Consider the following 57,671-nt stretch of genomic DNA (forward strand, 5'->3'; position numbering starts at 1 on the left):
TAGCTTACTATCACCAGGCCCTACTCCACTGGAAAGAAACTACTGTACCCTTAGAATGGGCCATGACCCAACACTCCCTAGGAATTGCTTATAGTGAGAGGATAGAAGGAGAGGAACGAGAAAATATCGAAACCGCCATAGCTTACTATCACCAGGCCCTGACTCAATACAATCCTCAATCAGACCCTTACATAGCTCTCATAGTAGCTCGTAATTTAGGAAATCTCCACTATCAACAAGAAAACTGGCAATCAGCCATTGAATCTTACCAAAGCGCTATCACCGCCTTAGGACAACTACAAACCTGGTGTTCCCTAGAAAACAGAAAAACCCAACTCATAGAAGAAAATTTAAACATCTATGAACAGATGATTTTTGCCTGTGTACAAAGCAAAAACTGGGAACTAGCATTAGAAACAGTAGAGGGGAGTAAATCCCGTTACCTCGTAGACTTGTTAGCGACAGAAGACCTCTACCCCTCGGACTTAGACCCCACAATCAAACAAAAACTGCAAAGCCTCTCCCAAGAAATGCTCCTCGCCTCTGGAATTCTCGCCACAGACAAAGATGTTACCTCTCTAGAACCAAAAAACTCTAACTTCGACCCTGATTCCCCTAGTTTTACCACCAGTTCACAAAGTACCAACAATCAAAAACTACAGTATCTCCAACAAGAATATCAACAAATCTTGAGAGAATTACAACAACAGTATCCAGATTTTCTCATCTCCAGACAAGTAAAAACAATCAATGTCCAAACAATTCAACAACTTCTAGAACCAGGCACAGTTATTTTAGAATGGTATATGGGCCACAACTGCTTCTATACTTTTATCATCACCAGAGAAACACTAGAGGTAATTATCTATGACTCCTCTAAACTTAGAGATTTGATTGGATGTCTCTCTGAATACTTTGGTAAGTACTTTGATAACTCCAAAATCTGGTCGTCATTCAAACTAGATAGTTACTTAAAACAAATCAGTAAACTCATAGATATACCTAAAATTATCTCTCATCTTCCTCAACAAGTATCTAAACTAATTCTGATTCCCCATCGCTACCTCAATTTGATACCTCTACATGCTTTACCCATCTCCCCCACAGCCGAAACCTGTTTACTAGACTATTGTTCAGGAGAAGTTACCTATAGCTTCAGTAGTCAAATACTCGAAAAACTGCAATCTAGACCTAGAAAACAAAGAGATTTTAACATTTATGCCCTGCAAAATCCCACAGAAGATTTAAAATGGACAGATACAGAAGTAGAAACAATTGAGAAAATCTTTGACCCAAATAAATATACCCTCAAATACCAATCAGCAAACAAAGAAGATTTTTTAAATAGTTCTAACCTCGAACAATTACAAAACTATCAATTTATTCATTTTTCCTGTCATGGTTATTTTAACTTTGAATCGCCTCTAGATTCAGCTTTAGCACTAGCGGGGACATTTTCTCCGGTTGTAGAAACCAAAGAAGCAAATCAACAAAAATCAGTATTTAGAACCAAAGATGAACGCCAAATTAACCCAGAAAAAAGCCTCAGTTTGCGAGAGATTTACACCAAAATCAAATTAACCAACTCCACCCTAGTAACTCTATCAGCTTGTGAAACAGGTTTAACCAAACTAGATAATTTAGTAGATGATTATATCTCCTTCCCCAGTGGTTTTCTCTATGGGGGTGCCCATAGTGTGATTAGTACTCTCTGGTCAGTATATGACAGTTCTACCGCGGTATTGATGATTAAATTCTATGAACAAATAAGAACTAATCAAGATATTACTATAGCTATGGCTCTAAAAGAAACTCAAATTTGGATGAGAAATATAACTGTAGAAAGTTTTAGCAACTGGATAAATAGTCATCAATTCTTATCAGATTCACAGAAACAAGATTTACAAACCAAGTTTCGGTTAAATGATTCCACAGAATGTCTTCAGCGCAAACCAGAAGAGAGATTGTTTAAGAAAACTTGCCATTGGGGAGCATTTTGTTATGTAGGTGTTTAATGGAGAGGTTGCATATTTACCTAAAGTTACTTGTGGGGGTTGAGTCAGGGCTATTTCGTTCTTAAGAAAGAAAATGGTGAGGAGAAGCACCGGAGCACGGGAGCAGGGAGCAGGGAGAGGGGCTTTTTTGCTAATAATAAATCTCGGATTTATTTTTCTTTTAAAAAACATAGTAAAAAGCCTACTGTTTAAACGTTACATTTTGAAATAAAAAAATGAATGAAATAGCCCTGGGGGTTGAGTAATGAGTAATGAGTAATGAGTAATGAGTAATGAGTAATCTCCCTGCCCAACCTACAAGCTTATATCAATTAATTCGTAGGTTGGGTTGAGGCACGAAACCCAACCTACAAAATCTGGTTAAAGTTCTCCTGCTAGTTTACGAATAGATAATCGAGTGGCAAGAGCCATGCGAAAATTTAGAGCATCTAAACGATCTAAAATAGGAGTAACTTCAGCTAAATACCCTTTTTGTTTAGCCTTAAGAAGAACTCCCAATGTTCCTGTCAAGGGAACATTTAAAAGACGTGCATAACGTCTAGCTAACCCATCATCAAGAATGACTAAAGAGTCCTGAAATTCTGTGGCTAGAGATATAGCTTCCCGTTCTCCTGCACCTAGTTCAGTAACTAAAGGTAAAATAGCTTGAGATTGGGCAGTACGAACCTTCATCCAAGAGTATGCGGTAAGGTTAGGCAGAGATATCCCTAATGAAATACCTACGTTTAACTCTTCCTTGACAGCTTGTGGTACAATAATTTGACCATATAACATTTGGAGAAGGTCTAATAATTCTGTTTGATAAAGATATTGAATCGGAGAAGTGTTAATAATTACATTACGCACTCTCTATATCCTCTATTATTTCTTCTTCATTTAATTCAAAAGTATTAACTCCATAATCAGCTAATTTTGTGAGAAAAATAACTTTAGGAATTCCTGCTAGGTTGGCAGCAGCCCCAGAAGATAATTTACCGAGTTCATAAAGTTTTATCGCTGCGACTAACTGCATTTCTACTCCTAATTGTTCAGGAGTGAGTTTTAAAGCAAGTGCGGTTTCTTCCGGTAAACTAATTGTGATTTGGTGCATTTTGTTTGTTTTCTTAAAGATGGTAATTCTGGTTTTACACCTAATTATATGGAAAAATTGTTCAACTTAGACGAAATATAGCCTATTTGGTTCTTATAGCGCTACTTGATACGGCAGGGAAGCTTTCGGAGCAGGGAGAGGGGGAGAAAGAGGGTTTTTAAGGATTTGCATCAATATTTAATTATATAATTAATTAAACATTAATGTTGGGTTTCGTGCCTCAACCCAACCTACAAAATCTTTTGCACTTGCGTGCTTTGGTCTAAACTTAATTAATTCCTAGTAGGGGCGCTCATACTTGCGCCCTCTTGCTTTGCACCCATCGCCCTCTTGCTTTGCGCCCATCGCGCTTAAGGCTTATGTGATTCCGAATTCTTGTGACTGTTGGGTTGCACTTTGTTTAACCCAACCTACAAGCTATCTATTACAAAAATTAATTAGAAAATATAGTGTACTTTTGATGAATTTTTTGAGCTGCATTACTTGCCCTGTCTCAGTCGTATCTATTTAAACCTTGTTTTTAGCATAATTGAGTCTGTAGAACCAAAATTGGTTTCCACATATTATCAGGAAATCCTGACATAATTTGGTGCGTTACTATTCAATACTTCAAGACTTCAAGACTTCTTACTTCAAGACTTCAAAACTCATTATTCATCCACAACCAGTAACATTAGGTAAAGATGCAAGATCTGAGTTTAAGTTGGGTTTCGTTACCAAGGGCCAAACCTACAGGCTACCTTCTTACTCATTACTTCAAAACTTATTACTTCAAAACTCATCTAACGGTGCGTTACGGGCTTCGCCCTAACACACCCTACTAATACTACTAAGGGCGCAAGTATGAGCGCCCTTACAAAAGCTAAATTATACAGAGAAGGCAGCAGGAAGCACCGGAGTAGGGGAGAAAGAGGGTTTTTAAGGATTTGCATCAATATTTAATTATATAATTAATTAAACATTAATGTTGGGTTTCGTGCCTCAACCCAACCTACAAAATCTACAAAATCTAGTCTGAATAAGCCTTTAGGGTCAACCAATTTTTAAGGGCGATCGCATTAATTCTTTAACTCATTACTTCTTACTCATTACTCATTACTCATTACTCATTACTTCAAGATTCATCCCAACCTAGAAAATCTAGCTCATACTTGCGCCCTAGCAAAGCTTGTTGTAACATTTAAATACATCAATTTTTCTGTTAGTGTAATAATTAGAGTAAAAAATCTTATTAACTCAGATAATGACTATCACCACAGAAAATCAGATAGTTTTCCCCACTGGTGAGTTTTGGAGTGATGAACCCCCATTGGAAAGTAATTTACATCTACAGCAAATCATTCTATTGATTCAATGCCTCAAATGGCTATGGAAAGATAGAAAAGACTATTTTGTCACAGGTAATTTAACCATCTACTATAGTCCCAATCAAAAAAAATCTGAAGACTTTAGAGGACCAGACTTCTTTGTAGTCAGAGGAACCACGGAAAATTGGTCGAGAAGAAGTTGGGTAGTTTGGCAAGAAGAAGGCAAATACCCTAACATAATTATTGAAATTCTCTCCTCAAGTACAGCTAAGGTAGATAGGGAAGAAAAAAAACAAATATATCAAGATATTTTTCGCACCCCAGAATACTTCTGGTTTGACCCAGAAAGTTTAGAACTAAAGGGATTTGAGTTAATCAAGGGAAAATATCAAGAAATTCAAGAAAATAGTAGAGGATTGCTAAAAAGTGAACAACTAGACCTATATTTAGGGGTAGAGAATCAACAATTGCGTTACTTTACTGAAACAGGAGAGTTAATACCAACACCAGAAGAAGTAGCCCAATCTGAAGGAGAAAATGCTCAACGTGAAAAGGAAAGAGCCGACAAACTAGCGGAAAAACTTAGAGAACTCGGAATAGATCCAGAAATAGATTAAAATTATGGACTATATTATATGGGGTAAAAAAACCCTAAACAAAAAATATATCTTAGTATTCTTTGAAATTGCTATAATTTAACTTAGTGGTTTTTGCTAAAATCTTTTTTTAATACTTATGACTAGAGATGAAATGATTCAAGGTTTTCTCACAACAATATATGAGTATTCTGAGGAACTTAAGGATGAATTTAAGGATGAATGGGATGATTTAGAAAATCTTCAAACCGAAATAGAGAAATTAGGAAGTGATGAACAACAAATTGTTTCTACTCTGCAAGCTTGGATAGAAAATCACGAGAATATCAAAGAATTTATTTGTGAGTGTTTATCCGAAGATGATAGAAAACCTAAACCCAAAAGAGAAGATTTAAATAACAGTACATTAAGCAATAAAACTCGAATACTTTGTGAAACTCTAGAAAAGATTAAAAACACATCTACTATCGCTGAAATATAGGTTATAGTGGTTTAAATTGTAAACTCAAGAATGACAATAATTTCTCCCAATCTTTATATTTATAGCTTTTATTTAAAGAAAAAAGATTTACCAGAAATTGATAACCCAATCTGGTCTAATCTAAAAGCTATATTATCTCAGTTTAACAGCGATATTAATCTGGAAGAACAACTTGACTTTTCTCAACGGAAAACATTATTAAGAGGTGAACAAGAATTTATTACTTTTTCTCCTGTTGTTGACGAGAATATAAACGCATATATAGAAGGATTTATTCAACCTCTTAATATCCAAGATAGCTATGGTGTGTGGTTTAACATTGGTTGTATAGAAACAGAAGACTCTCCCCCTATTTCTCTTGACAACTCTTTACTCTCTCAATTCAATCCTGGGAATTCTCTCATTTTTTCCAACCCAGAAAATGCCTTAGTAGATAGTTTATGCCTTGGTCAAACTATCTTACTTACTGCTTATATAGACAATCATGAACAACTAGAAACAACAGCCAATCAATATTTAGAATTATTGGTAAAACAACCTCTATCCTGTTGTGCTCAAGGTAAACTATTTGGTAGTTCTATCTTTGAATATACTCCTCCTAATCAACCTCATTCATCTTATCGCTTTTTAGTGTGGTTATTTGAACATCAAGCCACTGATGATTTATTTGATAAATACCAAAGTCAAATAACTGAACTATTATTTTATCGCCACAAGATTTTAAAAGTATATCAAAATAGTCGTAAATATGCTGAAATTTTAGAACGAAAGTATCAAACCTACAACCAACAAAAAACTTTTGAAATTACTAATACATCTTTAGAGGTTTTAGAAAGCGAATTGAGAGAAATTCCTACAGAAGCCCTTAGTTATACCATCGCTATCAACGCTCTAAGAGACAACCAAAATACTATTGAAATCAATTTAATTAACTATAAATTAATCCTCAAAGCAATTAAACAACAAAACCCCTCAGAAAATTTATCTTTTTGGCAAAAATTTATTAATTATGACTCCCCCCTATATAGACAACAAATCATCGCTGACTTAAAATACTATACCCCAGTTATAGAATTATTTGATCGAGCTATTGTCTCCATCAGGGGAATTGTAGAGAGTCAACAAGCTCAATTAAATCAAAAACTGCAAAACACAATTCAAGCAGTAGGTGCAGGTATAGGTGCAGGTATAAGTGCAGGAGGTATTATCGCTACTAGTTATCCTCTGATTGACAAGCCTTGGGGAAAGATTTCACCAGATAATCCTCCTCATCCTTTTCTAGCTTCGATAATCTTAAGCTTGATAGCTGGAAGTGTTGTGGGAATATTGGTATGGAAATGGGTAAAAGGTATTCTTGAAGGGAAAAACAAATTAAACAAGTCAGAAAAATTGATATTGAGAGCATTTTATCAGCTTGTGGAAGACCAACAAGACTTATTTACCTCAAATCAAGGCAATTTTTTACTACTATTACAAAGCTTATCTCAATCTCAGGGAAAGGCGATCGCCTTTCAAATAGAAAGATGGCTAAACAAATCCGGCAATACTCAGATTAAACAAGAATTTGATAATTTATTAGCCAATCCGGGAAAATTAAAATATTCTTATAAAAGAGCCTTGAAAAACCTACCAAAAAGTTAACACCTATCTCCAGCACCATAATATGAACCAATCTTTTCAAGAATCCCAGGAAATACAACAACTATTTAACACAATTGCCCCCAAATATGACCAATTGAATCAATGGTTAAGTTTAGGTCAACATAATATTTGGAAGCTAATGGCGGTAAAATGGAGCGAACCCCATAAGGGTGATATAGCTTTAGACTTGTGTTGTGGTAGTGGGGATTTAAGCCGCATGTTAGCTAAAAAAGTCGGCAAAGAGGGGATAGTTTACGGAGTTGACTTTGCTAAAGCACAATTGGCGATCGCCGAAACAAAAGCTAAGAATAGTTTACCATTACATAGTTTTCACTGGGTAGAAGCTGATGCCCTAAGTTTACCCTTTGCTGATAACTATTTTGATTGTGCCACCCTTAGTTATGGCTTGCGCAACGTAGTAAATATTCCTCTATGTCTACAAGAATTGTATAGAGTTCTCAAAAAAGGAGCAAAAGTAGCGATTTTAGACTTTCATCGCCCCTATGATTCTTTCTGGCAAAGATTTCAAGATTTTTACTTAGATTATTTAGTGGTGCCTACTGCTGATTATTTTGGTCTCAAGTCAGAATATGCCTATATAAAAGATAGTGTAGCTAAATTTCCCCAAGGCAAAGAACAAATAGCTATGGCTAAAAAAGCTAATTTTTCTCAGGCTATACATTATCCTTTAGTTAATGGAGTGATGGGAGTATTAGTGGCAACTAAGTAATTATTCAAAAATAAATTATGTCTACACTTACTGAAGTTTTAGATTTTTGGTTCGGCAAGCCAACCGATTCCGACTATGGTAAACCCAAAAAATTTTGGTTTCAAAAAAATTCTGAATTTGACAGGGAATTAAAATCACGTTTTTTAACTACCTATCAACAAGCCTCTAGAGGCGACCTAAATTATGATCCCACTTCTCCCCAAGACTGTTTAGCTGTAATTATTATACTTGATCAATTTCCCCGAAATCTCTTTCGTGGCACTCCTCAAGCCTTTGCTACTGATGCTGAAGCTTTAAATTTAGCTAAATATGTGGTAAAACAGGGATTAGATAAACAATTACTGCCAGTTCAACGCTGGTTTATCTATTTGCCCTACGAACATAGTGAAGATTTAGACAACCAATATACCTGTATAAAACTATTTAGCAATTTAGCAGATGATGAAAATAGTCAAAGTGCTATTGCCTATGCCCAACGTCACTATGATGTTATTAAAAGTTTTGGACGTTTTCCCCACCGTAATGCTATTCTAGGGCGTGAAAGTACACCCGCAGAACAGGAATTTTTAAATACACCGGGATCTTCTTTTTAAGTAAATTTAGTACCTAAATAGAGTTCAGATACCTTGGGATCGTCTAATAATTCTCTACCTGGGGCGCAAAAGCGATCGCAACCATTTTCTAACACATAACCGCGATCGCACATAAGTAGTGCTTTCTTAGCATTCTGTTCTACTAAAACAATAGCCTTACCAGATTGATTAATTTTCTTAATTTGGGCAAAAACATCATTAACCAGTAGAGGTGACAAAGCCGCGGAAGGTTCATCTAAGAGTAGTAAATCTGGATCTAACATCAAAGCCCTACCCATAGCCAGCATTTGACGTTCTCCCCCTGAGAGAGTGCCTGCGGCCTGACGACGTCTTTGGGCTAAAATGGGGAACATATCATATACATACTGTTTTAACTCCTTGAGGGGACCCTTGTGTATAAAAGCTCCCATTTCTAAATTCTCCTCTACACTCAAAGAGGCAAAAACATTAGAAATTTGGGGTACATAACACATTCCTAAGGGTACTATCTGATTAGATTTAAGTCCAACTATACTCTTATTTTTAAAAAGAATTTGACCACGATTAGGTTTAAGGAGTCCAAAAATAGTTTTAGCTAAAGTTGATTTACCCGCACCATTGGGACCAATTACCGCAACTAATTCTCCTGGTGCTATCCTAAAATTAATACCTTGTAAAATGTTGAGATCTTGTACGTATCCTGCATAAACATCGTTGACTACTAATATATCTTGCATCTACCTCTTAGCCTAAACTAAACTTTTATTTACTGCATGAAATGCTAAATAGAAAATATAAAAAATATTTAACCTGGGTTTGTTTAACTATTTTAACTTGGTTACTAGTTAATGTCTTAATTAAACTAGTATTTGTGTTGCCATCAAATGCTTCTCATCCCGTGGATGGAATCTTAGTATTAGGTGGTAGTATTTATAGAGAAATCTATAGTGCAGAATGGGCGATCGCCAATCCCCATATTCCTATTCTCATCTCCACTGGTTCTGATGACCCTTGTATTTTACTAATCTTCCAAGGTAAGCAGGCGCCAATGGAAAAGGTTTTACTAGAAAAATGCGCAGGTTCTACTTTTGGTAACTATGCCTATAGTTTATCTATTTTAAAAAGCTGGAATGTGCATAAAATTAAAGTAATTACCTCTACTAGTCATTTACCTCGTGCCCAATGGCTGGGACAAATTATACTAGGTAGTCATGGTATCTGGGTAGAAATGGATATTGCCCCCACTATTGGTACTCCTGCTAATCGGGAGATATGGTTTAAAACTACCCTAGATCTAGTTAGAAGTTTAATTTGGGCATTAATAAGTCAATTATGGCAGCCTAGTTGTCAAGAGACAACGCCTCTATTTTCAGTGGATATCGAAGAATGGGAAACCAAAGGCTATGCTTGTGAATCTCAACCACTAGTTGAAATTACTTATAATTTATTAACGCCATGACTAAATGTATAATTTGTGAATCTGAACAAGAATCAGAAGATAATCAATTTCAAGCTGATAGCTTTTATCAAGATATTTTTATTCATTGGCGATGTCACAATAAACCTGAGTATCAAGCTTGGGTTAATCAACAGCGCCATCTGGATCCTTTGTATAATCGCTATTGGGAAATGATGACTTTGGGAAAATCCATAACTTGTCCACAATGTCATCAATCACAAAAAATTTCTCCTAAAGCTGTAGGTATGGAAGCTGGGATTTGGTCAATTAACTGTACTAATTGTCATCGTCTTTCACCGCAGAATTTCTACGCCTATGCAGATTCAGAAAATTATACCAAGTTAGAAAAGCTGAGAGAAGATTTTGTCTGTTCTCGTGAGTTAGAATCTGTAGAAACTAGAATAGCTGAAATAGAAGCATCTATCAAAGAAAATAACGGAAGTAAATATAAAACAAGACAAAATCTAGGTATTTCTGCTTTTATTACTTTTCCTAAATGTGATTGTGGTGGAAAATTTAGCCTTCAGGCAAAGCCTAGATGTTGCTATTGCCATGCTATATTATTAGATTCCTACTTTCATATTTCTTTTAAATAGGAAATCAACCTTAAATCTTGACTACATAAACTAAAATAGAAAAATTTACAGATCTAATAATAGAGTTTCTGTAACTATAGAAGATTTATTTTCTAGAAAATTTCAAAAAGATAAAAAATTAAAATAACTTATCAGAGTAGCTTTCTTGACATTTAGATTAATTTTTCTGCCAATACTGAATACCCTTATTGGTAGCAATATAGAGTTTCTCCCCAGTATGATCAAATAAAGCAGATTCTACTAGAGAGTATGCCTCTTCCATATAACCTGAAATAAAAACTTGCAACTTTTTACCCTGATGAATATCCCACAAACAAACTAAATTGTCAGTATGATTTGAATTACCTGCTGTGAGTAGGTGTTGTCTATCCCTGCTAAATACTAGAGAAGAAATAGGAGTTTCTGTATCTATAGTTTTTAGTAATTCTCGTGACTCTAAATCCCATAACCGAATTATCCCACTAACATCGCCACAGGCGAGTAACTGGTTATCGCGACTAAAAGCAACTACTAAATCTCCCTTCGCCTTGGTTTCATCTCCGGGAATACTAACTTTTCCTGAATCATTCCATAGTAAAAACTCTTCACTATCAAAATTTTTACTACCAGTAACTAACAATTTACCATCAGGACTAAATTTTACTAGGTTAGATGCTTCTTCAAAAGATTGTACTATTTCTCCGGTTTCTATATCTAACCAATCAATAGTTTGGCGATTGGCGATCGCTATTACTTTACCATCTGGACTTAACTCTATATCTTGGATATTATAACTAGAATTTTGATAACTCAACTCTTTTATCTTAGTTTGGGTAGTAATCTCCCAAAAACTCAGCAAATTATTTTCTGCATCAGCGGTAATTATATTTTGATTATCTCGACTAAAAATAAAGTAGTGAATTTCTTGGTCATTAGAGTAGATTTCTCCTACTAATTCATTAGTATCAGTATTCCATAATTTTATTTTACCAGAATCAAAACCAACATCACTAGCGGCTAGTAGTTTGCCATCGAAGCTGATTTTCATTTTTTTATTACTTTTATTACTTTCTGCTAAGTTATAGGTCAAACTATAGATATCTTGATCTTTATCTTTTACTGCTGTTATCGTTTTTCTATCTGTATGGTTTTTAGGAGTTTTTACTAATCCACTTAAGAAATTTTTAACTAATGATAAAAGTAGATTGATTCCCAAAATAATGAATAACCAGACTAAAAGCTGATTATTATAATTAAACTGTTTATATTTTGGTAAGATATAGCCTAGGAATAAACCTAGCCAACCGATACCGATGACTGTAAACACTCCTAGATATTTAGGTATTTTTTTTGTTAATTCTTCAGTAGTTTTTTTACTAATACCTAGTAGTAATATTTTCAGGGCTATATTGAGATTTATCCATAAGAGAATATTAAAATCAACAAGTAAAATTCTAGCTTGAACCACATTGATTAGTATAGGTATAACTGTAGAAATAGTGAGAATGATAATAGCCATACCAGATAAAAAAGCTTTAATTAAGAAACCGAAGTCAAAACCATTTTCAGTAAATATTCTATCTTTAAAAAGATTTAAAACTTGAGATATACCCAAAGAACCAAAGATAAACCAAAAAACCACAAAAAATATACTGAGAAAAATTGATAAAATAGCAACGAGAAAAAATAGACCAATAGTAGCAAAAATATTTTGACTTAGTTCATGTCGAAAATAAATGAGGGCTTCTATATATCCTAAATAACTGAAATTAGTTAGAAAAAACAAAAATGAAGAATTATTAACTTGTTCAATATTTTTCCAAGGTTTATTTCTTAACCATAAACTTCCTACTAAAACAGTGGCAGCGTAAAATATTTGTAAACTGTAGAAGCCAACAAAGCTAGTATTAATATAGCTAAGAACTAGCCAAATCAGGAAAATTGCTAGACAACCAATCCACAGGTAATATGAGGGGAAAGATCTAGATAGAGGAGTAGATTCTCCTTGACTATTAGCAAAGGATAGTAAGCCAGTAACTATTCTGAAAATTAAATTACCAATGGATACAGCATAGAAGGCAGTAACTAAAAATATGGTTAAAATAAATTCACTCATGATTGTAAAGATAGTCTAATCATCTAATACTCAAAAATCGTAATAATTACCCAGAAAACGTAGTTTATCCCACCGAAGGGAAGTTGTAGTCATATCCATCATTGCGTTGTACAAACTTAATCTGCTTCATTGTCGATATACTCACTCTATTGCCCTTGATTAGTACTTCTACTCCTTTTGCGGTGGGTGTCTTCACTCTCACTGTATATATTCCTTTTTTTACCTTTTTCCGGTCTTTTTCTAGGTTTATCTTGACTTTATCCCCTGCTTGAGCGTGATTGTACCTTTTTTTAGGATTTTTTACCGCCGGAAATCCTTGAGCGTTGGCTCGTCTTGCTTGTCTATTTCCATGGCCAAAGCATTTGACTATTAAAGCTTGTGAAGTCTTTAATTTAATCTTTGCTCCTGACTCTCCAATACAAGCCGCATCAATACTGTGTTCCTTCGGTAAATTTTGAGAACATCTATTAAATTTGGTTCTCCCACCTGTCCAGCATTCAACCTGGTTACATAAATCTTTAGCTTTTTTCACAATTGCGTTTCTCGTGGAATTTACTGCTGCCGCATCTTTTAGAGATACTTGAGTTTCCTGTAAAATTGTGGCTAATAACTTTGGTTGCTCTGATAAAAAGTTTCTGATATCTTGGTTTCCTTTTTTTTGATTACATTCATGGCAAGCTATCGCTAAATTAGAGACTCTATTGCTACCTCCTTTTGACTTTGGGTAAATATGTTCAATCTCTAATGGAGTATTTTCTGCCCCACAATAAACACATTTACGCCCCCATTTCTCTAATAAATACTCTCTTACTTCATAACCTGCTAAAGTTCCTTGTTGATACTCAACTCCACAAATATCATTATTTACCATTTTTTGAGGATCAAATTTAACCTGTTCAATTTCTATCTTAGTAATAGGACAATAGCGAATAAATCTTTTTATCCAAGTCTCAGTAGTTAAAACACGATGTTTTAGAGATGGTGGCAACCAACCGTCAGGTTTAGTACGATTAAATCTTTTTTGACGATAACGTAAGTTTCTAGACCGTCTCCCACGTCTGAATCGAGCTCTTTTTTCCAGAGAAGATTTAATCATTTCTCCTCTTAGTTCTAATTCCATTCTGAAAATAATCTTATTACCTTGTTGAATGGCAAAACCAGTAAATTTAGAACCCGGGTCAATCTTGAGAATGTAAGATTTTAGTAATGGATTTTCAATGTACTTGTGGAGAATTAAAACATAAGGGTAAGTTCTGTAAACGGCGGCCTTCCCTAATTTTTGCAATTCTCTAGCTCTAGCAGGATGAATCATATTAAGGAAAGATTTATCAGCATTTAGTAAAAAAACGTAATTTGTTTGCATTTCTACAATTCACTATTTCTAGGTTAAGTTTGCTTTGACAATGCTTAATAGACTTGGTCCTGACATGACGTGTTTCACGTTCACAAACTACGCAATGTTCTTTGTCTAACCGATTGAAACTAGCGAATCTCATTGAGGTTTCATCTAAAAAGCGTAGCTATTTCTAGCTGAGTCTGGTGTAGCTGAGGTACTTTTAATTACTACGTTTCCCTACGAATTACTCCGTTTTGTTAGCTACTCAAATATATAGACAGTTATATTTAATTATAGATCTAGCTCATATCTTGCATCTTTTCCAAAAGTTACTGGTTGTGGATGAATAATGAGTTTTGAAGTCTTGAAGTAATGAGTGATAAAGATGCAAGATCTGAGTTAAACCCCTAGGATACAAAGATTATAGAGAATTAACCATAAAGAACATTTTTCCTGAAAAATTAGTACATAAGTTCTGGTGGAAGATGTGAGAGGCAAGATTTAAGGTTAAAATAAAAATATTCATGGAAATGTAGCGATCGCTAAAGAGATAAACAGGCAATAATGATTTTTAATTACCCCAAAAGTCCAATTATAGAACAAGTAGACGATTATCATGGTACAAAAGTAAGTGATCCCTATCGCCTCTTAGAGAATCCCGACTCAGAAGTTACCCAAACCTGGATTAAAGAACAAAATAAGCTAACCTTTGATTACTTAGAAAAAATCCCAGCCAGAGAAGAAATCAACAAAAGACTGACTCAACTATGGGATTACGAAAAATTTGGCATTCCTTTTCCACAGGGAGGACGCTATTTTTACTTCAAAAATGATGGCTTACAAAACCAAAGTGTTTTATATACTTTAGAAAATCTCGATGACACACCAGATATCTTACTAGATCCTAATACTTTTTCTGAAGATGGAACAATCGCTTTAGCGGGAGTAGAAGTTAGCGAAAATGGGGAGTATTTAGCTTATGGATTATCTACAGCAGGATCTGATTGGATAGAATGGAAGGTAATTAAAGTTGATACCAAAGAAGAACTAAAAGACCATATTCAGTGGGTAAAATTTTCTGGAGTAGCTTGGACTCACGATAACCAGGGTTTCTATTATAGTCGCTACGATGAACCGAAGGGGGAATCAAAATTAGAAGCAGTTAACTATTTTCAAAAACTCTATTACCATCGCCTAGGTACAAATCAAGAAGAAGATATCCTAGTTTATCATCGTCCTGACCAAAAAGAATGGGGTTTTAACGCAGATATTAGTGAGGATGGTAACTATTTAATTATCACTGTTTGGCGTGGGACTGAACCTAAAAATTTAGTTTTTTATCAAGATTTACGTAAACCAGATAGTCAAGTAGTAGAATTAATTAGTGAATTTGAAGCTAGTTACAGTTTTGTGGGTAATGATGAGAGTTTATTTTGGTTTCTGACGGATTTAGATTCCCCTAAGGGTAAACTAATCGCTATTGATATTAATCAACCAGAAAAGTCAACCTGGAGAGAAATATTACCAGAAGCTGATGAACCGATAAAAGGTGTTAGTATTTTACATAATCAGTTTGTGGCTATTTATCTACAAGATGCCCAATCTCAAGTTAAAGTTTTTGATTTAGATGGTAATTTCCTCTATAGTATAGTTTTACCTGGTATTGGTTCTGTGGGAGGATTTAACGGTAAACGCTACGATACAGAGACTTTTTATGTGTTTACAAGTTTTACGACTCCTTCGACTATCTATAAATATGATTTAGTCTCTCAAACTAGTACTATATTCCGTCAACCTCAAGTAGACTTTAATCCAGATGACTACGAAACTAGACAGGTATTCTACGAAAGCAAGGATGGAACGAAAATACCTATGTTTATTACCCACAAAAAGGGTATTAGTCTAGAGGGGAATAATCCTACTTATCTCTATGGCTATGGAGGGTTTAATATTTCAATGACTCCTAGTTTTTCTGTGAGTAATTTAGTCTGGATGGAAAGAGGAGGTATTTATGCCGTTGCTAATCTTAGAGGTGGTGGAGAGTATGGAGAGGCTTGGCATCAAGCAGGAATGAAGGCTAATAAGCACAATGTTTTTGATGATTTTATTGCCGCGGCAGAATGGTTAATAAGTAATAAGTATACCAGTAAAAATAAATTGGCGATCGCCGGAGGTAGTAATGGTGGCTTATTAGTTGGCGCCTGTATGACTATTCGTCCTGATTTATTCGCTGCGGCTTTACCAGCAGTAGGAGTTATGGATATGTTGCGCTTTCATAAGTTTACCATTGGTTGGGCCTGGTGTTCTGAATATGGCGATCCTGAAAATGAAGAGGATTTCCAGACACTATATGCCTATTCTCCCTTACATAATCTTAAACCAGGTACAAGTTATCCTGCAACCTTGATTACTACCGCAGACCACGATGATCGGGTGGTACCTGCCCATAGTTTTAAGTTTGCCGCAGCTTTACAGACAGCACATCAGGGTGATAATCCTGTTTTAATTCGTATAGAAACACAAGCGGGACATGGGGCAGGGAAACCTACTACTAAGTTAATTGAAGAAATTAGCGATCGTCTAGCTTTTTTAACGGCTAATTTGAGATAGTAGGTTAATTACATTCTCTTGTGAGAGTTTTTTTATTTACGTTTTCATTTTTTCTGAAGATTCATAAACTTGGTTTCTTCCATCAAGCACTATGCCTTTATTTGTATATCCCAAACTAAGCAAATGTTCAGAAAACCAGTTTTTTTCCGGTTGAGTTTCTAAGATCAAAATAGGCAGACATCGCTCAATTATTTTTAGTGCTCCAGATAATGCTAATTGTTCATAGCCTTCTAGATCCAGATGAATTATAGAAACATGCCGCTCTTCTGGAATAAGATTATCAAGGCTAACAATACGAACCGTTTGAGTTAGAGCAGTATCTACATTTTGCTCATCTTTGAGTATTTTGCCAGTGCCGCCAACGCTTTCACCTGTTTCTTTTTTGACTATCATCTTAGTTTCATGATCATGAGTGCCTAGTCCAACATTTAACAAATTAATGTTAGTTATGTTATTAATCATGATTGTTATTGAGGCACAACGGTAGTTTTCTATGTTTGGTTCAAATGTCCAAACTTTTGCCGTAGGAGAGCACAGACCAGAAAGACAAGGAAAAAAATCGCCATAATATGCTCCCGCATGAATTATATCCCCATCACCAGGATAATTAGAAGTTATGAATTGAATTGTTTCTTTCTCATGTACAACTCCCTCCATAATTCTTTGTGCCGCCGCAAAATGAACAGAAGATTGAGGAATACAGTATCCTCCCTGTTCATTATAAGCTATAATACATGATAGAACAGAAGAGGATGGAGTACAAGGTTGGTTAAACTTAGGTTGGGTCTTGTACGACAATCCAAGTTTAATTTTTAAGTTTCTTAAATAATTCCAAGTTGAGTTGGGAATTATTTTTTTCAGTGATGTTTTCATTATGAAAATATTAGTTTTAATTTAAGATCACAACTAAGTATATCAAAGGCAGCGGTCTTTATGGATTGAATTATTAAACAAATAAATTAAACCTTAAACTTACTACTTTTTATTGATTAAATACGACAATACAGTTGCCACCTTGTAATTTACCTTGATACAAAGCAGTATCTGCTTGTTGAATAGTTTCTTCAATGGTTTGATTATGAGAGTGTATAGCTACTCCAAAGGTTAGAGTGACAGTTAAATTGTTTTCTTGCCACATAAACTCTTCTTGTAATAAACTTTCCCCGCACTCTTTCTAGATAATTTAATGAATTATCTAAAGTAACGTTAGTTAACATGATTAAAAACTCTTCGCCACCCCATCTGGATACATAGTCACTACTGCGTAAATTAGTGGTTAAAATTTGAGCAGTTTTAACTATTACATAATCTCCACAAGCATGTCCAAAACAATCATTGATGCTGCCAAAATAAAATTTACATCAATTGAACCCAACTTATGTATCTTGCTTGAATTCTTACAAAAAGTCTATTCATTTTCTAATAAACTGTAGAGATGTCGCCATTTTCAAAAGTTAGAAAATCGTCATCTTGATAGACCAATTTAACTCTATTAATTTTCAAGAATTGGGGACTTGCCCATAATAGTTACCCCTAATTCTGATGGTGATAAATTTTGTAAAAACTCTGTTAATAATTTAACTTTAGTTGATAAATGACGATTAATTGGATAGAGCAAAAATAAATTTAAATCTGCTGGTCTATATTCACAAAGAATTGGTGTTAGTTGTTGAGATTTTAAATAGTTTGCTACAAGAAATTCTGGTAATAAAGTGATTCCTAAACCTAGGGCTGCACTTTGGGCTAATACTTCCCCATTGTTAGAAAACATTCTTCCCTTAATTTTAATCATGGTCTCTTCATCTCCACAGCTTAACTGCCAATAGTTAGAAGCATTCAAATAGCCATATTGTAGACAATAATGCTTAGTTAAATCTTCTGGTTGTTCTGGTTTACCATGTTTTTCTAGATAGTTTGGTGAAGCACACATAATTAATTGAACTGTGGCTAATTTATGCACAATTAAACTTGATGATTCTACTTTTTCAGTGATTCTAACTACTAAATCATACCCTTCAGCAATTGGGTCAACAAAGCGATCATCTAAGGTTAATTCTACCTTTAGTTGGGGATATTTTGCCATAAAATTGGCGATCGCTGAGGCTAGTTTAATTTTACCAAAAGACATGGGCGCATTAACTCTTAAATTACCTTTGGGTTCTGCTTGTAGTTGAGAAACTGCCAATTCTGCCTCTTCTAACTCTGACAAAATGCTTACACAACGCTCATAAAACGCTATACCTGTTTGAGTCGGAGTTACTCTTCTAGTACTACGGTTAAATAACTGCACTCCTAGATAATTTTCCAAGTTAAATACTAATTTATTCACCGCTGAGCGCGATATTCCCATAATACGAGACGCACCCGTAAAACTACCTGTCTCCACTACTAGGGTAAAAGCTTTAATTCGATTAAATTTATCCATTGTTAACTTTAAATATACAAATATTTAACTAAATCTTACATTGTTACCTTAGACTCGACAATATAAAATTGAAACTAATGATTCTCTTGTTAGGTGGTAAGTTGAATTAAAATCATCAAAGTAAGGTAAATTAATCTTAGTTAATTTAAATTAAGAAAAATCATCAGCAAAGCTAAGCAATTAAAAGAAATAGAAAAAGCTATTAGCCAGTTATCTTCAGAAGAGTATGCTTTTTAACTGGTCATTTTTAACAATTCTAATAATTCTGTTTCTGTTAGTTGAGTTATTCCTAATTCTTCAGCTTTAGTAACTTTTGAACCAGGATTAGCGCCTACTACTAAATAATCTGTTTTTTTACTCAGGGAAGTGATCACTTTTCCTCCTGCTTCCTCTATTTTGGCTTTAGCTTCACTACGGGTAAAATTATCTAAAGTCCCAGTAATAACGAAAGTTTTCCCTGTTAAAGGTTGGGGTGAGGTGTTTTTCTCAACTTGGCGGGTAGATTGTAACTGTAATCCCGCAGCCTGGAGACGTTGAATTAAGTCTTGATTTTCTGGTTGATTAAACCAATTAGCGATCGCACTTGCTATATCTAAGCCAATACCATAAATACCCGATATTTCTGCTATTGAGGCTTGGGATAATGCTTCTAAACTGGTAAAGTTTTCTGCTATTAATTCTGAAGTTACAGACCCTACATTAGGAATACCAAGACCATAGAGTACCCTTGACCAGGGTTGCTGTTTAGAGGCTTCTATTGCCTCAATTAACTTAGTTGCTGACTTTTCACCGAAGCGCTCTAATTTGGCTATTTCTGGTACACTGAGGCTATATAAATCAGCTATAGACTGGACTAAATTTTGATTAATCAGGGTAATAATTATTTTTTCTCCTAAACCCTGAATATCTAAAGCTTGATTAGAAGCCCAATGTATTAAACTACCCCGAACAATTGCTGGACAGGAATTATTAACACAGCGAGTTACTGCTTCTGATTTTGGTCTGACTAGTTTTGAGTTACACTCAGGACAGTTACTCGGCATTTGATAGGGATGACTAGTTTCTGGTCTTAATTCTGGAATTACTTTGATAACTTCGGGAATAATTTCTCCTGCTTTTTGAATAATTACTGTATCTCCCACTCTAATATCTAACTCGGCGATACGGTCGGCATTGTGGAGAGTTGCCCTTTGTACAGTTGTCCCTCCTAATTGTACTGGTTCCATAACCGCCATGGGAGTTACGGCGCCTGTTCTCCCCACATTTACTATAATATCTTTGACTACAGTAGGAGCACGTTCTGGGGGATATTTAAGGGCGATCGCCCACCGAGGAAATTTGTTAGTAAAACCCAATTGTGCTTGTTGAGAATAGCTATTGACTTTCACCACTACTCCATCAGTCATATAGGGTAAATCTTTTCTTTTTACTTCCCATTCTTGGTAGTAGGCGCTAACTTCTTCTAGAGATTGACAGAGTTTTCGGTGGGGATTAACCATAAAACCCATACTCTCTAGCATAGCTAAAGAATCCCATTGAGAATTTATTTCCTGGCTAGGAGAGTTATGAAGAGTATAGGCAAAAAAGCTAAGACGTCTTTCGGCCACGATTTTAGAATCTAGCTGTCGTAAAGTTCCTGCGGAGGCATTACGAGGGTTGGCGAAGGGTGGTTGGTTAGTTGCTTGTCTTTGGGCATTAATTTGATTAAATATCTTAATTGCTAAAAATGCTTCTCCTCTAATTTCTAAAATATGGGGAGGGTTTTCTAAATTAAGACGCAAAGGAATAGATTGAATAGTACGGACATTTTGAGTAATATCTTCTCCTGTTTTGCCATCTCCTCGGGTTACCCCTTTTGAGAGGAGTCCATTTTCGTATGTTAGCGCTAAGGCTGTACCATCAATTTTTAATTCGCAAACATATTCTCTGGTTTCTGATGTTGTTTGAGGCTGTATTTGACGCTGTAGACGTTGGGACCATTTTTCTAACTCATCTAAATCAAAGGCATTTTCTAAACTGTATAGGGGAATATTGTGTTTAAAAGTGGTAAATTCCTTCGCTGGTTTATCCCCCACTCTTTGGGTGGGACTATCAGGGGTAATTACTTGAGGATACTGCTTTTCTAAATTTTCTAATTCTCGATATAGTTGATCGTATACCGCGTCATCCATGATTGGAGTATCTAGTACATAATAGGCGTAGGCTGCTTGTTGTAAGGAACTACGCAGTTGTTTTAATCTTGCTTCGGGAGAATTCACTGACTTTTAACTATCTGCAAATAAAAGTTTACTATGGTAAGCTATTTTGTAAAGAAAATTTAACACTTTTTTTTACTTTAACTAATGATAAGAATAATTACTGATTTTGATGGTCCAATTATGGACGTTTCTGATCGCTACTATACAGTTTACCAATTCTGTTTAGATCAGATTAAATATCCAGAACAAACAGTTAAACAACTATCTAAAGATGATTTTTGGCAACTTAAGCGGTCTCGCGTACCAGAAAAAGAGATTGGTCTCATTTCTGGTTTAGATTCTCAACAGGCTCAAAATTTTGCCCGTTTACGCCGTCAAACTGTTCATACTCTTCCCTATCTTAAGTATGATCAAATTCAACCTGATGCTTTGGCAACCCTAGGGAAAATCCAAAAGATGAGGGCAGATTTAGTGGTAATGACGATGCGTCGTGAAAAAGAATTAGCTGAGGCTTTTTCTCGTTATGACTTACAGGGTTTTTTCCCAGAAAATCGCCGTTATTGTCTTAGTGATGACTATGTCAAGACTACCGATGTTCAAGATAAACCTTTGCTGATGGAAAGGGCAATCCGAGAGTTGGCTTCAGCTACTGATACTTGGATGATAGGTGATACCGAAGCTGATATTGTGGCTGCTAAAACACACAATATTAAAGTTATTGCCGTTCTCTGTGGGATTCGCGATCGCCCACAATTACAGTCATACCAACCTGACTATATTGTGAATAATTTAGCCGAAGCTATAGATTTGATCACTGCCGTAATTCCGGCAATGACCTAATTTTTAGCACCTAATTTTTAGCGCAAGAAGCTGCTAATTAACCAAAATATACAAAAGGTAAATAAAGCAGCAAATTGTTCTTGGTTAAAGATGATAGTTGTACTGGTTGGGTTAATTATTAAGCCAGCTACGCCGTAGCCTATAATTAGTCCTAAACACAGGCCAATGAAAGATAGCAAAAAAGCTCGGCCAAATAACTTTTCTTTGTTATTGAGAAAGTATATACTAGCTCCAAAGCCAAAGGCAAGTAACAAAGATATCGATGAACTTTCCTCAGTATTTACTAAAATAGTTATTATAGCTAAGGTCAAAAATATTGCTCCAGGTATAATTATTTCCGGTACAGAGGGATTGTCTAATAACCGTTTAAGCCATTCTGGAGCACTTTTTTGAGTTTCTTGACTTATATTGGAGTTAATTGGCAGAGTTTTTTCAGGAAAACGAATGCGATCAGGAACTTTGATTTTTCCTTCTTGTCTGAGTCTCAAACGATCCATTATTATAGTATCGTAGGCGGCTTCGATTCTATCTACGAGTTTGGTGTCGTTTTGATGTTCTTGGGTTAGACGCTTTTTGGCATCTTGAATTTCCTCAAAGGAAGCATTTTCTGACACCCCCAGTGTTTGATAAGGACTTTGTTCGCTCATTAATCACTAACCTCCTTTGATTATTTTTGTGTAACAGTTCTTAACAATTGTTAACTAGAGGAGCAAATCAATAAAGTTTTTCACTGATGCTAGTTTAACATTACTAGCAAGTGAGATGAAAATGCTTCTCTTCGTTTTACTGTTTTCTTAAATCTCTAATGGTAAAATTTATTTCAAATTATAATCGGTCTTATGGCTCGTTTATTTAAATTCATAGTCCTTATAAAATAAAAACCATGGGTGTGGTACTCGCTAAAATTCTAGTTGTAGATGATGATATATCCACTTGTCAGTTCATTTCACGTTCTCTGAGTCAAAAGAATTATCAAGTTAAAGAAGCTTATGATGGAGAAACTGCTCTTAAATTTTTTGATGAGTTTATACCTGATTTGGTTATTTTAGATGTTAATTTGCCGGATTATTTAGGATACAATCTCTGTGAAGAAATGCAGCAGCGCCGAGATGTGTACATCCTTATGCTTACCAACAGAAGTGAAAAAACTGATAAGCATCAAGGTTTTCTCAAAGGCGCTGATGATTATTTGATTAAGCCTTGCGATATTGATGAATTATATTTTAGAATCAAAGCTATTCTCAGACGGAGTCGTATAAGCAGGACCAATCCTGAAGAAGAAATATTAGTTTTTAAAAATCTTACTATTAATCCCCTGACTCAGGAGGTTAAAGTCGATGACCAATTAATTAACTTAACTAATTTAGAATTTAAACTTTTACACTTCCTAGCTAAGTTTCCTCAAAAGGCTTGGAGTCGCCAAGAATTACTCAAAAATGTTTGGAATTATAATCATGTAGGAATTGAACGAGTTGTAGACGTACATATTGGTCAAATTCGACGTAAAATAGAAGTAGACGCTAAAGGCCCTTATTTAATTGATACCGTAAGAGGAGTAGGTTATAAATTCAATCCTCAGCTTGACTCAAACGATTAACTATCCTTAGTTTCCTTTTCAGGTTCTTTTTCAAGTTGTGCTTTCATTTGTACTGATTCTTCTAACTGCTTTGCCTCTTTTTTAAATTCTGTTTCAAATTCTCGGGATGCTTCTTGAAAACCTCTAATCGCTTTTCCTAAACTTTGGCCAATTTCAGGTAGTTTTTTGGGGCCAAAAACCAGCAATGCAATAGTTAAAATTAAAGCCATCTCAGGTAAACCAATGCCAAATATATTCATAAATGATCCTAGATACTAGATAATATACTATTTTTATATTTTAGCGAACTTAGACTCAGCTCTTGCATCTTTACCTAATGTTACTGGTTGTGGATGAATTATGAGTAATGAGTAATGAGTAATGAGTAACGAGTAAGAAGTCGTGAAGTAAGAAGTTTTGAAGTCTTTACGTCTTTAAGTAATGAGTTAAAGAATTAATGCGATCGCGCTTAAAAATTGATTCTCCCTTGTCTTAGAGCAAAGCACCAGTACTATTGTACTATAGCAATGAGCAAATAGATGTTTACAGTTATCATGAAAAGCCCCCCGAGGTAACCTCGGGGGGCTTTTTATCACAGTTGTAAACATCTACAAGGCGAGTTGCTATAGGTTTTTGAAAGACAAATACTGAGCAAAAAACCTCAACTAGATTGCGAGCAATTAGTTGAGGTACTTTATACTTAAATTAAACTAAAGAAAAAACCGAGAAGAGGGAATTGAACAAATTAAGCAAAAACAAAACTAGACTCCCCAATTGTATCTGCTTCAGTATTGAGAAGAATTGCTAATTCTTGGTTCGTTTCTGTGATACTAATTATAGTACTACCACTATCAGAAGTAATATTTAAATCCTCAAACCCTAAGTCAGTAGCACCAAATCCCATCACGTCTTCGCCTGAGACAAAGTCAGTGATGGTTTGAGCCATTTCAGGCATATCCTCAGAATCAGTGAGAAGCCAGAATTGATCTTGACCATCACCTCCTGTAACAACATTGTCGCCGTCACCTTGACTAAGGAAAAGAATATCATCTCCAGAACCAGCCAGGATGCGATCGCCACTACCTGCAAAAATAAGATCATCTCCAGAACCTAATTCAATGCGGTTACCGCCTTCTGCTAAACTGCTATCAACAGTATCATTGCCACTTCCTGTAAAGAGAATTTGACCAGCACCAACAAACATTTTCTCATCGGGAATAGCGCTGTCAAATAAATCATCTCCTGGTGTACCAAAAATAACTGAGGGTGTTTCTGGTTCTACTATTCCTTCTGCTAAAGTATCTTCACGATAAGAGAGAATTTGAATCCGCTCATCTTCTTCTCTAGTAGTATCAGGAGAACCTAGGGGGATATCATCTGATGTATCATCAGTTCCATTACGAGAGAATTGATATAGATACTCTGCCAAGGAATCCTGCTGGGATCCATCTCGGAATACTTCAGCATTGTTAGGAAGATCCGTTGGGGTTTCCGCAACAATTCCCCCTGTAGAATTTTGAGGGTCTCCAGGATCGAGATTAACACGATTTTGCTCTTCAATAAAGCTAAAGATGCGACTAGCATTAAAACCTAGTGTAGCCATGCGGAAAACTTCGTCTCCCGTCATAACTTCACCATCTTTGATGATGAAATCACCTAAACTGCCATCTTCTTCTAGGAAACGAGCATTAATCACTCGCATCCCTTCTGGCTGACTAGGATCGAATGAGTAGGCAAAACCACCAATTTGATAGGCGCCATTATCACCATCACCTTCTCCCAATCCATCAATAGATTCTAAAGCAGTTTTAAGTTGTTCACCAGTGATATCAATCAAAGCAATACTATTATTAAATGCTAAAGCACTCTCTATATCAGCTTGGCTGATACCTCCCTCTGGTTTACCGACAGCATCATTAGCATTATTAGGAATACGAGTGCCATCGGGTAAAATTTGTCCAATGGAAGCACGAATACCACTGCCATTACTCATGGAGAAAACCACATCATCTTCCCAAAAACTAGCGTACCAAAGGTAACTATCATGAATCAGGTTAGCGAGATTGGTTTCTTGGTTGCGGACTCCATCGAAGCCTCCTCCAAGTCTTTGTCCATTTAAGAATTCATCACTGATACCATACCAGCGAGATTCTTTGTCATTCATTTGGGCACTTAATGCCGTTGCTAAATTATCAATGCGAGAATCATATAGGTTAGTAGCGTTGAGATCTTCAACTTGGCTAATGTCACCAGGATAAGCACGACTCACACTTATATCAAAATCGTCATCGCTACCAAAGTTATAGACACCATCACCGTTGAAATCATTAACAATCACACCATCAGAATTAAATTCTAACTGTAGATAACCCAGATATTCATGATTCATATCAGTGTTAACCACGGCAGTGGGTAATCCATCAGCGCCTTCTAAAAGCAGAGGATAGAATTCAATTTGATACTCATCACCAGGATAGAGAGGATTGGCGGGGTTTTGGAAAATAGTATTAGATCCACCAGCGATGTAAACATCCACACCTTGTAAACGAGGGACTAATTCTTCGATATCAATGTTAATTCTCTGCATGTGAGTGGCAACAACCACTTTATTGACATCATCTTCTGTGCCTAAAACTTGGTCTTCTCCGGCGATCGCCCGATCCACTTGCTCTTGAATCAAAGCTGCTAAATCATCAAAACCATCTTCATCAGCAACCCAATTCTCGGGAGTAACTACCCCACCGTTTGCCACAGAGTTAGAGGCTAAAGTTGGCATAGTAGGAGTAGTAGCAGCTACCACAGCAAAGGTTTCTCCTCCCGCATCTATATATAAAGGATCCATGGTAGTTTTGTTTTCTAACCCCATAGCTGGGCGCAATCCTTCTACCTGGAGAGGACCTAAATTCGGATCTGCGGCAAAATCCATATTACTACTCATGTAGGGAAAAGCAGTACCAGGATAACTTCGGTCAAAATTTAGTACTGATTTGACTTCTCCTTCAGAATAATTTTCCGTAGACACATTGACAGAAACCTCTCCACTGTCTATAGCTGCTTGTAAATCCTCGTCTACAGGAATTACGCCTTGGAAGTATGCTGAAAGTTGATCTTCCGTAACACTAACCTCAAGGGGTGCGACTATTGTTTCTGCTGCTTCGTTGTAGAGATAAATTTCCTCTAGAGGAGTGCTCAAATCATTTACAAAACCATGAATACGTAACTCGCCTGCTTCTAAGGAAATATTCAAGGAATTATCTGTACGTCCTGAGGCGGAGGTTACATAATCTTCTTGAAGGGGAACAAAAGCATTATTTAAACCAATCAGTAAATCAGGATTAGCAGTAATAGCTGCGGCCACTTCATCTGTAGGAATATCAAACTCGTGGTTACCCCAAGTTGTGGTTTGCCAGTTTAAGTAATTGTTAATCATTACTTGTCCTGAACCATTTAATCCAAATAATGCCGCACTTGCATCTAGATATAGTCCAGCAATCCACAAGTCACCTGAGTTGATAAAAATACTGGGATTATCGTTATAGGATAACAAACGATTCATTACTGCTCCATTGCGGTTAGCATCTTGGGGAGCTGCCGCGAAGCCTTCTTGGTCTGATTGATGGAAGAGGTTAACTTTGAATATCTCTTCACTACTTTCGCCGTCTATATCTACGTCTACAAAAACCGCTCGGTGATCTGAACTTCTGAAGTCAAATCCATCTCTAGCGTTTTCAGTTTCAAAACTACCCTCGGGTAAGAATACATCTCTATTTAGAGGGTCTTCACTGTCTGGATAAAAAGTCCCCAGACTGGTAATTTCTAAATCTTCTGAGGGTAGAACATAATCTACTCGTAAACCAAATAGGGAGGTATCGTACCCTGGATTACCTTTTTGATTAAAAGCTGAAGGATTGTCCTCTTTATTTAAGAAAGCAGTTTCTACACCACCTGCGCCAAAGGGAGTAGCTTTAGTATTAATATTAGGTTCAATCAGAATTTGATTGATTGCCCCACGTCCTAGAGTAGGATCCCCTTTATCAGAGTCTCCATCTATGGGATCGGCGTTTTGATCCCCCATCATTACAAATTTAGCTCCTTCTTCTAGGCCGCCAAAGTTGCCGTTATCGTCATATATATAGTCATCGCGGTCTCCCCCGGCTATATAATCTGCCCAAAGACGAATCTCATCATTGTTGCGTTTTAGATTACGTTTTTCTGCTCCATCAAAAACCGGAGGAGTGGGATGACTTGCTAAAACGTGGATAGTTTCTCCATCCACTATAATTGGTACATCAACGTGGTTTTTAGAAGATAAGCGCAACACCTCTATAGCTTCTGGAGAATAATATTCATCTAAAGGTTCTGTGCCTTCTGCGCCTGTGTTGCTTTGAATATAACCACCAGGCATATCTTTCCAGAGAAACTCTTGAAAAGTGCGAATATTGTCTACATCAATTTCATGTTGGGAAAGTATTACCATACCAAATTGACCTGGAAAATTCCCAAAGCCAAAGCCATCATTAGGTAAACTAATCTGACCATCGTTGTTTAAATCTACTGGTGCTAATTCCCCTGTGTTGGTAGTAGGAATATAAACATATTCATATTCAATTGGGTCTAATTCAAACCCTTCTTTTTCCTGAGCAACTTCTAGATAGTTTTCTTGAAATAAGGCGATTCCTTCTCCATTGGGATCATAATCAAATTCTTGAAGCACTAATACATCAGGACGAAGATGCTGGATAATCGCGGCATCATTGGCAGCAAGTTCATAACCTGGTTCACTGAGAATCTCTATTAGTTGACCTTCTTCGGTGCGTCTATCAGATAAAGCACTATTGAAGGTCATAAATCTAATTGAATCGGAGGTAGATTGAGTGTTATTTAAAGCTGGTTCCTGAGTTGTCATTGACGTTTTTTGCTCCTAAGATAATTAATTGCCTTCTCGAAGGCTTAATCCAATATTCAAACTTTTTTTTTAGCTGACTATAATAAAACCCATTAATCAAATCAGAGTAGTATAGAGATTTACTTATTGCCTTTTCCTTTTCTTGATTAAGGCTAAAATCTATATTTCTAATCTCTTACTCAAGTGTTGACAATAATTTTTGATAAGTTTGGGTGCTAATTATAGTAATTTACTCTATATACTTATAGCAAGCTTAGTTTAAGAAAAAATTATGGTGCGGTTAAGATTTAGTTATGATCACAACTCCGGTTTTCAACCACTCTCAAGCAGGGCTCTCCAGAAACACTTTCTGCTGTAGAATGAATCATGAAGTAATGAGTAATGAGTAATGAGTAATGAGTAATGAGTTTTTTAGGGATTTCTCAAGTTAATGATTTAGAAAAAGCCGTAGGACAATATATTATTTATAGAAATATTTTAGAAGAAGTAGAGCCAGAAAGAAAACTAGATCTGGCGATCGCGCAAAAAGCTTTTAAAGATATATTTGCGGAAGCTTTTGGTGATTTAATTAAGCGCAAAAATAATCTACTTTTAATTGTTATTCAAATAGAAAAACAGGAGATTATTCAATGGCTTCATTAGAACAATATCGACAAATAATCTCCTCCTGAAGTTCCCCAATATACGGGCTTTGCTATTGGTTAAAACAGTATCGGAAAAAATGGTTCTACAGACTCAATTATGCTAAAAACAAGGTTTTAAAAGTATCAATTTTTAAGCGCGATCGCATTAATTCTTTAACTCATTACTTCAAAACTTCTTACTTCAAGACTTCTTTAACTAATTACTTCTTTAACTCATTACTTCAAAACTTCTTACTTCAAAACTTCTTACTTCAAAACTCATTACTTCAAAACTCATTACTTCAAAACTCATTTAAAGGCGATCGCCCCCGCTAAAAATTATATTCTATACCTGTAATAAAACGAGTTTCCAAATTAGGATTATCAGGACTAGCAATGCCAACATATCTAAAATCTAAAGAAGTAAACACATACCAGTTATAAATAGCTGGAATACTGAGTCTAGTAACAGAATCAATCAAATAATTAGCAGTATTCCTCACAGGAAGTTCTAAAATAAAAAACTGTTCAAATTGCCAATCGATAAAAAATAAATCTCTGTAGACAATAGCGTATTGAAAAACAGGAAAACCAGCCTCTTGATTTCTGATATTAGAATTTTGAAATAAATCGCCGATACCAAACTGCATATCTAATTTTTCGTTTTCACTAGCGCCTCTCCACAGATTCAAACCTATGCCAGTGAAGTAACTCAATCTGTTATCTATATCGCTAAAATCGTCTTGAAGATATCCTAGATTTAAAAACAAGAATTGTCTAGCATTGAGGTAGCGTTTATATTCAGCTACTGAGTCTAATATTAATCTATTTTCATCCCCTGAGGGTCTACTATCATCGAAGCTATTGAAAAATCTGAAGTAAAAGTCTAGTTCATCTCTTGCCCATCTTTTGGTACCATCAACCCTAAAATTAACATTAGCCAGGTTATCTCTAGCAAAAAATAGATTAGTTCCTAGTCTAATAGATCCCTGGAAAGGCAAAGGTTGAAAAGGAAAGCTAGGAGGGGGATTTTTGGCTTCTGTAACTACTGTTTCTGCTTCTGTGAGGATTGTTTCGGCAGCTTCTGAATTACCAATTTGATGATAATTATTTGCTAAATCAATAAGTAGAGTAGCTTTGAGTGAAGTATCTGTTAGTTGTTGGATTTTTCCGTAAACTTCGTCTAAGATGATTGCTGTTTGATTTAAATCTTCTAATTCTGCGTATAACATCGCTATATCCATCATTAAGAAAATCTGCGATGTTGGTTTTACTATTCCTTGGCTTGACTCTAAAGCTTTATTGAGTAGTTGTATAGTTATTTCTGATTCCTCTGCCTGGTAATATCTTCTTGCTGCATTAAGTAGCATCTGAGTTTTTACTTCTGCATCTTCTATTTGTTCAATTAATTCTAGAGAGTCATCAAGTATTTCTTGATTAAGGGGGGGTGATGGTGAATTATCTATAGTTTCAGATAAAACTGGAGTCATACTAAATAAATTGATAACTGTTAAACAGATATAGCAATAATTAGATAGTTTAGTCTTCATGATTTTTATGCCTATTCTAAGAGAATTCTGCAAATTTTTCCCTTAGCTTATCATAGTGACAGAATTATGTAGTCACAAAACTTGACTTATTTAAACTTTTTAGAGGAATTCTTAAACTGATGAGGTATCAAGGTTATCGCTTTGAGGCAGTCTTAGTATAGCTTTCAAGTTTTTAAATTGTTTTTAATAGTTGGTTATATTTGTAATAGTTTTTTTCTACTTGATATCAGAAGTAGGAAAGTTGAGAATGTAGGTTTATTTGTCAGAGTGGGTTTTTTCTCTAGTTTTAGATAGTGTTGGTTGAGGGGTATTGTCAGTTTCAGAGGATTCGATAGATACTGATTCCATTACCTGTAGTTGTTGTTCTACTTTTTTGGTTATGGAGTTTAAAGCAGCTGCTGTTTGTACTTGTTGTTCTAGTGTTTCTGTAGAGGAGATTAAATCACTTAAACCATTGACTAATTTTCTCACATTGGTACGAAACTCGGGGTCTCCAGTTAGTTGGTCAATGTCTGCGGTAATTTTTTCTACATTGGCAAAAGTTGCTCTAGCGGAGTCTAAAGTTTGTTGAATTGTTAAGATATTGGTATCGCTATTGAGTTGATTAGTAAATTCAGTTAACTCGGCGGTGAGAGTTTCGAGATTTTCTAATAATGGCTGAGGATCGCTATTTTCTAAGATAGTATTAACTCTAGCAATGGCTGGTCTAGCTTCTGTTAGTAATTGGCTTAACTCATAACTCGCCTCATTAATATTATTCACGGTTGTCTGAATATTATCGCGATTAGCGGTAATTAAACCATTAATTTCTTCACTTACTGAGGTCAATTCAGATGATAATACTCTAATATCTTGAGATACTTCTACAATTTCTGCGGTGATTTCATCTGTATTTGCAGTGAAGTTTCTTAATTCTGTTTCTAGAGTATAAGTAAGTCGGGAGATATCTTTAGTTAAGCTATCTATAGAATCACCAGCTTTGGATAAATTTTTCAGGGAATTAACCATAGTTTCATAAAATTCTGGATCGCTGTATAATTCTCCCATACGAGATAAATTAGCTAGTAACTCTCCCTGTGATTCCCCTTGAAGAGTATCTTCATTGCAGACAATTATTTGGGAATCACAGTTTTCACTAACTGCTGTCATGGAACCGATATCGTCAGAAACTGGTTGATTAGGGGTAATATTCACTACCGCCTCACCGATTAAACCGAAGCGACTTGGTTCAATAGTCAATTCTGGAGGCATTCTTAGAGTTGTGGGGGATATTTGTAATTGGGCTTCTACCCCATTAGCTTGGGCTTTAAGTTCTGTAACTCTTCCTACTTCTACACCACGATAAAGCACTGTACTTCCTTCTATAATTCCTGTGGCTTCGGGAAAGTTGACGGTTATTCGGTAGTTACGTTCACCGAATTGGAAGTTCCGTATCCATAAAAAAGCTCCTAAAAGGGTTACCACTCCTGCTATAATCATTAAACCTACAGAACCTTCTCTGTGTAATCGCGATCGCATTATTCATTTCCCCTGGTTATTGTTTCCTTTACTGTACTTGGATTGGTCCAATTTTGCTGGCGCTGCAAAATTGTCGCACTACTGGGTTATCTGTTTCTTTTATTTCGGCGTAAGTTCCTTGCCACTGAATTTTTCCTTTATATAAAAATATAATCCGGTCTGATGTTCTTCTAATTGTACTTTCTTGGTGAGAAACCATTACATAAGTACTGCACGCTGATGCACCATGTAATTCTCTGACTAAATCTTCTATGACTGTAGAAGCAATGGGATCTAAACCTGCTGTCGGTTCATCATAGAGAATTATTTCGGGATTACCAGAGGGGTTTTTCGGGTTAGACATAATGGCGCGAGCAAAACTGACTCTTTTGCGCATCCCACCGGATAATTCGGCGGGATACTGATGACTAATCTTGCCTAGTCCAACTAACTGTAACTTTTCTTCCACAAGTTTATCGATTTCTTTTCTAGATAAACGAGAATGTTCGTAAAGTAGGAAACCCACATTTTCTCCTACTGTTAAGGAATCAAAAAGTGCTGCCTGTTGGAAAACTAAACTCATGGTGATGGAGTTAGCGCCGTCTTCAACTAAGCCTTTTCTTTCTTTCCCTTTGATATATACTTTCCCTTTATCTAAAGGAAGTAATCCGGCGATAATGCGTAAGATTGTTGATTTTCCTGTACCAGAGGGACCAATAATTGAGAGGGCCTCTCCTCGGTAGATTGTTAAATCCACATCATCAAGGATGACGTTATCACCGAAACTTTTGTAAGCTCCTTTTAGTTCAACTAGGGGTTCATTTCCACAGAAACTAGATTCAGTCATAACTTGTTAATCTTTAATCACGATAACTACTGCCTTTAAGTATCTTCTTCGGCAATTTCTACTCCAAATACTTGAGCAAATACTTTTTGTACTTTATATCCTGAGTCTATTGATTCTAGGGGATCTTTTCGTAGTCGATGACGTAAACACAGGGTGATTACTCGTTTAATGTCATTTACAGTTACTTCTGTGCGCCCTTCTAAGGCGGCTATTGCCTTAGCTGCTCTATTTGTTACTATATCTCCTCTTAAGCCATCTACGTCTAGTTCCGAGCACACTTCAGAAATTTTTACTCTTAGTTCGTATTCTAAATTGACTTTCGGTAATATTTCTTGCGCTTTTACTATTTTTTCTTGTAGTTTTGTTTGCTCTGTTTTATGTTTCTCTGTGAATTCTTCTGGAGATTGGTCAAAAGCTGATCTTTGTTCAACGATTTGTACTCGTAAATCTGGGGTTTTGACTGTGCGAATTTCTGCGTGCATACCGAAGCGGTCTAGGAGTTGAGGGCGTAATTCCCCTTCTTCTGGGTTGCCGGAACCTACTAGAACGAAGCGTGCTGGGTGACGTATAGATATACCTTCTCTTTCTACAGTATTCCAGCCACTAGCGGCCGAATCAAGCAACACATCTACGAGGTGGTCATCTAGGAGGTTTACCTCATCTACGTAAAGAATACCACGATTAGCTTTGGCGAGTAGTCCTGGTTCAAAGGCTTTGATTCCTTCTGAAAGGGCTTTTTCTATATCTATGGTACCGCAAACTCGGTCTTCGGTGGCTCCTAGGGGTAGGTCAATCATTGGGACTTTTTTTCTCGTGATGTTTAGAGGAATTTCTTGTTCAACTTTTTCTCTCACTTCATCACTCATTAATTCGGCATTTTCGGGATCTGAATTAAAGGCATCTCCTTCAACTATTTGGATTTCTGGTAGTAAATCAGCTAAAGCACGAATAGTGGTAGATTTCCCTGTGCCGCGATCTCCCATAATCATCACTCCCCCTATTTTAGGATCAATGACGTTAAGCAGCAAGGCTAGTTTCATTTCTTCTTGTCCGACAATTGCTGTAAACGGAAAGACTAAGCGGCGAGTTTTCTTTTGTGCTGCTATAGTAGCTGTCATGTTGTTTTTTTTAACTTTTTGCTAACTTTTCATCTTTCATTTTGCCATATTGCTTGCCTTCTTAGGGCCATGACGTTCAAACTCAACTCAGATCTTCCATCAAAACCCCCTCATTTACCAGGGCTGTTTCATTCTTGACAAAGAAAATGGTGAGGAGGAGCAGGGAGCACCGGAGCACGGGAGCTTCAACAGAGGGGATTTTTTGCTAATAATAAATCACCTTTTTTCTAATAATAGCTAAAAAGAGCGTCAACTTTTGTGGTGTCTAGCTTCTAGCTTACGACAAAATTTTAGAACGAAACAGCCCTGCCTCATTTACTGCTATGCTTTATAAACATCTTTCTTAACATAAAACTTGACAAAAACACCAACTTGTGAGTGAGTGCTTTTTCAGATTTTGTTTAAGAAAATAATGTATAAACAAATACATTATTTGGCAAATTAAGTAATTTTACTTAAAACCCCTCTCCCTGCTCCCTGCTCCGGTGCTCCGGTGCTCCGGTGCTCCGGTGCTCCCTGCTCAGAAGCTCCCTGCTATACAAGGGTTTGGTGAGTTGCTTATAAAGGATAGCATTTACTGGTGGATTCAGAAGGTGCAATCTCTAAGTTAGAGGATAATGCCGATTAGTTCACTCAAACTAAATTTTCTGCCATAACTTTGTAGTATTTATTGATGGCAATTTCCTTTTTAAAATTAGAGAGCAAATAGTCTCTACTAGCTTTACCCATTTGTTTAGATAATTCTTGATCATTACTTAAACACATAATAAAATTAGCTAAACCTTTGCTGTCTCCATTGTTTAAGTTTTTGCCACATTTAGCATCTTCTACTAATGAACACAAAAATGATCCCTCGGGAGAAATTGTGGCGATAGGAAGTCCTGCTGCTAGACAACTGTATATCTTACTGGGAGAAACTAAGCCTACTACATTTTCTTTTATGCAAATTAAAGTTAGATCTCCTGCCGTTAGAGAGTAAGGTAAAACTTCTTTATCTTGATAAGGAAGCAGTATAATATTATTTAATTGAAATTCGGTAATTTTTGCTTCAATATATTCATATTGAGCACCATTACCAATCATTAAAAACTTGATCGGTTGCGACTTAAGATGTATTGCTGCTTCTACAATTGTTTGCATATCGTGACAGCGTCCCATGTTACCAGAATAAATTACGGTAAATTGGTCAACTAAATTGTACTTTTTAGCGAACCAGTTATCTTGTTTGGATCTAGGTACTATATTCTTTTCATCTGACCAATTGTGAATAATACTAATTTTGTGACTTCCTTCTGGATATATTTCTGCTATTCTTTTTTCCATGCAAGAGTCTAGGACAATTATTTGGCTAGAGCGAGCCCAAGTTAAAAGATTAATTTTTCGCCATAGTTTAATTATTAAATTGCTTTCTGGTAATACATTGAGTGTAGTGATAATTTCTGGATATACATCATAAATAAGACAAATGTATTTAGTTCCGAAGAGGTAATTAGTTATTAAACCTAACCAGGGTAAGAATGGTGGCGCACTCGTGAACAAAATTAAGTCTTGTCGGCGTCCATTGACAATTGTATAAAAAAAAGCTTGTAAAAAGAAGACAAGAGAAGCAAATGCTTTTATACGGATTCTTTTGTAAAAAAAACTTAATTTATTACTCCTTTTTACCATAACTTCCTCAATCATTTCCCGAGAAGGTACAGAAGAATTCTTGGCATCGAAAGCATAGTGAGGTTTTGAAGTGAAAACTTCAACATTTAAGAGTTTTTTACTTAAATCTAAGCATAATTCATAAATCAGTTGGCCTGTAGCTGCGTAATCAGGAGGAAAAAACTGTGTAACGATTAATAATTTAGATTTAAGTTGATTTTTCATTTTTTTGTTTGTGTAAAAAGTAGTTATTGTAATAGAGGTTTGTCCATTATTCGGTTGATAGCCGCAAATTTTATCTTTTTTTTCAACGAAAACTAGCAGCACTCCTCTATAATCGCGAGGCAGGTGGAGGTCATTGGCTCCACACTAACTCTAAGGCAAACCGATAAAATACAGTGGACTAGAAAATTACCAATTTTAAATACATTATATATCTTTTATTTTATAAATTTCTACTTCATCTTACATCAGTAAAAACGCTGATAAATAATTAAGATAAAGCCTTTTGGCAATATATTGGTTTGATAAATATTTTTGTGGCAAAATAAATTTTATCAACTATAATATCAAACAAAAGATTAATATATTAAACATACAACAATGATCAAGTTATGGAAGAACTATTAAACTATATAAGAATCTTGAAAAGACGATGGCCCATCGCTCTTAATGTTTTCTTAACTATTTTGATTATTGGGTTCATCAGCTCTATCAGACAACAACCTCAATACAGGGCAAAGGGACGTATTTTAGTATCACCAGACTCTCTATCTTATCCGAATCAAGCTAAAAACCAAATTGGAAGCAATTTATCCAATGAAATGGCAATTATTGAATCGGAAAATTTAGCTAGGGTAGTGATTAAAGAACTGAATATGGATACTAAAGCTTCTACCTTGCTAAATAACTTTGATGTAGTTAATCCTCAAGACACATCTATTTTAGAATTTTCTTATACTTCATATAACCCTGAAGAAGCAGCACAAGTTTTGAATGCTTGGATGGAAAGCTATGTGGGTCTAGCTAAACAGGCAGTTTTGTCAGAAAACTTGTCATTCCAGCAGTTTCTAGAAAGTCAAATACCTAAGAGTCAAGAGGAATTAAGATTAGCGGCGGAAGAATTAAAATCTTTTAAGCAAAAAAATCGCATTCTAGATATCAATACAGAATCAAGTGATCTGACTTCTACCATCAATCAACTAGACGAAGAAATAGATAGCATCAATGTTGAATTAGCTACAGCAAGAACAGAGTTACAGTCTTTGCAGGAGGTTTTTGGAACTAATAATTCTCAAGAGGCAATTTTCTCAACTTTTATCAGTGAGTCTCCCCTAGCCGCCTCTATGTTAGAGGAACTGCAAAGGCTACAAAATGAAATAGACAAAGAAAAAATACGTTTTGGAGAAAATCATCCCCAAGTTTTGAGCTTAAAGAAACAAGCAGAAGTTCAACGTCAGCAATTACGAGAATATGTAAACAAGGTGTTTGTGGGTGATGAGCGTCAGATTAGTCAGTTTAATGATGTAGATCAAATTCTTCAACCTGGAGCGATTCAAAAACAATTAGTACAACAGTATTGGGAGACTCAGCGAAGAATACAAGCTTTAGAACAAAGATTACAATCTCTAGAAGAACTTAATGCTTCTTACAAAGAAAGAATTAATGAGATACCAGAGCTTGAGTTTCAACAAAAACAGTTAGAGCGTGAAGTTGCCGCAAGAGAGCAAATTCTTAATAATCTCATCCAAAATAATCAGGAAATTCAAGTATCTCTGAATAGGCAACCAACTAATTTAGAGTTAATTCAATACGCAGAAGTACCTCAAGAATCTACACATAACACAAGAGGATTAATACTTTGGCAAACTTTAGGCACAGGTATTGTATTGGCTTGGTTAAGTGCCTTTATTGTCGATAAATTGGATAACAAGATTTATGATATCAAAGATGTTCAAAGAGTATTTAAGTCTCCTGTGTTAGCGGCAATTCCTCAGTTTTCTCAAACTAATATCGAAAAAAATGACCAAAATAGTCAGCTTCCTCTATTGAATTCACCGACTTCAGAGGTGAGTGAAGCTTTTAGGATTCTTTTTACCCGCAGTAATTTAGCACAAGAGACCCCGAAAACCATTTTAGTGTCTAGTACGATACCCCAGGAAGGAAAATCGACTGTAGCTGCTAATTTAGGTTTAGTGGGGGCTGAGTTGGGATTGAGAGTATTGTTGATTGAAGCTCAGTTACGTAATCCATCTCAGTCTCAGATTTGGAATACTCAAAAAGAATCAGGTTTGGTGAGTTTTTTAAAGGGGAGTTCTGATCTTGCCTCAATTCCTCGGTTGATTATTTCTAAAGTGAAGAATTTAGATGTTTTAGCCGCGGAAAAACTAGTATCTAATCCTCTCAATTTATTGGGATCTGAAAGGATGCGTGAGTTATTAAAATATGGTCGGGAGAATTACGATTTAGTAATCATAGATTCAGGGGCGATCGCCAAGTCGGCAGAAGTACCAATTTTAGGGAAAATGGTGGATGGAATCTTAATGGTTGCTCGCTTGGGTAATTTAACTCAAACCGAGGTAAAAAATAGCCAAGAGATTATAGCTGAATCAAATCTGCCGTTAATTGGGTTAGTGCATAATTGTGTAAGTAATAAATCTAAAAATGACAAACCAACCTGAGAACGAAGGGCGATCGCAATTTAAGTATTGGGCCAAGACCATCTCTAAGTTTTTCTCCGTTCAATTATTGGTGAAAGCCTTGGGGATGATTACGGGAATCATAATTGTGCGTAATCTCAGTAAAGAAGAGTATGCTATTTTTACCATTTCTAATTCCATGCAAGGGTTAATGAATATCTTGGCCAATCTGGGTGTAGGTATTGGTTTACTAAACCTAAGCGGAAAAGTCTGGCAAGATCGTTACCGTTTTGGTCAATTAATTAATACGGCTCTGCAATTACGACAGTTGTTTGCTGTACTATCAACCATAATTATTACTCCGATTTTAGTGTGGTTGTTACTTAAAAATAATGCTTCACCGATATACATAATTTTGATTACAATAGCGATTATTGTTGAGCTTTATTTTTATTTGAAGATTCAAGTGTTACAAGTAGTTCCACAATTCCATTCTCAAATTTCTCTATTACAAAAATTAGATTTCACAGTTATTACTACCAGATTTACACTTATTTTGATAGCTAGCTGGATTCAGCTAAATACTCTTATCGCAATAATCATATCTACAATAACATCTAGTTTGCAATCTTTTTTATTGCAAAAAAATATTGGGAAAAAAGTAGATATAAACAGCCCAATTAATCAGGAATACAGAAAACATATTTTGAAAACAGTCAAAAATGTTTCTCCGAATATCATATTTTATGCTTTTCAGGGCCAAATTACTGTTTTTCTAATTAGTATTTTTGGTAATGTGGAAAATATTGCTAACATCGGGGCTTTAAGTCGTTTTATTATGATTTTTTCTCTTATAGAGCCGATTATGTCGAATATCGTATATCCAGCTTTCTCTAGATGCCAAGATTTGAATTTATTAAAATTACGTTACTTACAATTAATTGTTTTCAACATAGTATTTGGATTACTGGTAGTTTCAATTACTTTTGTTTTCTCAAGTCAAATCTTATGGATTCTCGGACCTCAGTATTCTGACTTGAAACGAGAGCTAACTTTAATTATAACTTTAGGATTTTTGTTATACTTGCGTAGTACTATGTGGAGTATTAATTCAGCAAAAGGATGGATTAATGGTCTGTGGCTTGAAATTCCCCTTAAAATTGCTACACAAATAATTTTACTGTTATTTTTGGATTTGTCTTCTACTCAAGGAGTTCTTGTATTTAGTATAAATTCTGCTATTTCCTCTATCTTACTGATGGGATGGATAGCGTACAAGGGATTTTCTTTAAAAATTGTCTAAAATTTTTATGTTTTCAATGTTTTTCTGTAAATTTAATTAAATCAGCTATTTAATGTAACATTACAAATATTTTTTATAATGCTCATCAGCGAAAAAATTCCTTTTAACTGGTGGATTTTTAGTTATAGATTGGTAGCTTTTGTCAACCATCTCTTGGGAAGTATTAGTTGATTAGTTCACCTGGACTAATTATTTAAATAGCGATCATCTTTTTGTTTCTTGCCTGAATTAAAAATGTGTGCATCAGCTAATTCGCACCTAAACTAAACATTTCAGAGGCTGTGATATCAAGTTCGGGTGAATACTTACGATAAAAATGAGGTGAGGCAGGAGGCAAGAGAGGCAAGAGAGGCAGAAGGGAAGGAAGAAGGTATGAAGGTATAACTTTATCATAACTAATTAAACGGAGATGATATGATATCCTATTAGCCTAGATTGTCATTAAAATTTAAGTGCGGAACAGCTTACTGAGAAAGCTTTTAAGTACTTTTCTTTTCCTCCTTACAATCAAAGTGCCTCATGATAGTTTGTACTATCTCATTAAATTAGTTCGTTTGCCAACAATCTCTCTTAACGACTCTTTTTCCTGACAACCAAAGTATTTCAGCATATCTTGTACTATTTCATAAGAATTGAGGTCTTCTATATTGACTTCATAATACTTAATATGGGGAAATTGCTTTTTAAACTCTTGTGTTTGAGCATTTGTTTCTTTTACATACCACTTAAGGCATTCAAGTTCATAATTAGTCAACCATTGTGGATCTTGAAAACCTTTGAATATCTTGCGAATAACTCTAAATGGAAATTTTGCCAAACGAGCAACAGAGTAAGTCATTCTAGGAGAAATCAGCAGCAATGGTGGCTTAATTAAGTAATTTTTCTTGTCAGGTGTAGTGATCCATTCTCTACCTTTGAGTACGAGAGGAGAACATTCTATTCTGAGTAAACTTGAGGCGATTTTGGACTCTTCTCTATTAAGAATAATCACGCCTATCTTTTGCTCATCAAGTAATTTCGGAATAAACCATCCAAACCCTTTGATAAAACAGTGATTTGTTTCAACATATATCTTCCCATTTAGTTGAGCATTGCGAATAATCTCGACTTTTTGTTGTGCAATAGCTCTCATGGGTTCATTGTATCCTTGTGCATATTGGCGCATAGCTTTCCCACTACCATATGGCTTAGGTTCGTGATAAGATTCGCATTCTAGTACATGCTCAAAAATTTTGTGCAGATAATTAGATCCAGATCTTCCTGTGTTGATAGAAAATATACAAGTAATTGATGAATCCATAGAATAATCATAGTCAGAGAAATACTAACTATAAGATATCAGAAAAGCTGGCCTCAAAAATGTTTTTATGGTCACACGATAATAACTCAGATCTTCCATCTCTATCCAAGGTTACTTGTGGTGGTGGAATTATCCATTCTTCAATTGCGGTGCGACAAGAGCGCTTCCGGCGCTAGGGAAGCGCACGCCTGACACGGAATTCGGAAACAATTTAAGTATTTATACTTAAATTTTGTGCTCAACAACCCTTTTAGTCATCAAAAAAAGGAATTTTTTCTGCTGGCTAGTTAGTACAAAGTTACTGGTGCAATATCTAAGTAGGGCTTGCTGAATAAATGTAAAACTTTTGCTAGATAAAGGTTTGATCCCATTTTTATCAGAAAAAGTGCAAGGTTTTTTGATATATTATGCTAGAAAGAGTGCATTTTTTTCTTTGATTACTCGAAAATTCATAAATCATTATTACCTCGGAGCCTCCGTGCCTCGGTGCCTCTCTTGCCTTTCTCCTCACCAAAACTTACTTTTTCACCCGTACCCTAAGTACTAGGTTTCATACCAAATCCGGTTTTCAAAGTGCCTTTATTGTTATACCTCTTATAAAGCTTGAAATCCTATCTATCCCTGCTTTTGAAGCTTTTTTATAGGCTCATATCAAAGCACCAGTACTTATGTACTAAATTAACCTCAGAAAAAGTTCATTTCTCTTTCGCCGAAGATTTTGCACTCGGTCAACCAATTTTTAAGCTTTGAGCATTAATTCTTTAACTCATTACTTCCTCACTTCAAGACTTCAAAACTCATTACTCCAAGACTTCTTACTCCAAGACTTCTTACTCATTACTCATTATTCATCCACAAGTAACTTTGGATAAAGATGCAAGATCTGAGTAGGGGCTATTTCATAACCGGATTTGGTTTCAGGTGTCAGGTGGCGCGGTTTTTTTTAATAACTTTCAAGGTATAATGTAAAATGTATTCTCGACATTAAATGTGGCACTGGATCTTTAGGTAGAAAAATTAAAGAGATTAATGATTGTCGAATTGTGGGGATCACACACTCAGAAGCTGAAGTCGATGTAGCTAAGAAAATATACGATTCTGTAATAATATATGACCTGAACAAATTTGATCCATCTGGATTAGAAGTTTTTGATTGTATTGTATGTAGATATGTATTAAGAATGTGTATTATGCAAAATTGTTTTTAAAGAAATTACGAAATAATTTGAGTGATGATGGTATAATAGCAGTAGCATTACCGAATGTTTTGTATTTTAAGCAAAGATGGCAATTTATTAAAGGCAATTTTAAGTATACTAACGGAGGATTAATGGATAAAACTCATTTTTCGTTTTTATGACTGGAATACTGCTTATGAGCTGTTAACAAATTCTGGTTATTAAGTTAAATTACGTCTAGCATCGGGTCATATTCCATTACCTTTAATTATAAAATTTATTCATCCTTTCGACTCGAATTTGACTACTTTTTTTACTAATACATTTCCCAGTTTATTTGGGTCTTGCGTATTAAGTATGTCTCAAAAAGCCAGAAACGAGACGGGGTAACCCGTATTGTTTTAAAAGATTAGTACAGATTTTTAGCAGACCAAACAGGATAGAACACAAAATATTCAAGATAATTAAAAATATAAGAAAAATGCAAAATTTATTATTTAACTCATTATTAAAAATTACACCAAAGCACTTAAGATTACCATTAAATTATTACTATCGTTATTATTTAGGTCACCTAGAATCAGAAATTTATTATTTAAAAGAATTAGCAGGGAGTAGAAAATATCGGGCTATAGATATTGGAGCAAATAACGGTTTTTATACTTATGCTTTGTCTTTAATATTTGACTATGTTGATGCTTTTGAACCACAAATATTACCAGCGAAAACAATCAATGACTATATAGTAAAGTCAAGAAATAATATCAAACTATATAATTTAGGTATTTCTAACTGCAACGAAAATTTCAAATTGTATATTCCTGTTATTAGAGGAAGAATAAACACAACCCTAGCCACTGGATTAGCTTCTATAAATAATAAACCTTCTAGTGAACATATAGAAATGGATATAAATGTTAAAACACTCGATGAATTTAATTTTGATCATGTTGATTTTATTAAAATTGATGTGGAAGGTCATGAAAGTAAAGTAATTGAAGGTGCTCAAAAAACTATTTTAAAGTATCATCCTACCTTATTGATAGAAATAGAACAAAGACATCTTGGTGATATTTTAATTACGCAAATATTTGAGCAAATAAGTTCTCTTGGATATCAGGGATTTTTTTTACAAAACAAACAACTTACTTCTCTTGATTGTTTTGATGTAAACTACCATCAAAATTTATCAAAAATTAAAACCTCAAATTATATAAATAATTTTATTTTTATCAAAAAATAAACTAATATTTAACGAATTTGTAACCTTATTTTTAAATTTTGAATAAAAAATAAATAATCTGAAAAATGAAACATATTATACAAATAGTACCCGAATTACCTCCAGCTATTAACGGTTTAGGAGATTATGCCCTTAACTTAGCTCGTCAACTACGACAAGATTATCAAATTGATACCCATTTCCTAGTAGGTAATCTCTCTTGGCAAGGAGACGATACTATTGAAGGATTTAAAATTAGTCAACTAGAAAAGCGTCAAGGCAATAACCTTAGTGATTGCTTATCCGTTATTTCTTCCCAAAAAATTCTACTCCATTATGTAGGTTACGGTTACGCTCAAAGAGGGTGTCCAACTTGGTTAGTGAAGGGATTAGAAAATTGGCTAAAAGAAGACAGCGAAAGAAGATTAGTGACTATGTTTCATGAATTATATGCTACTTCTAACAAACCTTGGACAAGTTCATTTTGGTTATCTTTTCAACAAAAAAAATTAACCATTCGTCTATCAAAACTAAGTAACTATTTAGTAACCAATCGAGAAGATAATGTACAAATATTAAATAACATCGATTCTTCTTTTTCAGACAAAACTACTATTATGCCTGTATTTTCAAACATTGGAGAAGCTCATGATGCTCCTCCTCTCAAGGAGAGGCCTCGTAATCTAGTAATTTTTGGCAGTGCTAATAGTAGAAGACAGGTATACCAAAATTGTCTAGACTCACTCAAAAAAACTTGTAAGGAATTGAACATAGAAATGATTTATGATATAGGTAAATCAACAAATCTAGATTTATCTTTAATTCCTGATGTTCCTATTCAAGAACAAGGAATCCTAGAACCACAAGCAATAGGCAAAATTATGCTCAAATCAATAGCGGGTTTTATTAATTTCCCTCCTACTAGCTATTTGGGAAAATCTACTATCTTTGCTGCTTATTGTGCATATCGTCTGGCGCCAATCAGAAGTTCTGGTATTGAATCTATTGTTGATGGTTTAGAAAAAAATAAACATTATTGGGTATGTGATACTAAAAGTAACAAATTATCTCTCGATTTAGCCCAAATGATTGCGGATAATGCTTATTCTTGGTATCAAAATCATAATCTGTTTAAACAAACTCAAATTTTTGCTAATTATCTTACTACTGATTTAGAGGAGAGTAGTCAATGAATTTTTCGGGAATTTCTAATCGCTCTATAATAGGAAAGCTTTTAAGATGGCCTCTTAAATTAATACCAAAAAATATGAATGTACCTATTCTTCAAGGAAAATTAAAAGGTAAAAAATGGATAGTAGGCTCAGGACAAAATGGCTTTTGGTTGGGTAGCTACGAATATGAAAAACAAAACTCGTTAGTTCAAGAAATAGCTGAAGGAGATAATGTTTTCGATATAGGGGCAAATGTAGGATTTTATACTTTACTGGCTTCAGTATTAGTAGGAAAAAAAGGTAAAGTAGTAGCCTTTGAACCTTTACCATCAAATATATTTTATCTTAATAAACACTTAGAGCTAAATCAAATCAAAAACGTTCAAATTGTCGAAAGTGCTGTTAGTGATGAAATGGGTACAGCATTATTTCAAGAATCAAGTAGTTGTATGGGCCAACTTTCTGCAACTGGATCACTAACAGTATCAACAGTAGCTTTAGATGAATTACTTAAAAATAATGACATTCCTATACCCAATCTTTTGAAAATAGACGTAGAAGGAGCTGAATATAATGTTTTGTTAGGTGCTCAAGCTTTACTAAGTACACACAAACCTAAAATATTTTTAGCAACCCATGGTTTAGAAGTACATCAAAAGTGTTGTGAGCTTTTAACATCTTTAAACTATCAGATGGTAAGTCTTAACTCACAACCAGTAGAAAAATCCTGTGAAATTTTCGCCTATTGTATTTAGAAAAATAAACAAATTAAGATGAATAATAAAAAACATTCATTGTTAATCATAGCATCGCACCCAGTACAGTACGGGGCTCCATTGTATCGTACAATGGCAAAACATCCTCAACTGGAAATAGAGGTAGCTTATTGTAGTTTAGAAGGGGTTAATACCACCTTTATGCGTGATTTTGGTGTAGAAGTATCCTGGGATATCCCCCTACTCGATGGATATTCTTGGCGAGAAATTCCTAATAATTCTCCTAATCCAGGATTAAATGGTTTTTGGGGACTAATTAACTGGGGTTTATGGCCAACAATAACTCAAGGAAACTTTGAAACAATAATTACTTACACAGGTTATTCCTATGCTAGTTTTTGGATTACGGCAATTGCTAGTAAACTCACAGGCAAACAATTCATATTTAGTACTGATACTAGTACATTAGAACCTCGTAATCAAAACAAATTAAAAAGTAGATTGAAAAAAATTGTCTTGCCATTTATTTTTAAATTAGGTGATTTTATATTAGTTGGCTCAACTCCAGGAAAAAAAGTGGTAGAGAGTTTAAATGTTCCTCCAGAACGTATTATTATAACTCCTTTCTGTGTTGATAATGAGTCCTGGTTATCACAAGCTAGTGAAGTAAATATAGCTTTAATTCGTCAGGATTGGAATATACCAGAAGATGCTAGTGTGGTCATGTTTTGTGCTAAATTGCAACCATGGAAACGCCCCCAAGATCTTTTAAAAGCTTTTAGTAAAGCAAATGTCTCCAATAGCTATTTGATTTTTGCAGGTGACGGTGATTTAAGAAAAGAATTAGAAGCAGAAGCAGTTTCATTGAAGATAAAAGATAGAGTTAAATTTTTGGGTTTTGTGAATCAGTCTCAATTACCTTCAATTTATAAAGCAGCAGATTTATTTGTATTGCCCTCAGATTTTGAACCTTTTGGCGTTGTGGTTAATGAAGCTATGCTTTGTGAATGTCCGGTGATTGTGAGCGATCGCGTGGGCTGTCGTGAAGATTTAATTAAAGAAGGTGAAACTGGTTACATTTTTCCCTGTGGAGATATTGATGCTTTAGCCAAGATTTTACAGCAAGTTCTAGGCGATCGCCAAAAACTTGAGGAAATGGGTATTGCTGCTAGACAAAGAATGATAACCTGGTCACCCCAGGATAATATAGAAGCAATAGTTAAGGCTTTATCTCAATTACAAAAATAATTTGTAAAGATTATATTTTTTTAGTATTATGAAAATACTGATTTATTCACCTTTTTTTTATCCAAGTGTTGGTGGTCTAGAGACGATCATTTCCACCCTAGCTCATGAATTCACCTCTTTAAAACACGAAGTGAAATTAGTATCTTTAACTCCTGATCCTGAATGTAAACAATTTAGTTTTGAAGTAATACGTAATCCCAAACCCCAAAAATTACTAGAATTAACCAAATGGAGTGAAGTCTATTTCCAAGGATGTATTAGTCTTAAAGGGATTTGGCCAATATTATTAGTACCTCGACCTTTAGTACTAAGTCATCACACTTGGTATCGTCGTAGTAACGGGAGTGAAAATTGGCAGGATAAAATAAAAAAAACAATAACTCGTTTTGCTACAAATATATCTATAAGCCAAGCGATCGCCCAAGATATTCCAGGTAAATCAACAATTATTCCTAATGCCTATCGCGATGATCTTTTTCGCCAAATACCAGAAATTAGTCGGGACAAAGAATTAGTATTTTTAGGACGTTTAGTGTCTGACAAAGGGGTAAATCTTCTACTTGAGGCAATGGGAAAACTCAAAAAAAAAGGACTGACTCCTCAATTAACTGTTATCGGTAGCGGCATTGAACTAGAATCCCTACAAAAACAAGCCCAAAATCTCAATATTGCCAATCAAGTTGACTTTGTCGGTGTAAAAACCGGGGAAGAACTAGTAAAATTACTTAGTGCTCATCAAATTATGGTAGTACCATCTCTCTGGGAAGAACCTTTTGGTATTGTAGCTTTAGAAGGGATAGCCTGTGGCTGTGTAGTAGTAGGTTCGGAAAAAGGAGGCTTAAAAGAGGCGATCGCTAATTGTGGGGTAACATTTCCTAACGGGGATGTAGATAAGCTTACCCAATGTCTCTTTGATTTATTGAGTGATCCCAACCAATTAACAGCATATAGACAAAATGCCCCTTCCCATTTAGCCCTTCATACTAGTAAAGTAGTAGCAGAGGCATACCTAAAAGTTTTTGAGGCAGCAATTAAATGAATTTATTGATTTTGGCAATTACTTTTTTTGGCTTTATCTGGTTAGTAACTAGTGACTGGCGGGTAACTATTAAATTTACTATGTTCGTACTAGTTATAGAAGGGGCAATTAGAAAATGGTTATTTCCCCAAGCCAGTGATATATTCTACTTTCTCAAGGATATAGTTCTCTTGTTGGGTTACATAAAATACTATCTTAGTCCTGAACCTAAATATATTTTGAAGGATAGCTTTCTCAAACAAATATTATTCTTAGCCTTTTTAGTAGGACTTTTTCAAGTATTCAACCCTAACCAAGGTTCAATTATAGTAGGACTGTTTGGTTTAAAAACCTATTTCTTCTACATACCGTTAATCTGGATTTTACCTACTCTGTTTCGCAATCAAACAGAACTCTATCAATTTATCCGTAACTATTTATTACTGGTTATTCCTCTAGGAATATTAGCAACTCTACAATTTTTTAGTCCTATCGACAGCCCAATCAATGTTTATGGTGGCGGTATTCAGGCTACAGCAACAGTAGGAGAGTATGCTAGAGTTACGGCAACTTTTCCCTATTTAGGTGGTTACACTTCTTTTTTAACTTTTTGTTTCACCCTCATTATTCCCTTGTTTTTCCAATCACAATCAAAATTTTGGAGTATAGTTACCGTCATTGAATTATTGATGATCTTAGGGACTTCTTTTATGACTGGGGCGCGGAGACTAATTGTATATGAAGTATTGTTTCTGGTAGGATATTTTTTCCTGAATTTTGTGATTCGTTCAGATCAATCTTGGAGAATAACTAAAAAAGCTTTTGTTCCGATATTTTTATCCATAGCAATTATTCCTAGATTTTTCCAAGAAGGGATTAATGCTTTTTTCATCAGAGCTAATAATTCTGACAGTCTTATTAACCGTATAGGAAACGCTTTTACTATTAAACTAGACCAATTTGAAGCTTATGGTATTGGTGCGAGTCATCAAGCGGTATCTACTTTACGGAATGTAATTAATCTGCCCTATTCTGGACAGCCTCTACCGCCATTAGAAGCAGAAATGATGAGAGTTGTTATTGAAATTGGTATAGTAGGTTTTTTTCTTTGGTATGGATTTCGTCTAGGATTAATTTTTGCCGCTTGGAAAGCAGTTAGTAAATTGAAAAACTTTTTTTGTTTAAGTTTAATGATTTCTGTATTTGTGTTCCATGTTTATAATTTTGCTGGTCTTATCGTGTTTAATATTTATGCCCAATTCTATTATTGGTTTTTAACAGGTTTTATTTTCCTATTACCTCAATTAGAATCAAAGACAAATACACAGGTTACTCATAAGACACAATTAGAATACAATGAATACACAGTATAAAGTTTCCATAGCTCATCATATCAATCCTGGTGATGCCCGCAATGCTGCTTTAGCATTAAAAGAATATGGTCTTCTTAATGAAGCTATTACTACTCTAGCCTACAATCCTCAATCTTTCTTGAACAAGTTTATTGAACTATTTCCTAACCACTTCAGTGACTATCTGAATAAGGAATTAAGTAGAAGAAGTTGGAATGTAGAAGCTATGACAACATATCCATGGAAAGAGATTATTCGCATATTGTTGGCTAGAACTAAATTAGTATCGAAACTAGGAATAACTAATCAACAGTTAACTGACTGGGTTAATCGGGAATTAGACAAAAAAATTGCCAAGCATCATTTAGATAATTTAGATGCTATTTATCTTTACGAAGACCTGGCAGCTACAACATTTGCTCAAGCCAAAGCTAAAGGAATTATGTGTCTCTATGATTTACCAATTCCATACTATCAAATGAAAGATAGAATTATGGAGGAAGAAGCAGCTAGATTTCCTAATCTTGTGCAATCTATTGAAATAGATGCCAAAAATCCTTTGAAAATTAAGCGCAAACAAGCAGAAGTAGAACTTGCTGATCATATTTTTGTGGCTTCTTCAATTACGAAACGGTCTCTTTTAGAAATTGGTGTACCAGAAGACAAGATTACTCTTATCCCCTACGGATGCCCTATAGAAAATTTCCAACCCCAACCCAAAAAAGATGATATATTTAGAGTAATCTATGTAGGGAGAATCTCTACTCGCAAGGGGGTTCAATATTTGATGCCTGCTTGGGAACAATTAAAATTAGCTAATTCTGAATTACTTTTAGTCGGTTCTAATTTATTTCCTCAAGGCTGGTTAGAACAATATAAGCATATATGTCGTCATATTCCTTCTGTTCCTCATTTACTATTAAATGAATACTATAGTCAAGGAAGTATTCTGGTTTTCCCTTCTCTCATGGAAGGCTTTGGTTTAGTCATTTTAGAAGCGATGGCTTGCGGGATACCTGTAATTACTACTCCTAATACTGGTGGCTTCGACATAATTACTGAAGGAGTTGATGGTTTTATTGTCCCAATTCGCGATGTAGAAGCGTTAAAGGAAAAAATACAATGGTGCTATGATCATCCTGATGAATTAGCCCAAATGGGACAAATGGCTAGGAAAAAAGCAGAATCATTAACCTGGAGAATTTATCGGCAAAAGTTGGCTCAAAAAATTACCGAAGTTATTTCTAGTAACAACAACAAAAATTGAAATTTTTTATGAAATCTATGACTGTATCACCTATTACCTCTACTGAAAGTAAAAATTTAAAAATTCACCTTTGGATTCCTAATATTTTTCAATTCAAAGGAGGAATACAAGTTTATTGTAGTTTTTTGCTTGGGGCTATGCAAGCAATTTTACCTACTAATAAATATCAGGTATTTCTCAAAAATGATACTAATTCAGTCGATTTATCAGATTTTCCTTATTTAGAGAAATTTAACTTTCACTTTTTTGGACAATTTTCTTCCTTTTTGAGAACTCTAATTTTTTCTCTTAAAATTTTGAGTTATGGATTATTACAAAAACCCGATTTTATTTTTTGTTGCCATGTAAATTTTACTCCTGTAGCTTATATTATTAAAACAATTACTGGTACTTCTTACTGGACATTCATCTACGGTGTAGAGGTATGGAACATAACTAATCCAATGGTCAGACGAGCATTAGCTTCTAGTGACCGTATTATTTCTATTGGAGATTATACTAAAAGTCGGCTTCTCCAAAAACAAAATATTGAGGAAAAAATTATATCAATACTTCCATGTACTTTTGAAATAGATAGGTTTCAAATTGCCTCAAAACCTGATTATCTGCTCAAAAAACATAATCTAAAACCCAATCAACCAATTATTTTGACAGTGGCAAGATTAGCAGGAAAAGATCGCTACAAAGGATATGACCAAATTATTAAAGCATTACCTCAAATTTTAACTAGTATTCCCGATGCTCATTATATAATCGTGGGTAAAGGCAAAGATCAAGAAAGAATAAGGCTTTTAATTGAAGAACTAGGATTAAGTAAAAATGTCACTTTAGCTGGATTTATTCCTGATGAACAACTGGGGGATTATTACAATCTTTGTGATGTATTTGCCATGCCTAGCAAAGGAGAAGGCTTCGGAATTGTTTATTTAGAGGCCCTTGCTTGTGGTAAACCAGTATTAGGAGGGGATCAAGATGGGGCCTTAGATGCTTTGTGCCATGGAGAATTAGGGGCTTTGGTTAATCCTGATGATGTGGCAGAAATAGCATCTGTGATCACTTCTATTTTACAAGGTAATTACCCCAATAAATTACTATATCAACCAGAAACTTTAAGAAAAAAAGTTAATGAAATCTATGGTTTTGAAAACTTTACCCAAACTCTGAAAAATTTTCTTGAGGAATTTTTACACCATCAAAAACCATGAATAATCTTCTTAATATCTGTCAAGTCATAGATAGTATCAATGAAAATGTAGGAGGTCCTGCATATAGCGTATCTAGAATCGCTCAAAGCCTATTAAATTATGAAATTGAATCTAGCATATTTACCTTAGATTATCAAACTCGTGGAAAAATAGTAGTTCCTGATGAAGTAAAAGTTTACTCACAAGTAGCTAGTAAAACAGCTCAATATTTAGTAGGATTTCAGCCTAGTGCTTATCAATATCTTTGTAAGTTATCTGAAACTCGATTTGATTTAATTCATAACCACGGTTTATGGTTGTTTTTCAATATTTATGCAAGACTAGCAGCAGTAAAATATAATATTCCTCTAGTAATTTCTCCTAGAGGAATGTTGGAATCATGGTCACTAAAATATGGTAAGTATAAAAAAATACTAGCTTGGATTTTATACGAAAAACAAAACTTAAATTGTGCTACTGCTTTTCATGCAACTTCTGAGGAAGAAGTCAATTCTATAAGAAAGTTGGGTTATCAACAACCCATAGCATTACTTCCTAATGGTGTAGACATTCCTAATTTAGAAAATACTCCTCCAAGAACAATCTTGACTGACTTATTTCCCACAATAGCCAATTCTCAATGGCTATTATTTTTATCTCGTTTACATCCAAAAAAAGGCATAGATAATTTACTATTGACTTGGTCTCAAATAGCAAAGCAATTTCCAGATTGGCATTTGATTATCGCCGGACCTGACTCACTCGGTTATCGAAATAAATTAGAAAAATTAACCCAAGAATTACAACTTAACCATAGGGTTACTTTTACGGGGATGCTTTCTGGAGAAACGAAAGCATCAGCTTTAGCCAATGCTGATTTATTTGTTTTACCAACCCATTCAGAAAATTTTGGGATTGTGGTGGCAGAATCTCTATCATATCAAGTTCCCGTAATCACCACAAAAGAAGCTCCTTGGGAAGATTTATTGAGTTATGATTGTGGTTGGTGGATAGAAGATAATCAGGAAGCTTTAAAATCAGCGTTAATGGAAGCAATGAAATTATCATCCAGTCAACGTCTCAAAATGGGCGAAAAAGGGAGAATTGTAGTTCAAGAAAAATATTCTTGGGACTATATTGGTAAACAGATGGCGGAAGTTTATCGCTGGATTTTATCTGGCGGAATCACCCCAAGCTGTGTTATTGATTAACCTCCGTTCAGGTTAACTCACATCTTCCACCAGTACTTCTGTACTAAATTATTTGAATGGAAAACTCATTTATTTCTCAATAGATTGGTCGGTTTGCCAATAATCTCTCTTAAAGACTCTTTCTCCTTACAACCAAAGTATTTCAGCATATCTTGTACTCTCTCATAAGAGTTGAGATCTTCTACATCTATCTCGTAAAATCTAATACTGGGAAATTGCTTTTTAAACTCTTCTGCTTGCGCATTTGTCTCCCTTACATACCATTTAAGGCATTCAAACTCATAATTGGTCAACCATTGGGGATCTTGAAAATCCTTGAATATTTTAGAAATAACTCTAAATAACGACTTTGCTAAACAAGCAAAAGAGTATGTTATTTTAGGAGAAACCAGTAGCGATGGTGGCTTAATTAAGAAATTTTTCTTGTCAGGTGTAGTAATCCAGTCCCTCCCAGAATTTACAACAGGAGAACATTTTATTCTAAGTAGACTAGATGCTATCTTAGATTTTCTCTCTTGAGAATAATCACACCTATCTTTTGCTCATCGAGCAACTTGGGAATAAACCATCCAAACCCTTTTATAAAAGAGTGATTGGTTTCAACATATACCTTACCATTGAGTTGAGCATTGCGAATAATCTCGACCTTTTGTTGTGCAATAGATATTATTGGTTTACTATACCCTTGTGCATAATGGCGCATAGCTTTTCCATTACCTTTTGGCTCAGGTTCATGATAGGATTGGCAGTTGAGTACATGATCAAAAATTTTATGCAGATAATTAGAGCCAGATCTTCCTGTGTTGATGGAGAATATGTAAGCAATTGAGGAATCCATAGGGTAGTTATAGTCATCGAAATACTAAATATAAAATATCAGAAAAGCTGATTAAAAAAAATTTTTTTTGCTCTGAAGATCACAAGATGTTTATAGATTAGGTATGCTAACCATTCTATCTATAGCAAAGGAAGAGTGAGTTAAGACACAGAAGTTATCTTTTTTAGGGAATAGGAAGGAACAGGGAACATAGTTGATGTTTGAAAATAAACTTGGCTTTAAAGCCAATAAAAAAATAAAACTACAGACAGGAAGAATGTCTTAAGCCTCCTTTTTATGCTATGTCAGGCAAGAATTACAAATAAAGCATGAGCACAACATTTATTTTTTTGTCCTCAACTAATGTTAGGAAATATTCATAGTACCTCCTCCAGCCTTTTCGGGAAGCTTTGACCGTAATGCGTAAAGCACATTTGCCAATGCACATCCATTTTTAAGTTTAAAAGCCTGACCATAGTAACTAACAAAACAAAAATTATATTTATCTAAAACATGATGTAAATCAAAAAAACTAGTATGTGGAAATTCAGTATCTTGAGAAAAAACACACTCAGCAAAAACGTATCGAATTTTCTCATCTCTCAACAATTTTTCAGCTCCCTTAAGGACTTGAAGTTCATATCCTTCAACATCGATCTTGAGAAGATCGATCATTTCAATGGAATTAGCAGTTGCAAAAGAGTCGAGCATCTCTATCTCAACAGAAAGGCTTCTAACCATAGAAGCAGTTGATAAAATACTATTATTTCCAGGATTTGGTGTTTCATTCATCATTATTTTTCCTGATGTATCACCTAATGCTAGGTTAAACGGCTTGATATTTTTATACTTTTGAACTGCTTTGGTTAAACGTTCAAACGACATCGGAATAGGTTCAAATGTAAAAATAGTTGCATGAGGAAATGCTGATGTAAATTGAAGGGCTGTCTGACCAAAATTGCCCCCAACATCGAAGATGTTTTGAAGAGGATCGTTCTCAGTAAGTCGTTTTAAGTCAATTTCAACATCTACACCAAGACGATCAGTACTACATATATTGATACCAAAATTTCGGCATATCGATTTAAAAGTATTCTTCATCATGTTTTTGATTTTTGTATTTTTATTTTTTTTCTCTACCTCTACCTAACATAGTCAGATCCACTCCCAGTGAAGCAAAAAGTTATCAGTAATCACCAATCATTTATTACTTGGCATATTCTCTTTTTGAAAAGCATAACTTATCTATTATTAAGAGATACATGATGTTTTTGTGAATTGGCGATGGGCGATCGCCTATCATATCATGTCCGTTTAATTAGTTATGATAAAGTTCTACCTTCATACCTTCTTCCTTTCCTTCTGCCTCGGTGCCTCGGTGCCTCCTGCCTCACCTCATTTTTATTGTAAGTATTCACCCGAACTTGATATCATCTATTGACCTGTGTAATCTGGGTTAAAAAGTAAATCTTCAAGACTATGACTCGACTTGACACAAGAATTCTATCCTAAATTTTTTAATTGAGCAACCAGAATGATTACTTTCTGAAAATCTAGCTAGATATTTAAATATTTTCACCAATTTCATTAAACCTATGATACAATCTACTAAAATCATTGCTTAAACATATTTGTAAGCAAAAAAACTAAACAAAAAAATTAAACAACTAATTAAATATATATTAATGAAAAGCTTATGCGAAAAATTAGTCTTAATCACCTAGTATGGCCAATTTTGCTAATTAGTCAATCCTCCATAGCTACAGCTCAAGAAATTCCTACACCGCCATCATCACAATCTCCGATTAGCCAAGTGTCTGGGAATTCTGTTTATGTATCACAGCAAAATCAAACTCCCTATACTTTAGGCCCAGGGGATATTATTGCCCTAGATATTTTCAACGTCCCAGAATATAGTCAAAACTATCAAGTACTAGTAGATGGAAGTCTCAACTTACCCTTAATCAATAGAGTAGATGTAGTGGGACTTACCCTACCAGAGGCTCAAGAATTAATTACCCGCGTATATACAGAACAGCAACTGCTCGTAGATCCTCTGATTGCTGTGAATCTGATAGCTCCTAGACCAGTAAACGTATCAGTTACAGGCGATGTACGCAATCCAGGCTCCTACGCAGTTCCTTTTAGAGAAGGAACTTCAGTTCAAACACAAACCTCCCTAGAGTTTCCTAGTTTAATTGATGCTCTCAAAATTGCCCAAGGAATCAATGCTTCAGCAGATGCTCAAAATATTGAGGTGATTCGCACCTTCAAAGGCAGAGAAGTGACTTTTGTGGTTAATCTGGAAGAATTTCTAGATAGTGGAGATTTAAGCCAAGATATTGGGTTAAGAGATGGCGATCGCATTATTGTTCCTAGTGCAGAATTAATAGATTTAGCCCGAGTTCGTAGACGTGCAACGGCGGACTTTTCTGCTAATTTTAATATTCCGATTCAAGTTAGTATTGTAGGAGAAGTCAATCGTCCTGGCCCTTACATTATAGACGATTCAGATGTCAAACCTGACGAATTAGATGACAGACTACAATTTGATAACGTTAACAATTCAAATAATGTAACTATAGAACAAAAATTTGGAGTAAGATTTGCTACTACTACTAGAGCAATTCAATTTGCTGGAGGTCTTACAGGAAGAGCTGATGTTCGTAACATCGAAGTCCGTAGACAACTACTGTCTGGAGAAGAACAAGTTATTAAAGTAAATCTTTGGGAATTACTCCAAACTGGAGATTTAAACGAAGATACTCTCCTGCAAAATGGCGATGTTATTGTTGTTCCCACTGCGGAAACCATCAACGTAGAAGAAACAAGAGAAATCGGACTAGCTAGTTTTTCTCCCAACAATATCAATGTTAATGTTGTTGGAGAAGTAGAAAATCCTGGACCCAAAGAATTATCTCCCAATGTAACTCTGCAACAGGCGATACTAGCTGCTGGTAGTTTTGACGATGTACGTGCTGCTAAAATTAAAGCCGAACTGATTCGCCTTAATCCTGATGGCACAGTTACTCGGAGAAAAGTAGAAGTTGATTTTGGAGCTGGTATTACGGATGAAAATAATCCACCTCTGTTGAATAATGATATTGTATTCGTAAAACGCAACCCTATAACTGTAGCTTCAGATGTTCTTGAAACTTTAACCAGTCCCTTCCGTCAAGTTTTAAGTTTATTTACTCCCTTTGATTTATTTAACTGATGAAAATTTAGTTTTTCACCAAACCTAGTTAAAAATAACTTACCATGCTGCTAGAAAATATCACACCATTAGTTCTTACTTATAATGAAAGCCCAAATATTGATCGCAGCTTGCAAAAACTCACCTGGGCCAAAAAAATTATAGTTATAGACAGTTACAGTACAGATGAAACAATTGATATTCTCCAAAGATATCCTCAAGTAGAAGTAAAACAAAGAAGATTTGATACTCATGGTCAACAGTGGAATTATGGACTAGAACAAATAGAGACAGAATGGGTTTTATCTTTGGATGCAGATTATTTAGTCAGCGATGAATTACTCCAGGAAATTGCTGAACTACCAGAAAATAGTAACATTAACGGTTATTTTACCCCTTTCAAATATTGTGTTTTTGGTAAACCCCTAAGAGGGACGATTTTACCGCCGCGTCTCAGTTTATTTAAAAGAAAACAAGCTATTTATATGAACGACGGACACACCCAACTGTTACAGTTACAGGGTGAATCCAAATATTTAAATAATTATATTTGGCACGACGATCGCAAGTCCCTAAGCCGTTGGTTATGGGCACAAGATCGTTACATGATTATCGAAGCTAAAAAACTTACACAAACCCCTGCTCAAGAATTGAGCTTCGGAGATAAAATACGTAAACAAAAAGTCATAGCCCCCTTTGTTATTTTCATCTATTGCCTCATTCTCAAAAGAGGTTTTTTAGATGGTTGGCATGGTTGGTACTACGCTTTTCAAAGAATGTTTGCAGAAAGTTTATTATCAATACGGTTAATAGAATTGACATTGACAATGGGGAATGCAGCAATTTGCAAACCCCGGGTTTAGAAAATTTGGGAGTTCAGTACTTTGTACTCTGTTGTGAAGAATTACTTGATTCTAGTTTCTCTCTCATTGGAATCAATCTCAAAGACTCGGTATGGTGTGAGAGTTAATTTTTCTTGAGGAACTAAAAAAATATTATCAAAATCATTACAACTAGTTAAAGAAGTTATTAACTGCCAATTTTTTTTATTGTTGCGAAAAATAAGATAATTTTCAGGAAATAATGGTAAAAA

At 35.1% G+C, this 57,671-nt stretch carries 47 protein-coding genes and 1 pseudogene (1 of these 48 running past the window's edge); 27 read left to right on the forward strand and 21 right to left on the reverse strand.

Going from position 1 to position 57,671, the window contains the following annotated elements; translation table 11 throughout:
* A partial coding sequence (locus MW688_RS16325) for a CHAT domain-containing protein (RefSeq protein WP_486737073.1) occupies positions 1 to 2,015 on the forward strand: 2,015 nt, incomplete at its 5' end.
* A 360-nt stretch (positions 2,016 to 2,375) separates the two neighbouring features.
* Here the strand turns inward: MW688_RS16325 and MW688_RS16330 are convergent.
* Together MW688_RS16330 and MW688_RS16335 are read right to left on the reverse strand one after the other, a co-directional pair.
* Positions 2,376 to 2,861, reverse strand: coding sequence for a PIN domain-containing protein (locus MW688_RS16330; RefSeq protein WP_486737074.1), 486 nt, complete (start codon positions 2,859 to 2,861; stop codon positions 2,376 to 2,378).
* A complete protein-coding gene (locus MW688_RS16335) occupies positions 2,854 to 3,105 on the reverse strand; it encodes a UPF0175 family protein (RefSeq protein ID WP_486737075.1) in 252 nt (83 codons plus the stop codon). Before MW688_RS16335 ends, MW688_RS16330 begins: the two co-directional genes overlap by 8 nt.
* A gap of 1,243 nt (positions 3,106 to 4,348) precedes the next feature.
* Here MW688_RS16335 and MW688_RS16340 point away from each other — a divergent pair.
* The 5 genes from MW688_RS16340 (at position 4,349) to MW688_RS16360 (ending at position 8,453) form a co-directional block, all read left to right on the forward strand.
* Positions 4,349 to 5,029: a Uma2 family endonuclease gene (locus tag MW688_RS16340; protein WP_486737076.1), complete on the forward strand. Its 681-nt coding sequence runs from the start codon at positions 4,349 to 4,351 to the stop codon at positions 5,027 to 5,029.
* 118 nt (positions 5,030 to 5,147) lie between these two features.
* Positions 5,148 to 5,489 (forward strand): hypothetical protein, encoded by a 342-nt coding sequence (locus MW688_RS16345; protein ID WP_486737077.1) that lies wholly within the window; start codon positions 5,148 to 5,150, stop codon positions 5,487 to 5,489.
* Positions 5,490 to 5,519: 30 nt separating this feature from the next.
* Positions 5,520 to 7,130, forward strand: a complete 1,611-nt coding sequence (locus MW688_RS16350; protein ID WP_486737078.1) for a hypothetical protein — start codon at positions 5,520 to 5,522, stop codon at positions 7,128 to 7,130.
* Between the two features lie 22 nt (positions 7,131 to 7,152).
* Positions 7,153 to 7,860 carry a bifunctional demethylmenaquinone methyltransferase/2-methoxy-6-polyprenyl-1,4-benzoquinol methylase UbiE gene (gene ubiE, locus MW688_RS16355; RefSeq protein WP_486737079.1) on the forward strand — a complete coding sequence of 236 codons (708 nt, stop codon included), beginning with the start codon at positions 7,153 to 7,155 and terminating at the stop codon, positions 7,858 to 7,860.
* A gap of 17 nt (positions 7,861 to 7,877) precedes the next feature.
* Entirely contained in the window at positions 7,878 to 8,453 is a 576-nt protein-coding gene (locus MW688_RS16360; protein WP_486737080.1) for a DUF924 family protein, read from the forward strand.
* On the opposite strand, the gene MW688_RS16365 is transcribed toward MW688_RS16360, so the two are convergent.
* Positions 8,450 to 9,169 (reverse strand): ABC transporter ATP-binding protein, encoded by a 720-nt coding sequence (locus MW688_RS16365; RefSeq protein WP_486737081.1) that lies wholly within the window; start codon positions 9,167 to 9,169, stop codon positions 8,450 to 8,452. The two genes, MW688_RS16360 and MW688_RS16365, sit on opposite strands and share 4 nt — an antisense overlap.
* Positions 9,170 to 9,210: 41 nt before the next feature.
* Here MW688_RS16365 and MW688_RS16370 point away from each other — a divergent pair, with 41 nt between their 5' ends.
* Together MW688_RS16370 and MW688_RS16375 are read left to right on the forward strand one after the other, a co-directional pair.
* On the forward strand, positions 9,211 to 9,891 hold the full coding sequence (locus tag MW688_RS16370; protein ID WP_486737082.1) for a YdcF family protein: 681 nt from the start codon (positions 9,211 to 9,213) through the stop codon (positions 9,889 to 9,891).
* Positions 9,888 to 10,487: a hypothetical protein gene (locus tag MW688_RS16375; RefSeq protein WP_486737083.1), complete on the forward strand. Its 600-nt coding sequence runs from the start codon at positions 9,888 to 9,890 to the stop codon at positions 10,485 to 10,487. The genes MW688_RS16370 and MW688_RS16375 overlap by 4 nt, the downstream gene beginning before the upstream one ends.
* 157 nt (positions 10,488 to 10,644) lie before the next feature.
* Here MW688_RS16375 and MW688_RS16380 read toward each other — a convergent pair whose 3' ends face one another.
* Both MW688_RS16380 and iscB read right to left on the reverse strand, forming a co-directional pair.
* Complete coding sequence (locus tag MW688_RS16380; protein ID WP_486737084.1) at positions 10,645 to 12,582, reverse strand: WD40 repeat domain-containing protein; 1,938 nt, start codon at positions 12,580 to 12,582, stop codon at positions 10,645 to 10,647.
* Between the two features lie 64 nt (positions 12,583 to 12,646).
* A complete protein-coding gene (gene iscB / locus MW688_RS16385; RefSeq protein WP_486737085.1) occupies positions 12,647 to 13,945 on the reverse strand; it encodes an RNA-guided endonuclease IscB in 1,299 nt (432 codons plus the stop codon).
* Between the two features lie 537 nt (positions 13,946 to 14,482).
* On the opposite strand from iscB, the gene MW688_RS16390 reads away from it, so the two are divergent.
* Entirely contained in the window at positions 14,483 to 16,528 is a 2,046-nt protein-coding gene (locus MW688_RS16390; RefSeq protein ID WP_486737086.1) for a prolyl oligopeptidase family serine peptidase, read from the forward strand.
* A 36-nt stretch (positions 16,529 to 16,564) separates the two neighbouring features.
* Here MW688_RS16390 and MW688_RS16395 read toward each other — a convergent pair whose 3' ends face one another.
* The 4 genes and pseudogenes from MW688_RS16395 to ligA all read right to left on the reverse strand — a co-directional run bounded on the left by MW688_RS16395 (position 16,565) and on the right by ligA (position 21,211).
* Complete coding sequence (locus tag MW688_RS16395; RefSeq protein WP_486737087.1) at positions 16,565 to 17,401, reverse strand: FkbM family methyltransferase; 837 nt, start codon at positions 17,399 to 17,401, stop codon at positions 16,565 to 16,567.
* Positions 17,402 to 17,510: 109 nt separating this feature from the next.
* Positions 17,511 to 17,868 (reverse strand): annotated as a pseudogene (locus tag MW688_RS16400) (GGDEF domain-containing protein).
* A 152-nt stretch (positions 17,869 to 18,020) separates the two neighbouring features.
* Positions 18,021 to 18,953 carry a LysR family transcriptional regulator gene (locus tag MW688_RS16405; protein ID WP_486737088.1) on the reverse strand — a complete coding sequence of 311 codons (933 nt, stop codon included), beginning with the start codon at positions 18,951 to 18,953 and terminating at the stop codon, positions 18,021 to 18,023.
* Positions 18,954 to 19,186: 233 nt separating this feature from the next.
* Positions 19,187 to 21,211, reverse strand: coding sequence for an NAD-dependent DNA ligase LigA (gene ligA, locus MW688_RS16410; protein WP_486737089.1), 2,025 nt, complete (start codon positions 21,209 to 21,211; stop codon positions 19,187 to 19,189).
* 84 nt (positions 21,212 to 21,295) lie between these two features.
* On the opposite strand from ligA, the gene MW688_RS16415 reads away from it, so the two are divergent.
* A complete protein-coding gene (locus tag MW688_RS16415; protein WP_486737090.1) occupies positions 21,296 to 21,991 on the forward strand; it encodes an HAD family hydrolase in 696 nt (231 codons plus the stop codon).
* Between the two features lie 17 nt (positions 21,992 to 22,008).
* Here MW688_RS16415 and MW688_RS16420 read toward each other — a convergent pair whose 3' ends face one another.
* The gene (locus MW688_RS16420; protein ID WP_486737091.1) at positions 22,009 to 22,638 is read right to left on the reverse strand and encodes a CPP1-like family protein; all 630 of its coding nucleotides are present in this window, start codon (positions 22,636 to 22,638) and stop codon (positions 22,009 to 22,011) included.
* A gap of 236 nt (positions 22,639 to 22,874) precedes the next feature.
* On the opposite strand from MW688_RS16420, the gene MW688_RS16425 reads away from it, so the two are divergent.
* Positions 22,875 to 23,588, forward strand: coding sequence for a response regulator transcription factor (locus MW688_RS16425; RefSeq protein ID WP_486737092.1), 714 nt, complete (start codon positions 22,875 to 22,877; stop codon positions 23,586 to 23,588).
* On the opposite strand, the gene MW688_RS16430 is transcribed toward MW688_RS16425, so the two are convergent.
* Together MW688_RS16430 and MW688_RS16435 are read right to left on the reverse strand one after the other, a co-directional pair.
* Complete coding sequence (locus tag MW688_RS16430; RefSeq protein ID WP_486737093.1) at positions 23,585 to 23,827, reverse strand: TatA/E family twin arginine-targeting protein translocase; 243 nt, start codon at positions 23,825 to 23,827, stop codon at positions 23,585 to 23,587. The genes MW688_RS16425 and MW688_RS16430 overlap by 4 nt on opposite strands.
* A 485-nt stretch (positions 23,828 to 24,312) precedes the next feature.
* The gene (locus tag MW688_RS16435; RefSeq protein WP_486737094.1) at positions 24,313 to 28,473 is read right to left on the reverse strand and encodes an endonuclease/exonuclease/phosphatase family protein; all 4,161 of its coding nucleotides are present in this window, start codon (positions 28,471 to 28,473) and stop codon (positions 24,313 to 24,315) included.
* A gap of 402 nt (positions 28,474 to 28,875) precedes the next feature.
* Between MW688_RS16435 and MW688_RS16440 the strand changes: the two genes are divergently transcribed.
* Complete coding sequence (locus tag MW688_RS16440) at positions 28,876 to 29,115, forward strand: element excision factor XisH family protein (RefSeq protein WP_486737095.1); 240 nt, start codon at positions 28,876 to 28,878, stop codon at positions 29,113 to 29,115.
* A gap of 313 nt (positions 29,116 to 29,428) precedes the next feature.
* Here the strand turns inward: MW688_RS16440 and MW688_RS16445 are convergent, their stop codons facing one another.
* From MW688_RS16445 to MW688_RS16465, 5 genes are all read right to left on the reverse strand, one after another.
* Complete coding sequence (locus MW688_RS16445; RefSeq protein ID WP_486737096.1) at positions 29,429 to 30,646, reverse strand: DUF481 domain-containing protein; 1,218 nt, start codon at positions 30,644 to 30,646, stop codon at positions 29,429 to 29,431.
* A 255-nt stretch (positions 30,647 to 30,901) separates the two neighbouring features.
* Positions 30,902 to 32,164: an MlaD family protein gene (locus MW688_RS16450; protein WP_486737097.1), complete on the reverse strand. Its 1,263-nt coding sequence runs from the start codon at positions 32,162 to 32,164 to the stop codon at positions 30,902 to 30,904.
* Positions 32,165 to 32,192: 28 nt separating this feature from the next.
* Positions 32,193 to 32,990: an ABC transporter ATP-binding protein gene (locus tag MW688_RS16455; protein ID WP_486737098.1), complete on the reverse strand. Its 798-nt coding sequence runs from the start codon at positions 32,988 to 32,990 to the stop codon at positions 32,193 to 32,195.
* Between the two features lie 35 nt (positions 32,991 to 33,025).
* Positions 33,026 to 34,108, reverse strand: coding sequence for a magnesium chelatase ATPase subunit I (bchI, locus tag MW688_RS16460; RefSeq protein ID WP_486737099.1), 1,083 nt, complete (start codon positions 34,106 to 34,108; stop codon positions 33,026 to 33,028).
* A gap of 633 nt (positions 34,109 to 34,741) precedes the next feature.
* Positions 34,742 to 35,980 (reverse strand): glycosyltransferase family 4 protein, encoded by a 1,239-nt coding sequence (locus tag MW688_RS16465; protein WP_486737100.1) that lies wholly within the window; start codon positions 35,978 to 35,980, stop codon positions 34,742 to 34,744.
* 389 nt (positions 35,981 to 36,369) lie between these two features.
* Here MW688_RS16465 and MW688_RS16470 point away from each other — a divergent pair, with 389 nt between their 5' ends.
* Both MW688_RS16470 and MW688_RS16475 read left to right on the forward strand, forming a co-directional pair.
* A complete protein-coding gene (locus MW688_RS16470) occupies positions 36,370 to 38,436 on the forward strand; it encodes a GumC family protein (RefSeq protein WP_486737101.1) in 2,067 nt (688 codons plus the stop codon).
* Positions 38,420 to 39,697 (forward strand): lipopolysaccharide biosynthesis protein, encoded by a 1,278-nt coding sequence (locus MW688_RS16475; protein ID WP_486737102.1) that lies wholly within the window; start codon positions 38,420 to 38,422, stop codon positions 39,695 to 39,697. The genes MW688_RS16470 and MW688_RS16475 overlap by 17 nt, the downstream gene beginning before the upstream one ends.
* A gap of 532 nt (positions 39,698 to 40,229) precedes the next feature.
* Here MW688_RS16475 and MW688_RS16480 read toward each other — a convergent pair.
* Positions 40,230 to 40,997, reverse strand: a complete 768-nt coding sequence (locus MW688_RS16480) for a hypothetical protein (RefSeq protein WP_486737103.1) — start codon at positions 40,995 to 40,997, stop codon at positions 40,230 to 40,232.
* Positions 40,998 to 41,980: 983 nt separating this feature from the next.
* Between MW688_RS16480 and MW688_RS16485 the strand changes: the two genes are divergently transcribed.
* From MW688_RS16485 to MW688_RS16535, 11 genes are all read left to right on the forward strand, one after another.
* Positions 41,981 to 42,205: a class I SAM-dependent methyltransferase gene (locus MW688_RS16485; protein WP_486737137.1), complete on the forward strand. Its 225-nt coding sequence runs from the start codon at positions 41,981 to 41,983 to the stop codon at positions 42,203 to 42,205.
* Positions 42,206 to 42,656: 451 nt separating this feature from the next.
* Positions 42,657 to 43,418: an FkbM family methyltransferase gene (locus MW688_RS16490; protein WP_486737104.1), complete on the forward strand. Its 762-nt coding sequence runs from the start codon at positions 42,657 to 42,659 to the stop codon at positions 43,416 to 43,418.
* A 65-nt stretch (positions 43,419 to 43,483) separates the two neighbouring features.
* Positions 43,484 to 44,590 carry a hypothetical protein gene (locus tag MW688_RS16495; RefSeq protein WP_486737105.1) on the forward strand — a complete coding sequence of 369 codons (1,107 nt, stop codon included), beginning with the start codon at positions 43,484 to 43,486 and terminating at the stop codon, positions 44,588 to 44,590.
* Positions 44,587 to 45,324, forward strand: coding sequence for an FkbM family methyltransferase (locus MW688_RS16500; RefSeq protein ID WP_486737106.1), 738 nt, complete (start codon positions 44,587 to 44,589; stop codon positions 45,322 to 45,324). The genes MW688_RS16495 and MW688_RS16500 overlap by 4 nt, the downstream gene beginning before the upstream one ends.
* 18 nt (positions 45,325 to 45,342) lie before the next feature.
* Entirely contained in the window at positions 45,343 to 46,533 is a 1,191-nt protein-coding gene (locus tag MW688_RS16505) for a glycosyltransferase family 4 protein (protein ID WP_486737107.1), read from the forward strand.
* A gap of 28 nt (positions 46,534 to 46,561) precedes the next feature.
* The gene (locus tag MW688_RS16510) at positions 46,562 to 47,572 is read left to right on the forward strand and encodes a glycosyltransferase family 4 protein (protein WP_486737108.1); all 1,011 of its coding nucleotides are present in this window, start codon (positions 46,562 to 46,564) and stop codon (positions 47,570 to 47,572) included.
* The gene (locus MW688_RS16515; RefSeq protein ID WP_486737109.1) at positions 47,569 to 48,924 is read left to right on the forward strand and encodes a hypothetical protein; all 1,356 of its coding nucleotides are present in this window, start codon (positions 47,569 to 47,571) and stop codon (positions 48,922 to 48,924) included. Before MW688_RS16510 ends, MW688_RS16515 begins: the two co-directional genes overlap by 4 nt.
* Positions 48,908 to 50,170 carry a glycosyltransferase family 4 protein gene (locus tag MW688_RS16520; protein ID WP_486737110.1) on the forward strand — a complete coding sequence of 421 codons (1,263 nt, stop codon included), beginning with the start codon at positions 48,908 to 48,910 and terminating at the stop codon, positions 50,168 to 50,170. The genes MW688_RS16515 and MW688_RS16520 overlap by 17 nt, the downstream gene beginning before the upstream one ends.
* Positions 50,171 to 50,187: 17 nt before the next feature.
* On the forward strand, positions 50,188 to 51,375 hold the full coding sequence (locus tag MW688_RS16525) for a glycosyltransferase family 4 protein (RefSeq protein ID WP_486737111.1): 1,188 nt from the start codon (positions 50,188 to 50,190) through the stop codon (positions 51,373 to 51,375).
* The gene (locus tag MW688_RS16530; RefSeq protein WP_486737112.1) at positions 51,372 to 52,565 is read left to right on the forward strand and encodes a glycosyltransferase; all 1,194 of its coding nucleotides are present in this window, start codon (positions 51,372 to 51,374) and stop codon (positions 52,563 to 52,565) included. The genes MW688_RS16525 and MW688_RS16530 overlap by 4 nt, the downstream gene beginning before the upstream one ends.
* A 315-nt stretch (positions 52,566 to 52,880) precedes the next feature.
* Entirely contained in the window at positions 52,881 to 53,084 is a 204-nt protein-coding gene (locus MW688_RS16535) for a hypothetical protein (RefSeq protein ID WP_486737113.1), read from the forward strand.
* Here the strand turns inward: MW688_RS16535 and MW688_RS16540 are convergent.
* Positions 53,062 to 53,403: a hypothetical protein gene (locus MW688_RS16540; protein WP_486737114.1), complete on the reverse strand. Its 342-nt coding sequence runs from the start codon at positions 53,401 to 53,403 to the stop codon at positions 53,062 to 53,064. The two genes, MW688_RS16535 and MW688_RS16540, sit on opposite strands and share 23 nt — an antisense overlap.
* Before the next feature lie 345 nt (positions 53,404 to 53,748).
* Positions 53,749 to 54,486, reverse strand: coding sequence for an FkbM family methyltransferase (locus MW688_RS16545; RefSeq protein ID WP_486737115.1), 738 nt, complete (start codon positions 54,484 to 54,486; stop codon positions 53,749 to 53,751).
* A gap of 592 nt (positions 54,487 to 55,078) precedes the next feature.
* On the opposite strand from MW688_RS16545, the gene MW688_RS16550 reads away from it, so the two are divergent.
* Together MW688_RS16550 and MW688_RS16555 are read left to right on the forward strand one after the other, a co-directional pair.
* Positions 55,079 to 56,599 (forward strand): polysaccharide biosynthesis/export family protein, encoded by a 1,521-nt coding sequence (locus MW688_RS16550; protein ID WP_486737116.1) that lies wholly within the window; start codon positions 55,079 to 55,081, stop codon positions 56,597 to 56,599.
* A gap of 44 nt (positions 56,600 to 56,643) precedes the next feature.
* On the forward strand, positions 56,644 to 57,441 hold the full coding sequence (locus MW688_RS16555; RefSeq protein ID WP_486737117.1) for a glycosyltransferase family 2 protein: 798 nt from the start codon (positions 56,644 to 56,646) through the stop codon (positions 57,439 to 57,441).
* Between the two features lie 41 nt (positions 57,442 to 57,482).
* Here the strand turns inward: MW688_RS16555 and MW688_RS16560 are convergent, their stop codons facing one another.
* Positions 57,483 to 57,671, reverse strand: the 3' end of a protein-coding gene (locus tag MW688_RS16560; RefSeq protein WP_486737118.1) for an FkbM family methyltransferase. It continues 780 nt past the right edge of the window; only the last 189 of its 969 coding nucleotides appear in the window; the start codon falls outside the window, past its right edge — the gene reads right to left on this strand; the stop codon is at positions 57,483 to 57,485.

The organism is Johannesbaptistia floridana (assembly GCF_057440575.1).

Bases quoted from the DNA above. Each gene is read 5' to 3' on its own strand.
- MW688_RS16335 (WP_486737075.1), bottom strand. From the start codon at position 3,105: ATGCACCAAATCACAATTAGTTTACCGGAAGAAACCGCACTTGCTTTA.
- MW688_RS16340 (WP_486737076.1), top strand. From the start codon at position 4,349: ATGACTATCACCACAGAAAATCAGATAGTTTTCCCCACTGGTGAGTTT.
- MW688_RS16345 (WP_486737077.1), top strand. From the start codon at position 5,148: ATGACTAGAGATGAAATGATTCAAGGTTTTCTCACAACAATATATGAG.
- MW688_RS16350 (WP_486737078.1), top strand. From the start codon at position 5,520: ATGACAATAATTTCTCCCAATCTTTATATTTATAGCTTTTATTTAAAG.
- ubiE (WP_486737079.1), top strand. From the start codon at position 7,153: ATGAACCAATCTTTTCAAGAATCCCAGGAAATACAACAACTATTTAAC.
- MW688_RS16360 (WP_486737080.1), top strand. From the start codon at position 7,878: ATGTCTACACTTACTGAAGTTTTAGATTTTTGGTTCGGCAAGCCAACC.
- MW688_RS16365 (WP_486737081.1), bottom strand. From the start codon at position 9,169: ATGCAAGATATATTAGTAGTCAACGATGTTTATGCAGGATACGTACAA.
- MW688_RS16370 (WP_486737082.1), top strand. From the start codon at position 9,211: ATGCTAAATAGAAAATATAAAAAATATTTAACCTGGGTTTGTTTAACT.
- MW688_RS16375 (WP_486737083.1), top strand. From the start codon at position 9,888: ATGACTAAATGTATAATTTGTGAATCTGAACAAGAATCAGAAGATAAT.
- MW688_RS16380 (WP_486737084.1), bottom strand. From the start codon at position 12,582: ATGAGTGAATTTATTTTAACCATATTTTTAGTTACTGCCTTCTATGCT.
- iscB (WP_486737085.1), bottom strand. From the start codon at position 13,945: ATGCAAACAAATTACGTTTTTTTACTAAATGCTGATAAATCTTTCCTT.
- MW688_RS16390 (WP_486737086.1), top strand. From the start codon at position 14,483: ATGATTTTTAATTACCCCAAAAGTCCAATTATAGAACAAGTAGACGAT.
- MW688_RS16395 (WP_486737087.1), bottom strand. From the start codon at position 17,401: ATGAAAACATCACTGAAAAAAATAATTCCCAACTCAACTTGGAATTAT.
- MW688_RS16405 (WP_486737088.1), bottom strand. From the start codon at position 18,953: ATGGATAAATTTAATCGAATTAAAGCTTTTACCCTAGTAGTGGAGACA.
- MW688_RS16415 (WP_486737090.1), top strand. From the start codon at position 21,296: ATGATAAGAATAATTACTGATTTTGATGGTCCAATTATGGACGTTTCT.
- MW688_RS16420 (WP_486737091.1), bottom strand. From the start codon at position 22,638: ATGAGCGAACAAAGTCCTTATCAAACACTGGGGGTGTCAGAAAATGCT.
- MW688_RS16425 (WP_486737092.1), top strand. From the start codon at position 22,875: ATGGGTGTGGTACTCGCTAAAATTCTAGTTGTAGATGATGATATATCC.
- MW688_RS16430 (WP_486737093.1), bottom strand. From the start codon at position 23,827: ATGAATATATTTGGCATTGGTTTACCTGAGATGGCTTTAATTTTAACT.
- MW688_RS16435 (WP_486737094.1), bottom strand. From the start codon at position 28,473: ATGACAACTCAGGAACCAGCTTTAAATAACACTCAATCTACCTCCGAT.
- MW688_RS16440 (WP_486737095.1), top strand. From the start codon at position 28,876: ATGAGTTTTTTAGGGATTTCTCAAGTTAATGATTTAGAAAAAGCCGTA.
- MW688_RS16445 (WP_486737096.1), bottom strand. From the start codon at position 30,646: ATGAAGACTAAACTATCTAATTATTGCTATATCTGTTTAACAGTTATC.
- MW688_RS16450 (WP_486737097.1), bottom strand. From the start codon at position 32,164: ATGCGATCGCGATTACACAGAGAAGGTTCTGTAGGTTTAATGATTATA.
- MW688_RS16455 (WP_486737098.1), bottom strand. From the start codon at position 32,990: ATGACTGAATCTAGTTTCTGTGGAAATGAACCCCTAGTTGAACTAAAA.
- bchI (WP_486737099.1), bottom strand. From the start codon at position 34,108: ATGACAGCTACTATAGCAGCACAAAAGAAAACTCGCCGCTTAGTCTTT.
- MW688_RS16465 (WP_486737100.1), bottom strand. From the start codon at position 35,980: ATGAAAAATCAACTTAAATCTAAATTATTAATCGTTACACAGTTTTTT.
- MW688_RS16470 (WP_486737101.1), top strand. From the start codon at position 36,370: ATGGAAGAACTATTAAACTATATAAGAATCTTGAAAAGACGATGGCCC.
- MW688_RS16475 (WP_486737102.1), top strand. From the start codon at position 38,420: ATGACAAACCAACCTGAGAACGAAGGGCGATCGCAATTTAAGTATTGG.
- MW688_RS16480 (WP_486737103.1), bottom strand. From the start codon at position 40,997: ATGGATTCATCAATTACTTGTATATTTTCTATCAACACAGGAAGATCT.
- MW688_RS16490 (WP_486737104.1), top strand. From the start codon at position 42,657: ATGCAAAATTTATTATTTAACTCATTATTAAAAATTACACCAAAGCAC.
- MW688_RS16495 (WP_486737105.1), top strand. From the start codon at position 43,484: ATGAAACATATTATACAAATAGTACCCGAATTACCTCCAGCTATTAAC.
- MW688_RS16500 (WP_486737106.1), top strand. From the start codon at position 44,587: ATGAATTTTTCGGGAATTTCTAATCGCTCTATAATAGGAAAGCTTTTA.
- MW688_RS16505 (WP_486737107.1), top strand. From the start codon at position 45,343: ATGAATAATAAAAAACATTCATTGTTAATCATAGCATCGCACCCAGTA.
- MW688_RS16510 (WP_486737108.1), top strand. From the start codon at position 46,562: ATGAAAATACTGATTTATTCACCTTTTTTTTATCCAAGTGTTGGTGGT.
- MW688_RS16515 (WP_486737109.1), top strand. From the start codon at position 47,569: ATGAATTTATTGATTTTGGCAATTACTTTTTTTGGCTTTATCTGGTTA.
- MW688_RS16520 (WP_486737110.1), top strand. From the start codon at position 48,908: ATGAATACACAGTATAAAGTTTCCATAGCTCATCATATCAATCCTGGT.
- MW688_RS16525 (WP_486737111.1), top strand. From the start codon at position 50,188: ATGACTGTATCACCTATTACCTCTACTGAAAGTAAAAATTTAAAAATT.
- MW688_RS16530 (WP_486737112.1), top strand. From the start codon at position 51,372: ATGAATAATCTTCTTAATATCTGTCAAGTCATAGATAGTATCAATGAA.
- MW688_RS16540 (WP_486737114.1), bottom strand. From the start codon at position 53,403: ATGGATTCCTCAATTGCTTACATATTCTCCATCAACACAGGAAGATCT.
- MW688_RS16545 (WP_486737115.1), bottom strand. From the start codon at position 54,486: ATGATGAAGAATACTTTTAAATCGATATGCCGAAATTTTGGTATCAAT.
- MW688_RS16550 (WP_486737116.1), top strand. From the start codon at position 55,079: ATGCGAAAAATTAGTCTTAATCACCTAGTATGGCCAATTTTGCTAATT.
- MW688_RS16555 (WP_486737117.1), top strand. From the start codon at position 56,644: ATGCTGCTAGAAAATATCACACCATTAGTTCTTACTTATAATGAAAGC.